This window comes from Rhizobium sp. WW22, from assembly GCF_047041135.1.
In the GTDB taxonomy this organism is placed as follows: Bacteria; Pseudomonadota; Alphaproteobacteria; order Rhizobiales; family Rhizobiaceae; genus Rhizobium.
This window is the reverse complement of the sequence record NZ_CP178198.1, coordinates 3647319-3703204: the sequence shown is the minus strand read 5'-3', so window position 1 is coordinate 3703204 and position 55886 is coordinate 3647319. Positions and strand designations below refer to the sequence as shown.

Sequence of the window (55886 nt, the reverse complement as noted above, 5' to 3'; positions counted from 1 at the left end):
CGCCGCTCCTCGTTGTAGTAGCGGGCACGATCCCAGAAATGCGGCTTGCCGATACCGGTGGAAACGTGCCGACCGATGATCCGGCCGTTCGCATCCTCGCCCTCGATCTCGTAGCGCATCAAGTCCTGTGTAATGATCACATCGCCTTCCATGCCGATCACCTCGGTGATCTGGGTAATGCGGCGCGAACCGTCACGCAGGCGGGCGGCCTGGATGACGACGTCGACGGAGCTGGAAATGATCTCGCGCACGGTCTTGGCCGGCAGGCTGAAACCACCCATCGCGATCATCGATTCCATACGGCTCAAGCACTCGCGCGGCGTATTGGCGTGGATGGTCCCCATGGAACCATCGTGGCCCGTGTTCATCGCCTGCAGCAGGTCGAAGACCTCGGGTCCGCGCACTTCGCCGACGATGATGCGTTCGGGGCGCATACGCAGGCAGTTCTTGACGAGATCGCGCATGGTGATCTCGCCCTCGCCTTCGATGTTCGGCGGACGGGTTTCGAGGCGCACCACATGCGGCTGCTGCAGCTGCAGTTCGGCAGTGTCTTCGCAGGTAATGACGCGTTCGTCGCGGTCGATGTAGTTGGTCAGGCAGTTCAGAAGCGTCGTCTTGCCCGAACCGGTACCGCCTGAGATGACGACATTGCAGCGCACACGGCCGATGATCTGCAAAAGTGTCGCGCCTTCGGGCGTGATGGCGCCGAAACGGACGAGCTGATCGAGGGTGAGCTTATCCTTCTTGAACTTACGAATGGTCAGCGCGGGACCGTCGATCGCGAGCGGCGGTGCGATGACGTTGACGCGCGAACCGTCGGGCAGGCGCGCATCGCAGATGGGGCTGGATTCATCGACGCGGCGGCCGACCTGGCTGACGATGCGCTGGCAAATGGAAAGAAGCTGCGAATTGTCGCGGAAGCGGATTTCGGATTCGACGGTCTTGCCGCCGACTTCAATGAAGGTCTGGCCGGCACCGTTGACCATGATATCGGCGATGTCGTCGCGGGCGAGCAGCGGCTCCAGCGGACCGTAGCCAAGCACATCGTTGCAGATATCCTCGAGCAGTTCCTCCTGCTCGGAGATCGACATCGCGAAATTCTTGATGGTGATGATATCGTTGACGATGTCGCGGATTTCCTCGCGCGCGGCCTCGTTGCCAAGCTTGGAAAGCTGCGAAAGGTCGATCGTGTCGATCAGCGCGGAGAAGACCTGCGATTTCGTATCGTAATATTCTTCGGTGCGCGCCACGCGACGGCGGCTGGGCGTCTGCATCGAGGGAGGCACGACCTGCTGACGCGGCTGCGTGGAATCATGGGACGGCTCTATCAGCACGGCCGGTGCCGTCGGACCATTGCCAGCGGCTGGCACGCGCGCCGGCGGCGGAGACATCGCGCCGCTCTTTGCAGGACCTTCATTTCCGCGCTTGCCAAACATCTTCTGATCCAATTCTAATGCTGCTGCACGGCCTCCATGAAAATCGGCCTTCGGAAGCCCGTGCGAAATCAAACGATCATTTTCGCTTCAGAAGGCCCAGCAAACCGCCTTTTTTGGCCTTCTTCAAAGCGACACGTCCGGTAACGATGTGCGATATCTGCGAGAAAGTCTCCGCGGTCGGCGACTTCGGATCGGTTTCGGCGATCATCTGCCCGCTGTTGGCGGCATTGCCGAACAGGTTGATGTCGAAGGGAATGATGGCGATCGGATCCGTCTCAAGCGGTGCGCAGAACTCCGAAGGGTTGATCTCCGGACGCTTCGGCATGCCGACCTGATTGAGAATGAGGTGCGGCGCCTTGTCGTTGGGCCGCAGCTTGCGCAGAGCGTCGATCAGATTTTTGGCGTTGCGCAGATTGGCGAGATCGGGCGCGGCGCAAATGACGACCTCGTCTACCGCGCCAAGTACCGAGCGTGTCCATTCCGTCCAGACATGCGGCACATCGAGAACCGTGACCGGCGCACTGCGCTGGAGGACGTCCAGCACCGGCAGGAAAGCCTGCCCTTCGAAATCATAGGCGCGATCCAGCATCGAGGGGGCCGCCAGCAGCGAGAGATGCTGGGAACATTTGGTCAGCAACCGGTCGAGGAAGACCTCGTCAAGCCGCTCAGGGGCATAGACGGCTTCCGCGATACCCTGCGCGGGATCCTGGTCGAAATCGATATTGGCGGTGCCGTAGGGCAGATCGAGATCGGCAAGAATGGTTTCGGTGGAGAAAAGGCTGGAAATTCCAAAGGCGCAATTATGGGCGATGGTCGATGCGCCTACCCCGCCCTTGGCGCCGATAAAAGCGATACTGCGCCCGAGCGGCTCGGCATCGGGATCGATAAAGATCGCCGCCACCGCAGTTAAGAGATCGACCATGTCGGTCGGCTGGACGATATATTCGGAGATGCCGTTGCGGATGAGTTCGCGATAAAGGCCGATATCGTTGTGATAGCCGACGACGATGACTTTGGTGCTCGGATCGCAGACGGCGGCGAGCGGTTCGAGTTCCGCCAACAGGCCGCGTGGACCGGCGCGCGTCTCCAGGATGATCAGATTAGGGGTCGGCGCCGAGGCGAACATGTTCGCTGCAGCTGCGACACCACCGCTGGTGATGCGGAGGCTAACCTTGGACATGCGCCGATCGTTGGCACACTGGTCCATCACCTGCTGCAGCTGCTCGCTTTCACAGAAGGCATGTATGGAAATACGCGGCAGCGGCCGCAGATTGTCGAGATTGGCCGAGCGCGAAACCTCCTCCGCTTCCGGGGCAGTCGAGCCGATATCATATTCGATGGCGTTCATGATTTCATCCTGTTCCGCCGGCGCGTAACTCTCATGTTCATTGGCCCGAGCCGCCGGAACCACTGAAGCCGCCAACCGTGGCGGTACTCGTCGGGACCGAGCCATTGCGATAATTGTCGATCACCTTGCTGCGCTGATCGGTATCGATCGGCGACACGGCGCGCGGCGAGATCAGATCCGTCGGATTGGCGACTTGCGCCGCCAGATTATGCTGTGTCGCGCAGCCGAAATTGTAGTAGTTCTGGTTGTCGAAAGCGTTGTCCGAAAGATCGTCCGGCCATTGACCGCATGTGTTGGTGAGCGCCGTCGTCGCTGTGAAGCGCAGGCGAATCGGAGCCGCATCGCCTGGGTCGCCAGCCCCATAGTAGCTGTCGACGATGCGGGCCGACGGAATGCCGTTCGCAACCAGCTCCCTGCGGATCTGCTGACGCAACGCAGATGCCGCCAAAGAATTCATCGATCCCCTGGGGGCAAGGATTTCGACCGTACCGCTCGCACGAGTGCGGTAATCCTGGATAAACCCGCGGATGGTATCGCGCATTCCCGTCGTCAGGCGACGGTCGCTGGCGGCAACCGGGATATCGAGATTGTGTTCTTTCTCCGTCAACACGATCGGATGACGTTGCCGATAATCGTCATTGATCGCGCTGGTGGTCATGCGATCACGTGAATCAGCGCAGCTGCTGATAGTTGCAGCCGTCACGATCAGGGCCGGCACCATCAGAGCCAGCCTGAGGGAACGGGACCGGCCGGTGCGAGGCGCTTTGTGCTCCAGGCTGGCCATTTTGGGATCTTTCATTGATCCGGTTGAAAAGGCGCGCGTCATGATCGGTCTCTCCTCACTTGTAGATGAAGCCGACAGTGCCGTGGAAATCGGCATCGGCGACCGGCGGCCCGTCCTTGCGGCCGTAGATCTTGTTGACACGATTCATGAAGACGCCGCTGATATCGTTGCTCGGCGAGAAGTTATCGTCAGGGCGGGCAAGCTGGCTACGGGCGACCGGCCGCACCAGATAAGGCGTCGCGATGATGACCAGCTCGGTTTCATCGCGCTGAAAGCTCTTTTGACGGAAGAGAGCGCCGAGAATCGGAATCTTCGAGGCGCCCGGCGTGCCGTTGGTGGTCTGCTGAATGGTATCGCTCAAGAGACCGGCCAAAGCGATCGAGCCGCCCGACGGCAACTCCACCGAAGTATCGGCGGCGCGCTGGTTGTAGGTTGCCGTGCCGGCGTTGGCCGTGCCAACCGGATTGGAGACCTGGGTCTGCACATGCAGAGCGATTCGTCCGGCAGACAGCACGACAGGCGTGAAGGCCAAACTGATACCGTAGGTGAAGGGCGTGACCGTGACGGTCCCGTCCTTGTTCGTGACGGCGTATAGGGTCTGACCGCCCGAATTGAAGGTCGCGGCCTGGCCGGAGATCGCCGTCAACGTCGGCTCGGCCAGCGTACGGACGGCCCCAGCCTGCTCGAGAGCATTGAGATAGGTGCTGATATCGTATTTGCCGATGGCGGTCTTGAACAAGCTGGCCAGGCCGCCGCCGCCGGCCGCCGCAGTCCCATCCGCGCCAGGACTGCCGAGCTGGGCAACCGTCAAGCCGGAAGAATTCCTGACGAGATTGTCGAAGCCGATCTGCTTCAGCACGCTGCGCTTGATTTCGGCGACGGTCACCTTGAGCGTCACTTGATCTTCGCCTTCGATCTGCAGCATGTTGACGATCTGCGAGGTCTGCCGTGTTTCCGCGAAAATGGCGACCGCATTGTTGTCGCCGCTGCCCGAGGCAGTCTGGTTTCGAGTGGTCGCTTCGCCGCCTTTGAGGAAGGCCTGCGCAAGCTGCTCGGCCCGCGTCGCATCCTGGGGCGTGCGCACCGTACCGGTCATGACGATGTTGTCGGAAACGATCTCGACGTTGATGTCGGAGTCCGGAATGAAGCGCTTGAGATTGGCCTGAAGTCCGGCAATGTCGCGCTCGATCTGGAGATCGAGGCTGACGATCTCCTTGCCGTCGGCGCCAAAGATGAAGATATTGGTCTGACCGACCGTCTTGCCGAAAAGATAGATGCGGCGCGAGGTTCGCGTCACTGCATCGGCCATTTTGGGATCGGAGACGAGGATGTCGTGGGCATCGGCTGGCAGATCGACGACAAGCGCCTTGTTGAGGCCCAGCTTCAATGTGCGCTTCGTGCCCAGGCCGGCTATCGTCACGATGCTGTCGGAACCGCCCGCGAAGGCCGCAGGCGTGCGCAGAAAGGCCGGTCCCAGAGGCAGCCCGGCAAAGGCGATCGAGAAGGAGAGGCTTACACCAAAGGAGAGGCTGGCTTTGTTGCTTATCTTGAACATGGTCTCGCCCCTTCTCACTGCGGCTTCGGCCCGGTCGGGCCGTCGGTCACGATTGCTCCGGATTTGATGACCTGGATCATGCTGCCGCCATTGTCGCCGGCCAGAAGATAATCGGCGGCCGTCGTATCGGGCTGCTGCGCGTCGGCAACGGAGCGCAATGCCAGCGTCAGGCGATCGGCCATCTGATGCGCGACCGCCAGGACCTTCGTCTGGTCCGGCGTTAGCTCCAGCGTCGCGGTTGCGCCGACGACGGCCTTGCTTCCGTCCTGCTTTTCCTCGATCTGCTGATCGACTGCCAGAACGCGCACGTTGCTGAGCACGGTTTCCGTGACGAGCTGCTGCTGCGACCCCTTGCGCACCATGATGACATCGACACGGTCATTCGGAAGGATAAAACCGCCTGCGCCGGTGGCGACGGAAATCTCCGTGGCGACGGCCCGCTTGCCCGCCGGCAGCAAGGACGAAAGGATGCGGCTGTTGGAATCGGCAATCTTCTCCTCGCGGATGGGCTCGCCCTCGAAGATCGGCAGGCGAACGACAGCGCCAGTCAGATCTTTCAGCGCATCGGGCCGTTCGCGTTCGGTGACAAGGCCTTTGACGAGGCCGCTTTCGGGCCAAGGCATCCAATGGATCGATTGTTCGTTCAGACGTGTGCCGACAGGCAGATTGGCGCCGGCAACGAGGACGTTGACCGTCGCCTCCTTCTCCACGACCGCCGCGATCTGCTGGGGAACGATATCGCGCGAACCCGCCAGGCGCATCGCGAGCAGACCGGCCATCCCGGCTGCTACGGCTGCCACTGCGAGTATCATTATGCGAGCGGGTTTCATGGTCATTCCTTGAGGAACAGGATTCTTCGCCCTGCAGAATGACCGGCAATTGGTGTAATTATGGTTAATGGGTGGTTACATTTATTGTTATTTAACCATAATTACTTGGTGTATATTAGAATATATATATATGTGCGAGTTAGATTTTTACTCGCCACCTCAAGCCAAGGCGCGCGTCGCCGCAATCAAGACCGGTGAAGATGGAAAGGCGAGAATGCCGCCAATCGCGATGGCGATGCCGTAAGGGATTTTCTTGGCGATCACCAAAGAGTTCGGCAGCGGGAGACCAATGGCCAAAATCGTGTTTGCCTGCGAGCGCAGCAACATGATCAAAATTGTGACTGCACCGCCGATAAAGGCTACGTAGATCAAGAACTCCAAGAGCGACGCATCAAGGCCGAACCAAAGCGCAGCAGCAGCCAGGAGCTTTGCGTCACCGCCGCCCATAACGTTCAGAGCAAATAATGTGAAACAGGCAAAGAATACAGCACCAGCGCCAGCCATATGCATGCCGATTTCCGCAAAGGACAGTCCGACAGTGGGCGCCAACACAAAGAACGATATCGCGAGCGCCAGCGACAAGCGATTTGGGATGGTCATCGTCAGCAGATCAGAGATTGCCGCAGCCGACATGCAGAGCGGGAAGATCAGCAATGTTGCCGTTTCAAGCATTGAAGATAAACTGCCCCACAGCAAAGGTATGAAGGTTGAAAACCGCGCATTGATATGAGCGGTTTTCGCACGTAATCGCTTACTCGAAGTGGCGAATTACTTTCCGGCGTTGTTGGCCGCGGTAGCAGCGGTGCCCATCTGGGTCGCGATATTTGCGAAGGTGCTATTCAGCTTGCCGCCGAGGGTGGTTGCACCGGTAATGATAGCAACCGAGATCAGGGCGGCGATCAGGCCATATTCAATTGCGGTCGCGCCGGATTCATCCTTCAGGAAACGCGAAAAAATCTTGGACATAAGTTTAACTCCACTTTGTTGACAGCACGTCCGCCAACTGTTGCCGTTGATCGGATGAACTGCACGGTAGCTGCGCGCCGTTTCCATCGCTTTAAAGAATTAGGTTAATACGCAGTAAATACAAAAGCGAAAATAGAATAGTTAATGCAAGTTTTATGTTCTTCTTTCCGTTTTAAAGAAGTTTTTCAGCCAAATGGAAATTATTAGATGTGTGAATATTAGCGCGATATGCGATTCGTCTCGAAACAATACAGGATTTTCGCAATGATAGGATGATATGACGCGCGAATGACACATCCGAGCCATAATCGAACGATGCCTGGTCAGCTTAATCGTTCATTCACCATTCTTTCCCATTCTATCCGAAAATTCTTTTCACTATCGCTTTCCAAGAGGCCAAGCCATGCCAATCGGCGGCAGAACAGCATTCCTTGCCTGCATTGTTGCCGCGGCCGGCATGATGCCGCAGCTTTCCCACGCTGCCGGAGAGAGCTTGCTGCGCGTCTATATGGATCACGCGCGCGTGTTGAAGCTGGACCGCCCCGTCAGCAAGGTCATCGTCGGCAATTCGCAGGTCGCCGATGCAACGGTCGCCGATCCGAAAACCATCGTACTGACAGGCCGAAGCTTCGGCACGACAAATATCATCCTGCTCGATACCGACGGCAATGCGATCGTAGACGAGCAGATCCTGGTATCGATCGATGAAGGCAATACGGTCCGCGTTTTCCGCCAGACGGATCGCGCCGTGCTGTCATGCACGCCGAATTGCGAACAGCACGCCCAGCAAAACAATACGGCGACACCGACCGCGGCCGCAGGGCCATAATAACATTCGATAACGCAAATATTCTAAAGTACTTTCAAATAATTATATTGCGATCGATAATCCCAGTTTCCTCTAAATATGAATAGAGAAGAGAAACGGATTATCAAGAAAGCAACTCTAGTGTTCTCCGCGCTTAAACATCGCGGATGACCTATGACGCCAGACAACGCGCTTCTCGTCAATACAAGCCCTGCACGGCAGCATGCCCGGGGTAAATTGCGCGAATTCGTGCGCTCTCGCGATGGGACGGCAGCGATCGAATTCGCTCTGCTTGCGATTCCCTATTTTCTGATCATCTTCGCCATTATCGAAACCTTTGTCGCCTTTACTGCGGAACAAGTCGTTTCGAACGCCGTCGATACTCTATCGCGTCAGATCAGAACCGGTCAGATTACCGCGGCCAATACCAGCTCGCAGCAATTCCGGCAGGCATTCTGCAATCAGATTTCCGTGCTCATTACGTGCTCATCTTCCGAACTACAGACGCCGACAAACCTCTACCTTGATGTGCAAAGCTATTCGAGCTTCGCATCCATGCCGACAACGATTCCCCGCAAATCCTCGACCGATCCCTATTCCGATCTCAGCACCACAGGTTTCGCCTTCACACCGGGCGGGGCCAAGTCGCTGAACATGGTGCGCGCCTACTATCGCTGGGGGATCATAACGGACCTGCTGCGCCCCTATCTGACCAACGTGCACCCGACTGACGGTTCGGCCTCGGTCTATCTCATCGTCGCAACGGCGGCCTTTCAGAACGAGAATTATCCGTGAGCAGGGCCGCAAGCATGACCGCGAAAGAAAATGCGCCCTCGGGCATGTTGCGGCGATTCGCCCGCGACGAGCGCGGCGTGGGCGCCATCGAATTCGCCATTCTTTTTCCCGTATTGCTGATGCTCTATCTCGGTGCCTTCGAGCTTACCGTCGGCCTCAGCGCCTCGAAACGAGCCAGCCGTTCGGCCGGTTCGATCGCGGACATCGTCTCGCAGCAATCGTCGATCACAAAGTCCGTGCTTGCGACAATGCCCTCGGTAGCCGGCGCCATCTTCGCACCCTATGGCACCACCGGCCTGACGCTGAAGATCACCGGCATCACCATCGACGCTTCAGGCAAGTCGACAGTCGCATGGTCCTGGGCGCAGGATGGAAGCAGGCCATATACGGTTGGCTCAACGGTCACTTTGCCGGCCAACATGAACCAGGCAAGCACATTCCTCGTCCGCAGCGAACTTGCCCTCCCCTATCAGCTCCTCAGCTTTGGTGCCAATTTCCTGCCAAGCGGTACAAACCAGATCACCATCAGCCGGCAATATTACTATCGCCAGCGTGTCGGAACTTCGATCAGCTGCAGCGATTGCTGAGAACGCCGCCGCAGAGAGGCGCCTGGCGGGGCTTCCAAACGGAAAATTGCCAAGTCGATGCCTCCGTTATATGGATGACGTCCAATGACCCGGAAGACCTCCCCGGGGTGACGGTATTGTTATCGGGTGATCTATGGCGCGCGCCTTTCTCTTCGTTCTGGATTCTTTCGGCGTGGGTGGTGGCCCCGATGCGGCAAGCTACGGGGATGAAGGCGCCGACACGCTTGGCCATATCGCGGAATTCTGCGCTGCGGGGGCGGCCGATCGGACAGGCCTGCGCCGAGGCCCGTTGACATTGCCGATCCTGTCGGGCCTCGGCCTGCTGGAGATCGCCAAGGCGGCAACGGGCAACTATCCCGCCGGCATGCCTTTGCCGGAAAAACTCTATGGTCTCTATGGCTGCGCCAATGAGGTCTCCCACGGCAAGGACACACCTTCGGGCCATTGGGAGATCGCCGGTACGCCCGTCATGTTCGACTGGGGGTACTTTCCGGCCGAGGGCGATGCCTTTCCGCCGGAGCTGGTGAAGGCCATCTGCGAAGCCGCCGATCTGCCGGGGATTCTCGGCAATTGCCATGCCTCCGGCACGGATATCATCGCAAAGCTCGGCGAAGAGCACATCCGCAGCGGCAAGCCGATCTGCTATACCTCGTCCGACTCCGTCTTCCAGATTGCAGCGCACGAACAGCATTTCGGCCTAGATCGGCTGATCGGCCTCTGCAAGATCGTACGCACGCTGCTCGATCCCTACAATATCGGGCGCGTCATCGCCCGCCCCTTCATCGGCGAGACGGTGGCGACATTCGAGCGAACCGGCAATCGCCGCGACTTTTCCGTTCTGCCGCCCGAGCCGACACTGCTCGACCGTCTGGTCAAGGCCGAACGCACGGTGCACGCCGTCGGCAAGATCGGCGATATCTTTGCCCATCAGGGCGTCTCCAGGGTCATCAAGGCCAATGGCAACATGGCGCTGATGGATGCGACGCTGAAGGCCATGGACGAAGCAGCGGACGGCGATCTTGTCTTCACCAATTTCGTCGATTTCGACATGATCTATGGCCATCGCCGCGACGTGCCAGGCTATGCCGCAGCGCTCGAAGCCTTCGACGCGCGTCTGCCTGAGGTGCATAAGAAGCTGAAGGCGGGCGATCTCGTCATCCTGACCGCCGATCATGGCTGCGACCCGACTTGGCGCGGCACCGATCATACACGCGAGCGCGTGCCCGTCATGGCTTACGGACCGGGCATTCGTTCCCGATCCATCGGCGTCCGCCAGACCTATGCGGATATCGGCGAGACGGTTGCGAAACATTTGGGAATTGCGGCAGGACCGAACGGGAGGAGCTTCCTTTGACATCGCATTTGAAGAAGGTGGAGCTGCACTGCCATCTGGAGGGCGCGGCTCCACCGGCGTTGACCCTCGCACAAGCGGAGAAATACGGAGTAGATACCAGCGTCTTCCTCAAGGACGGCGTTTACCTCTGGAAGGATTTTGCCGAATTCCTCGTCTGCTACGACAAGGTTTCCGAGGTCTACCGCACCGAGGAAGACTATGCGCTGCTGACAGAAACCTATCTGGAAGAGCTTGCCGGCATCGGCACGATCTATAGCGAACTCATCGTCTCGCCCGACCATGGCGACCGCATCGGCCTCGGCGCCGACGCCTATATGGAAGGCGTCTCCGCCGGCATCCGTGCCGCCAAGGCCAAGACCGGTATCGAAGCACGGCTGATAGTCACCGGCGAACGGCACTTCGGCCCGGAGCGCGTGGTGAAGGCGGCGGAATATGCCGCCAAGAGCGACAATCCGCTGATAACAGGCTTCAACATGGCCGGCGAGGAGCGCATGGGCCGCGTCGCCGATTACGCCCGCGCCTTTGACATCGTCCGCGAAGCCGGCCTCGGCATCACCATCCATGCCGGCGAGGTCTGCGGCGCATTTAGCGTCGCCGACGCGGTGGATCTGGTGCGCCCGCAGCGTATCGGCCATGGCGTGCGCGCCATTGAGGATATGGATCTCGTCAGACGTCTTGCCGATCTCGGCACCGTTCTGGAAGTCTGCCCCGGTTCCAACGTCGCGCTAAAGGTTTTTCCGGATTTCCAGTCGCATCCGCTGCGCAAGCTGCGCGACGCCGGCGTGAAGGTGACGATAAGTTCCGATGATCCGCCCTTCTTCCACACCTCGCTCGAGCGGGAATACGAGCTTGCGTCGTCAGCCTTCGGCTTCAGCGACGACGAGATCAATGCGATGACGCGCACGGCGATCGAAGCGGCCTTCGTGGACGAGACAACGCGGGCGGCGTTGCTATCAGAGCTCTGAAGGCACGGTCTAGGCCCCATATTGGGGATGAAATCTCGAAAACCGGCCTATTTCCTTGCACCAGAGGCAATTTCCGTGGAAGAACCATCTTATATCGCGGAATTACTGGAAGGCTGAAACCATGGACGGCGTCACTGTCATCGATCACCCGCTTGTGCAACACAAGCTCACAATCATGCGCAAGAAAGACACGTCGACGGGAAGCTTCCGCCGGCTGCTGCGCGAGATTTCGACGCTGCTCTGTTACGAAGTGACGCGCGACCTCGAACTGACCATCGAAACCATCGAGACGCCGCTGCAGCCAATGGATGCGCCGATCCTCGAGGGCAAGAAGCTGGTCTTCGCCTCGATCCTGCGCGCCGGCAACGGCCTGCTTGAAGGCATGCTCGATCTCGTGCCCTCGGCCCGCGTCTCGCATATCGGCGTCTACCGCGATCATGAAACGCTGCAACCGGTCGAATATTACTTCAAGGCGCCCGAGGATATTTCCGAGCGCCTGATCATCGTCGTCGATCCGATGCTCGCGACCGGCAATTCCTCGATTGCCGCCATCGAAAAGCTGAAGGAGCGCGGTGCGCACAATATCCGCTTCCTCTGCCTGCTGGCGGCTCCCGAAGGCATCGCCAATTTCCGCAAGGCGCATCCGGACGTTCCGGTGTTCACGGCCGCCATCGACAGCCACCTGAACGAAAAGGGCTATATCGTCCCCGGCCTCGGCGATGCCGGCGACCGCATGTACGGCACCAAGTAAATCCGCTCTAATACTTTTCAGGAAGCCCGGCAGTTATTCGACTGCCGGGCTTTTTATTGATTGCTTTAGCATCCTTTCAGCACTCTCGGCTTATAAATGGCATGGCCCGCAGGAGGGGCCTTGCCGATGCTCGTTCGTGTTCTTGCCTTTGCCGGTGTCATCGCCGTTGCGGCGACCCAGGTGCCGATGCTGGTGAGCAGCTATGGCGAACATGCCGCGAAACCGGCGCCGGTCGAAGCGGTTTCGCTTGCCCCACCGAAGGCGGAAGCTCCCGTTTCCTATGGCAGCGTTCAGCTGCGCGCCAATGCGGGCGGCCACTATGAAGGCGATTTCACCATCAATGGCCGCTCTGTGCACGGGATGATCGATACCGGCGCGACCTATGTGGCAATGAACGAAAGCACCGCGCGCAGCCTCGGCTTCAGCGGCGTCGATCTCGACTATCGCTACTCAGTCCAAACGGCAAACGGCACGTCAAGGGTCGCCCACATCAAACTCGACCGCCTGGAGATCGGCACGATCCGGGTCCGCGATATCGAGGCCGTGGTGGCAAAGGATAACGCATTGAGCACAACGCTGATCGGCATGAGCTTCATGACGAAGCTGAATTCCTATGGTGTTCAGAACGGCACATTGCTTCTGAAGCAATAGGATAGAAGGCCTTCCGGAGACTGCGAAGTGGCCGACTGGCGCCTTCAGATCAAATCCGTCTGAGAATGACAGGCGACAAAGCGGGCGCCGTATCCTTGATGCGATAGTTAGCCGACAAAGCGACCGCGGCCTTTTGCGCGCTTGCCTCGTCGGCGGCGTGCACGGTGGCGATACGATCGCCCCTGCTCACCTTCGTTCCGAGTGGCAGAATGTCTGTGAAGCCGACGCGATGATCGATCTTGTCCTGCGGGCGGCGACGGCCGCCGCCGAGATCGATGACGCTCATGCCTATCTCCCGCGCATCACAGGCGCCAAGCCAGCCATCGGCGGCGGCGAGAACGGGCTTCTGCACCGGCGCACTCGCCAGATAGCGATCCGGGTGTTCCAGCAGATCGGTGGGGCCGCCAAGGGCGTGCACCATACGGCCGAAGATCTCTGCCGCCTTGCCTGAGGTCAGAGCCTCGCGCGCTCTTCTCTCCGCATCGGCAGCACTTGCGGCAATGCCGGCCTGAACGAGCATTTCAGCTGCGAAGGCCAGCACGACGGTCTCGAGCCGCGTGCCTGCCTTGTTGCCCTTCAGGAAATCGAGACAGTTGCGAAGTTCGACCACGTTGCCAGCCGCATCGGCCAGGGGCTGGTTCATGTCGGTAATGAGGGCCGAAGTCTTGACCCCGCCGCCATTGGCCACCTCCACCAGCGAGCGCGCCAACGTCTCGGCTTCTTCCTGCGAGGTCATGAAGGCGCCGCTGCCGATCTTGACGTCGAGCACCAGCGTTTCCAGCCCCGCCGCCAGTTTCTTCGACAGAATGGAGGCGGTGATCAACGGTACGGAATCGACGGTCGCGGTGACATCGCGCACGGCATAGAGCTTGCCATCGGCGGGCGCCAGCGCGCCGGTCTGGCCGATGATGGCGCAGCCAACCTCATCGACCACCTTGCGGAAACGGGCGGCATCCGGGGTGATCCCGTAACCGGGAATGGATTCCAACTTGTCCAGCGTGCCGCCGGTGTGGCCGAGACCGCGACCCGAAATCATCGGCACGGCGAGGCCGCAGGCGGCGGCAATGGGGGCGAGCATCAGCGAAACGTTATCGCCGACGCCGCCAGTCGAATGCTTGTCGGCAATCGGCCTGCCGATGCCTTGCCAGGAGAGGGTATCGCCGGAGCGGGCCATGGCGAGCGTCAGCGCCACCGTTTCCTCCCGCGTCATGCCGCGAAACCAGACGGCCATGGCGAAGGCGCCGATTTGGCTTTCCGCCAGTTCGCCACGCCCTAATGCGCCGATAAACGCATCGATATCGGCGGCCGAGAGGGTGGCGCCGTTACGCTTCTGCCGGATGATCTCCTGCGGGATCATGGATCAATAGCCTGAAGACGCCGTCTTGGACTCACCGCCGGCCAGCACGTTCAGGATATCGTCGAGCAGGCTCGATGCACCGAAACGGAAGGTCGAAGGCATAGCCCAATCAGGTGTCATGATGGTCTCGGCAAGGCTGAGATACAGGGCCGCGTCGGAGACAGAGCCGATGCCGCCCGCCGGCTTGAAGCCGACGTTGCGACCGCTAGCACGGATGGCGCGCAGCATGATGTCAGCGGCTTCGAGCGTCGCGTTGACGGCCACCTTGCCGGTGGAAGTCTTGATGAAATCAGAGCCGGCATCGATCGCGAGTTCTGACGCGCGCCGGATGAGAGCGGTATCCTTGATTTCGCCGGTTTCGAGGATGGTCTTCAAAAGCACCGGGCCTTTGCATTCGGCCTTTACCGTGGCAACCATATCGGTGACGGCCTGCTCACTGCCCGCCAGAAAGGCGCGATAGGGAATGACCAGATCGATCTCGTCGGCGCCATCGGCAATGGCTTCGCGCGCTTCGGCAGCAACATCGGCCACCTCCATATCGCCGGCCGGGAAATTCACCACGGTCGCGATCTTTATGGCATGATCGACACCGAGAATGCCGCGCGCCTGTGCGACGAAACGCGGCCAGATGCAGATGGCGGCCGTATTGCCATAGGGCGATTGCGCACGGGCGCACAGCGCCTCGATCTGAGCCGGGGTGCAGTCATCCTTGAGATTGGTGAGATCGAGAAGGGAAAGCGCAACGGCTGCCGTTTCTCTCAGCGAATGGCCGGTCATTGTGGATCTCCTTCGTCCGCGATCATTTCTTTCAGGATAGCGGCAAGCCGCGCGCCGCCGACCGGAGCCATGTCCTTCGTCTCCTCATGCGAGAGCTCGCCGCCGGTCATGCCAGCACCATAGTTAGTGATGACGGAGGCAGCGGCAACCCTCAAACCGAAAAGACGCGCCAGGATGACTTCCGGCACCGTCGACATGCCGACGGCATCGGCACCGAGGATGCGCGCCATGCGGATCTCGGCCGGCGTTTCGAAGCTCGGGCCGGAAAACCACATATAGACGCCATGTGACAGCTTGATCTCGGCCTTTTCCGCCGCCTTGCGCATGCGCATGATGAGGTCGAGGTCGTAGGCGCTGGTCATGCCGACGAAGCGTCTGTCGCTCTCCTCGCCGATCAGCGGGTTCATGCCGGAATAGTTGATGTGATCGGTTATCTGCATCACCGAGCCCGGTGGCATTTCTTCGCGCAGCGATCCGGCCGAGTTCGTCAGGATGAGCGTGTCGACGCCGAGTGCCTTCAAGGTCTCGATCGGCCCGCGCATGGCATTGGCGTCACCCTTTTCGTAGTAATGCACCCGGCCGGAAAGCATGATGACGGGGACATCGCCGAGCTTGCCTGCGACCAGCGTGCCGGCATGGCCGGAGACGGCGCTGACCGGGAAGCCGGGCAGATCGGCATAGGGAATGCGCAGCGCGTCTTTGACCTCATCCACGAGAGAGCCGAGGCCGGAACCCAGGACGATGCCATAGCGCGGCTTCAACTCGCCGAGCTTCTCGGTGAGGATATCGACGGCCGCGCTCATCCGAGCACCTCCGTTTCGAAGCTGAAGGGCAACATTTCGTCCATGGTCATGGTCTTCTTCACGCCGGTTTCGTCGCAAAGATAGATGCGCGTCTCCTTGCTGGCAAATTCGGCGATCTTCTGCCGGCAGCCGCCGCAAGGCGGGCAGAGCGGCAGCTTCTCGGCGATGACGGCAATCTCGACGATCTTCTTGGCACCGCCCATTATCATCTGGCCGATTGCCGTCGGTTCGGCGCACCAGCCCTGCGGGAAGGACAGGTTCTCGATATTGGCGCCGGTATAGATCTTGCCGTCCTCCGCACGGATCGCCGCGCCAACGGGAAACTTCGAATAGGGAGCATGCGCGAACGCCATCGCGCTGCGCGCAGCCTCGAACAGATCATGCGACATAGACTAGCGCTCCTTGGTATAGGGCACGCCACCGGCCTTCGGAGGCTTGGCGACACCGATAAAGCCTGCAAGCAGGATGCAGGTGAGGATATAGGGCAGCGCCTGGAAAATCTGTACCGGCACCTCGCCGATGCCCGGAACCGCCTTGCCCTGCATAAAATTGGCGAAGGCATCAAGGAAGCCGAACAGAAGGCAGGTGAACATGACCGGCACCGGCTTCCATTTTGCGAAGATCAGTGCGGCAAGCGCGATATAGCCCTTGCCCGCCGACATGTTGTTGATGAAGGCAGCCGATTGGGCGATGGCGAGGTAGGTGCCGGAGAAGCCGCAGAGAATGCCGGCTGCTATTAGCGAGCGATAACGCAGCCATTCGACCGAGATGCCGGCGGTATCGACGGCGCCGGGATTTTCGCCGACGGCACGCAGCCGCAGACCGAAACGGGTGCGATAAAGAATCCACCAGGAAATCGGCACCGTCAGGAAGGCCAGATAAGTCAGGATATTGTTGCCGGAGATGACATTCGCATAGAGCGGCCCGATGAACGGAACGTCGCGAAGGGCATCAGCGCCCGGCAGGGTGATGCCGGAAAAACGTGCAGTGGCAGGCAAAGTGGGCGTACGGCCACCCTGACCGAACCAGGCTTGACCGAGAACGATGGTCAGGCCAGCCATCAGGAAGTTGATCGCGACGCCCGAGACGATCTGATTGCCGCGATTGGTGATCGATGCGAAACCGTGCAGCAGGCCGACGACGACAGAGACGACAATGCCCGCGCCAAGGCCGGCCCAGGGTGAGCCGCTGATCGAGGCGACGCAGGCGGCAGCAAAAGCCGAGGCCAGCATCTTGCCTTCAAGGCCGATATCGAAGATGCCGGCGCGCTCGGAAAACAGGCCCGCCAGCGCCGTGAAGATCAACGGAATCGACAGGCGGATCGTCGAACCAAGTATGCTGATGAGAAGATCATAATAGTCCATCGTCCGATCCTCACGTCCTGGCGAATGTCTGGTAGATGCGCACAAGCGCAGGTCGGAACATATATTCGAGAGCACCGGCAAACAGGATGACGAGACCCTGGATCACCACGATCATGTCGCGCGTGATGTTCGGCATGTCGAAGGAGAGCGCGTCGCCGCCCTGATAGAGAATGCCGAACAGGATCGCCGCCACGATGATGCCAAGCGGATGATTGCGGCCCATCAGCGACACGGCGATGCCGACGAAGCCCGCACCGAGCACGAACTCGACCTGCAGGCGCGCGGATGCGCCCATGACGGGATTGAGCGCCATCATGCCGGCAAGGCCGCCGGAAAGCAGCATGGCGATAACGACCGTGCGGGCATAGGGAATGCCAGCATAGACCGCAGCGGTCGGGCTGAGGCCCAGCGTGCGCATTTCATAGCCGAGCTTGGTGCGCCAGACGAGCACCCATACCAGGAAGCACATAACCAGCGCGATCAGGAATGAGACGTTGAGCGGCGCCGCACCGATGGTCGAGCCGAACAGATCCATCAACCAGCCGAGCTTCGGCAGCTGACCGCCCTCCAGAAAGGTGCGGGTTTCAGGGGCCATCTTGCCCGGAACGATCAGTATATGCACCAGCAGGAAGTTCATCATCGCCGATGCGATGAAATTGAACATGATCGTGGTGATGACGACGTGGCTGCCCCGCTTGGCTTGCAGCCAGGCAGGAATGAAGGCCCAAAGCGCCCCGAAGATCGCCGCGCCGATGACGGCAAAGGGCATCGTCACATACCAGGGCACATAATGGTCGAGGGTCAGCGCCACCAGGGCGCAGCCAAGACCGCCGACATAGGCCTGGCCTTCCGACCCGATATTGAAAAGGCCGGCATGGATGGCGACGGCGACCGACAGGCCGGTGAAGATAAAGCTCGTCGCATAATACAGCGTGAAGCCGATGCCTTCGCCGCTGCCAAGCGCGCCCTGCAGCAGCAGGATAAGGGCATCGAGCGGGCTCTCGCCGATGAACCAGACGACGAGGCCGGAGATCAGGAAGGCAACAATGAGATTGAGAAGGGGGATCAGACCGTAGGTGATCCAATTGGGGAGCGGAACGGAAGCCGTGCTCATATACGCCTCACGCGGCAATGCCGGCCATCATCAGGCCGAGTGTTTGTTCACCGGCCTCAGCCGACTTCTCACCGACGATATGGCCGGCGAACATGACGAGGATACGGTCCGAAAGCGCACGGATCTCATCCAGCTCCACCGAAACCAGCAGGATGGCCTTACCGGCGTCGCGCATCTCGATGATGCGGCGATGGATGAATTCGATGGCGCCGATATCGACACCGCGCGTCGGCTGGCCGATCAGCAGAGCCTTCGGATCGCGCTCGATCTCACGGGCTACGACGATCTTCTGCTGGTTGCCGCCGGAAAAATTGGCTGTTTTCAGCCGCGCGTTTGGCGGGCGGATATCGTATTTCTCGATCTTCTCGATGGCATCCTTGCGCATGGCATCGAGATCGAGCATGCCGCCGCGCCCGTATTTGCGGTCGCGGTGATAGCCGAGCATTGAATTCTCATACTCCTCGAACTTTAGGACGAGGCCCATGTGATGGCGATCTTCTGGAATATGGGCAAGGCCAAGGTCGCGAAGTGCTGCGGGATCGGCATTGCCGATCGGCTTGCCATGCAGAAGGATCTCGCCCGAGGCCGGCTTGCGGATACCGGCGATGGCCTCCAGCAATTCCGATTGGCCGTTTCCGGCAACGCCGGCAATACCGACGATCTCGCCCGCGCGAACGTCGAAGGAGACGTTGTCGACCATGGTGACGCCGCGACCGTCCTTGACGGTGAGATTGCGCACCGAGAGCAGAATCTCGCCCGGATTGGGTTCACCCTTCTCCACCCGCAGCAGCACGCGGCGGCCGACCATCAGTTCGGCCAGCTCCTCGACGGTGGTTTCCGCCGTCTTGCGCGTGGCCACCATCTCGCCGCGGCGCATGACCGACACCGTATCGGTGATCGCCATGATCTCGCGCAGCTTATGGGTGATGAGGATGATCGTCTTGCCCTGATCGCGAAGGACGCGAAGGATGCGGAAGAGATTGTCCGCTTCCGCCGGCGTCAAGACGCCGGTGGGTTCGTCGAGAATGAGGATCTCGGCGCCGCGATACATCGCCTTCAGGATCTCGACGCGTTGCTGCTGACCGACGGGGAGCTCTTCGATCAACGCATCCGGATCGACTTCCAGGCCATAATCCTTTTCCAGCCGGTTGAGCTCGGCGCGTGCGGCCGCTACCCCCTTTGCGAGAAGCGCGCCGCCTTCGGCGCCCAGCATGACGTTTTCAAGGACGGTAAAATTGTCGACCAGCATGAAATGCTGGTGCACCATCCCGATACCGGATGCGATTGCCGTCTGGCTGTCGCGGATGGCGATGGGATTGCCGTTGATGCGGATTTCGCCGCTGTCCGCCTGATAGAATCCGTAGATGATCGACATGAGGGTCGATTTCCCGGCACCGTTTTCGCCGATGATCCCGTGGATCGAGCCCTTGGCGACGGTCAGGTTGATATCTTTATTGGCGTGGACAGCACCGAACTTCTTGTCGATGCCCACGAGCTCGATGGCAGAGATTTGGCTCACTATAGGGGCTCCAGAAACCGGTTTCCGGATAAGAAAAGGGCGTATGACGTTTTTGTCCCGTCATACGCCCTTATTTCATATCAGTTCTTCGGGCAGGCGTTGTCGGTCAGATAATCGTGGACCTTGATGGTGCCAGCGACGATATCGGTCCGGGCCTTGTCGACGGCAGCCTGCATTTCCGGAGTGACGAGCGACTTGTTGTTGTCGTCCATAGCGACGGCAACGCCGTCTTCCTTCAGGCCGAGTTCCTGCGTACCAGGCGTGAACTTGCCGTTCTTGGCGTCGCTGAAGGCATTGTAAACGGCCAGGTCGACGCGCTTGACGACAGAGGTCAGAACGGAACCCGGATGCAGGTAGTTCTGGTTCGAATCGACGCCGATCGACAGCTTCTTGTTGTCGGCGGCGGTCTGCAGCACGCCGAGGCCGGTCGCGCCGGCAGCCGCGTAAACAACGTCTGCGCCCTGGTCGATCTGGTTCTTGGTGAGTTCGCCGCCGCGAACCGGGTCATTCCAGGCAGCGCCGGTCGTGCCGGTCATGTTCTGGAAAACTTCGATCTTCGCATTGGTGGCACGCGCACCGAGCTCGTAGCCGCATTCGAACTTGCGGATCAGCGGAATGTCCATGCCGCCAACGAAACCGATCTTGCCGGACTTCGAGGCAATGGCAGCCATGACGCCGGCGAGATAGGAGCCCTCGTTTTCCTTGAACTTGACCGAGCGGACGTTCGGCAGGTCAAGGCTGTCGTCGATCAGGACGAATTCGGTCTTCGGATATTCGGCAGCAACCTTCTGAAGTGCCGAGGTCCAGGCAAAGGAAACAGCGATAACCGGATTGAAGCCCTTGCTGGCGAAGTTGCGCAGCGCCTGTTCGCCCTGAGTGTCGCCCGTCGGCTCGAAGTCGCGGTAAGCGATGCCGGTTTCCTTCTTGAATTTTTCGGCGCCGTTATAGGCAGCTTCGTTGAAGGATTTGTCGAACTTGCCGCCGGTTCCGTAAACGATTGCCGGCTTGATATCGGCCGCAAGCGCCGTTGCCGACATGGCAGCCAGGGCGAAAAGGGTCAAAAGGGATTTTTTCATGTGGTGCAGCCCTATTGTTTCTATCTTGTTGGGTCCTCCCGCAAGCCCGTTGACCGGGCAAGTCTGCGGAACCGCCGACCTCCCCGAGGCCAAGCTGGCGCGCATCCTTGCATGGCTGCATGAAAAATTCACGAGAAATTTTTCAGTTGGTAAAGATTTGTGGGAATTGGTGAAAACCCATCCAAACGACCCTTTTTTTAAACAATTTCGGGCCAAAACTGCAATTTTATTGGTCAGAACAGCTGCCGGTCAGCTCTCCGCAATCGCCCCTTTTGCTCACCACGGCATAGCTGCAAGCCCATCGCCAGACATTCTCCGACGTCACCAAAATCCCCAAATGGCACAGAGCGAAACGCAGCCCTTTCAGGTGCTGAAGCGTCCGGCAACGGGCTGACGCTTATAGGCGATCACCCACAGAAGCAGCGAGATCACCAGAAAGACCGCGAAAGCTGGCTGAAACAGCAGCCATTGCATCGCCAAGTCATAGAAGCGGGGATGAACATAATAGGCGATAGTCGAGCGAAGGCTTGCCAGCGATGAAGGGCTAACATCGTTCCACGCATCCCCCATCGGGGTCATGACCACGGCGGAAGCCGCCACGGATTGAATGGAATCGATGGTGCCGGCGATCACAGCCACCACCAGCGCGACAAGGCTGGTAAAACGCAACAGGAAACGCATAAACTCCTCCCGATACTCAACTACGTCACGCCTTTGCGGGCCGACCGGTCTTATGCCGCCTCATCCATTTCTTTAGATAAGTGGAGCGCGAAATAAGCGCAATGGGGATGAGACGCAGAGTTTTTTGTCCAGAAGTCAAAAAACTGTCAGATTCGGGTTGATCCTAGGAAATTCATCGGTATATATCGCGCCGTTCCCACAATAGCTCCTTTATCGGATGCGAAAGTGCAGATGGACAGGTGGCCGAGTGGTTTAAGGCGCACGCCTGGAACGCGTGTGTGCGTGAAAGCGTACCGTGGGTTCGAATCCCACCTTGTCCGCCATTGACCGCTGCCCATACTACAGAGATAGAGAACACTCTGCTCAAGAGGCGGACGACAACCTCTTTTCCGATCTGTTTGGCGTCCTGATCCGCGTAGGTCGCGGTTTTCCACCGAGCCATGCTCCGGATGCTTGCCCGCTCGCATAGCATCGGCCATGACCTTCGCCAACCACGCAGCTTATCTCATGCTCCGGACGCAACGCTTCTCAGGCAGATGCGCGCTCCGGTTCGCCGAACCATCGCAGCGCGGCCTTTGCGGCTTCCTCGATATCGGGTTCAGCTTCGCACACCCAGGCGACGACACCATCTGGCCGTATCAACAAGGCATTCACGTCAAGCCGGTCCCCGACATTGTCCGCGGCGAGATAGGCGATCCGGTTACCCCAGCGACCGGCAAGCGCCTCAAGCGATGCGTTGGCGGTGAAATCGAGCAGCAGGCCTCTGCCTGCTCTCAAGAAGTCGCCAAGCCTCGCCTCGTCGGCCAACTCGAAATCGGGAGCGCTGCGACCGACAAGCGGATTGATGTCGCCGAGATCGTAACGGAGAGAAACGCCCCATACCCGCTCGGCGAAATAGGTGGCGCCATCACGTGTATCGATCAGATCGCGGATGATCGCCTCGAGCGCCCGCGAGCTCCGGCTCGGCCGCATGAGCGCCACCTGCGCACGTGACCAGTCGAGCACCTGCGCTCCGACGGGATGCCGCTCGCTGGAATAGGTATCGAGCAGGCTGTCCGGCGCATCGCCACGGATCACGGCGGCAAGCTTCCATCCAAGGTTCATCGCGTCGCCCAGACCAAGGTTGAGGCCCTGGCCGCCCAAGGGGGAATGGATGTGCGCGGCATCGCCGGCAAGCAGAACGCGCCCTCTGCGATAGCTGGTCGCCTGGTAGGCGCGGTCCGTCCATGTGGTGGCAAGCTTGACTGCCGTTAGAGTGACTTCGGTGACGGAGATACGGCGCAGCACCGACTGCACATGCTCGAGCGTGATCGGCTGGGTCCGGTGGAAAGCACCGCCGTCGAAGTCGACCAGCGCGATCGTCGCGGGCGGCGAAAAAGTGTACATGCCCGTCGCGGTGTAGTGGCGGCCTGTTTGAAGCTTGTCCGGGTCTGCAATCTCGACGTCAGCAGAATAGCCGGTAAATTCGGGATCGGTGCCGACAAATTCGAAGCCGCCAGCCTTACGAACGATGCTGCGGCCGCCGTCGCAGCCGACGAGCCAATGTCCACGAAAGGTCTCGCCTCCGGCGCAGACGGAGATACCTTCATCCGACTGCTCGAAGCTCTCGACGCCGAAGCCGCGGCTGATCTCGACGCCCATCGCCTCGGCGCGAGCGGCCAGGATCGTTTCGAGGCTTTCCATCTCGACCATCATGCTGGTGCCGGCCGGGCTTGGAAGGCGATAGGGCCATTTCGAGGCATCGATATTGTCATGGAAGAACTGGATACCGGCAAAATGGCCGCCCGGGCGGCGCGGCTGATGCATCCAGTGCGCAGCCGATGCGGCGCGATCGCCCGAACCGTCCTTCGGAGTTTTGGGCGCAGCGATATCGCCCAGCAGGCCGCGACGATGGAAGGCTTCGATGGTTGGGGCGGAAAGGCCGCGCATGCCGAAGGGAAGGCGCTTCAGAGGCGAGCGCGGATCCTCGGCCTGCTCCAGCACCAATACGGAGAGACCGGCGAGACGCAGCTCACAGGCGAGAAACAAGCCGACAGGTCCGCCGCCGGCAATCAGGACATCATAAATCAAGAGAATTCCTCAAGCGAACAGCGCCGCAAGGGCGCCAGACATTCCGGCTTCCAGGAGTCCCAGCCGGCGCGAGTCCGTGGAAAAAGCCAATCTCCATTCGAGCGGGCGACGGTGCAGTCACGGGAACAGCCATAAAACCTGTGCCAATTTCACCGATTTCGTGATCGCAATATTATTTTTACACTCGGTATAAATTTACTTATGGTATAAATATATTCATGTCAAATCGAATCAAACTCCGGGACCGTAAGAAGGAGATGACGCGTCAGGCGATCTCCAATGTCGCAACACGCCTCTTCGTCGAACATGGCTTCGACAAGGTTTCCGTCGCCGACATCGCTGACGAAGCGGAAGTCGCCAGGAAGACGGTATTCAACTACTTCCGCCGCAAGGAGGATCTGGTTTTCGATCGCGAGGATGAGGTGCGCGAGTTGGTGCGCAAGGCGATTGCCGACCGCGGCCGAGCGCCGCCGGTGCGCGCCTTCCAGGCGCTGATGCGGGAACTGGTGGAGACGCAGCATCCCCTGTTCAGGATCACGGAGCGGCCTATCGCGTTCTGGCGCATGGTGGCGGAGAGCCCGGCACTGACGGCGCATGCATGCGGACTGCAGGTGAGCCTTGCCGGCGATCTCTCGATAATACTGTCCGACGCCGTGGGCCAGCCCGCTTCCGATCCAGAGGCGCGGCTCGCCAGCACCATGCTGATGGCGACGCTGGTGACCGCCTATGGCGAGGCGCTTCGCGCCTTTCGCGAAAACCGAAGGCCCGAGGCAGCGCTGTCGAGCGTCCTGGACCGAGGTTTTGCCGGTGTCGACGCCGCTCTTGCCGGGACACCGTATGCCTGACTCCGGAGCTTTCTGGATCGCAGCCTGAAAGATGAAACCCGGCCGAATGGTCGGCCGGGTCTTCGAATGCATGATCCATCAGACCATCGATCATCCGCGGACCGTAGCCGATGGCACCGGCATTACGCTGCGGAAACCTGCAGCTCTGCAAGATCCTGAAGCAGTGTCGGACCTTTCGGCTCCCAGCCTAGCGTCTGGCGCGTCTTGGCGCTGGAAGCCGGCATGTCGTGGCCGGCAAACAGGGCGAGCCAGCCGAAATAATCCTGCGCCTCCTCCTTGGCGACGGACTTGACCGGCAGGTTCAGGCGGCGGCCGATCGTCTCGACGATATCGCGCATGGGCACGCCTTCCTCGGCGGCCGCATGATATTTGGCATTGGGTTCAGCGCGCTCGGCGACGAGGCGATAAAGACGGCCGACATCGGTAAAATGCGCCGCCGGCCAGCGGCTTGATCCATCTCCGACATAGGCGCAGACACCCTTTTCCCGGAATGTCTGGATCAAAGGCGTAATGAGCCCCTGGCTGACCGGATCATGCACCTGCGGGAGGCGCACGACCGAGACATTGACGCCGATTTCGCTCGCCAATATCCCGGCCTCCTCGGTGGCGGCACGCGGATGCCTATCGGAGCGGACGATCGGATTATCTTCCTTTGCCGGCTCGCCCGGCACCGTGTTGGCGATCGGCGTACCCGACGTAATGACCAGCGGACGGGCGGAACCGGCAAGCGCCGAGGCGAGCGTTGCGATGACTCGACGATCATCCTCGCAATTCTGGGCGAATCTCGTGAAGTCATGGTTGAAGGCAAGGTGGATGACGCCGTCGGATTGCGAAGCGCCGCTTTTCAGGATGGCCGCATCCTCGATCGTGCCGTGAAGGACTTCGGCGCCGGCAGCGGCGAGTGCAACCGCCTTTTCCTTCGAGCGCGAAAGGCCGAGCACTTGATGGCCCGCACCGATCAATTCCCTGACGACATGCGAGCCGACATTTCCGGTCGCACCGGTAACGAATATACGCATATGCACTGTCTCCTTATTTCGTCGGAGACAAATTTGTGCCTATCGTTTATTCTGGTAAAGTAGTGACCTTATCATAGTAAAGACACTAACAGGATGACCGATCTCATCGAAACCGAAAACGCGCTCGGGACCTATCTGAGGGACCGCCGCGCGAAACTCGACCCATCCGCCCTGGGATTTGCCGGCGAACGGCGGCGCACGCCTGGACTACGGCGCGAGGAAGTGGCGCAGCGCGCCAATATCAGTCCGACCTGGTACACATGGCTGGAACAGGGCCGTGGCGGTGCGCCTTCCGCCGACGTGCTCGACCGGATCGCCCGCGCGCTGATGCTGACGGAAGTGGAGCGCGAGCACCTGTTCCTACTTGGCCTCGGGCGTCCGCCGGAAGCGCGCTATCGCAAAAATGATGGCGTCACGCCGCGGCTGCAGCGCGTGCTCGATGCGCTGGAGCCGAGTCCCGCCATTATCCGGACCGCCACCTGGGACGTCATCGCCTGGAACCGGGCAGCACCCGTGATGCTGATCGATTACGGATCGCTACCGCCGGAAGAACGCAATATTCTGCGCTATATCTTTCTCGATCCGCGTGCGCGCGCCGTGCAATATGACTGGGAAAGCGTCGCCCGTTTCGCCCTGGGCGCATTCCGTGTCGATGCAGCGCGCGCAGGCGCATCGAGTGAGATCGAGCCTTTCGTGGCGGAACTTTGCCGCATCAGCCCGGAATTCAGGGCCATGTGGCGCGAAAACGATGTTCCTGGCACCCATACCGAAGCCGTCAAACATATACGCCATCCCATTCTCGGCCCGCTGGCATTCGAGTATTCGGCCTTTTCGGTCGATGGCCGGACGGATCTCAGCATGATCGTCTACAATCCGGCAACGCCTGACGATGCCGAGCGGATCAGATCGCTACTGCCTCAGCCGTAAGGCAAGTACTGCGTCGCGCGCGTACCTATCTATTGACAGCATCCGTGACGCCGACCTAGATATCGTCCGTCGAAAATGGCTGGCTTGGTCTCGGTAGGCCCAGGCCCTTCTCCCTCAATGGAGAAGCTCTGTTCCGCGCTTGCGCGGATACCCCGACAGTCCCTGCGCCTCGTGCGCGTTTCGGGTCTGCGGGTGGTAGCCATTTGACGATGCTCCCTCGGCAGACCATGTTCGAAGGAGCCGTTGTATGTCCATGATCGATCGATCCAAGCCTATCCTCGTCTATCTCGCAGCCGGCGTTCAAGGTAGCGCCGTCGTCCACGCCGCGTTGCAGCGTGGCCTCAAGGTTCGGGCGCTTGTGCGAGACCGGGAGCGCGCCGCCGCACTCTCGGCCCTCGGCGTCGAGCTTGTTGAGGCGGATCTTTGCGATGCCGCCTCGCTTCGCGTCGCCAGCGTCGGCATTGCACATGCCGTGCTGCAGATCCCGATCGGATCTCAGGCGGATATGCGTATCCAGACCGACAACGCGATATCGGCTTCGCTCGCATCCGGCATGAAATCCATCGTCCTCAAGCTTGCCAGCGCCAGTCGCCCAGCGCCCTGTGCGGAACCGAGCTTTGCCGCCAACGCCATGATCGAAGACATCATCCGCACGTCAGGCCTGCCCTTCGCCACAGTTCGCCCCACAATGTACCTCGACAATCTCTTGAAGCCTTCGGCGCGCAAGGACATCATTGAACATGGGATCTTTGCGCCACCGATTGCCGAATCCCAGCGGATCGCCTGGACCTCGGTCGACGATTGCGCCCGTGCCGCTGTTACTCTTCTGGAACGGGGCATTGTATCAGGCGATCATCGCATCGCCGGGCCGGAAAGCGTTGATGGAAACGAGCTTGTCACGCGCATCGGTGCGGGGCTTGGTCGCCGGATTGCTTATCGCCAGCAGCCGCTCGACGAATTCGAGCGGGATGTCGATGCCGCGATGGGGCCAGGAACAGGGCGCCGCGTCGCCTCGAAATTCCGCTTCTTCGCATCGCATCCGGAAGAGGCGGATGCTATGCTGGCCGAGCCCTTCAGGCCGCAAGCCGGCCTGGAGGATTTCCAGCCGACGGGCGTCGAGGAATGGGTTCGTCAGCATCGAGCACAGTTCTTCGATACGGAACGAGCACCATCAGGCGAGCAAGGCTAATCGGAGGGATGCGCCTTCAATCGTAATAGGCCGGGGCGTGCTTGAACCGAGGCCACGCCTCGGGATCATGCCCCGTGACCACCAGCGCATCGGTCTGTTCGGCAAGCGCACGCAGCTTGCCGACGGATCGCACCGTGTCGACGGCGGACGCCATGAAACCGGGGAGCGCTTTTTCGTTCCAATGATCGAGCGTATAGGCGGCATCGATCGCCAGCAATATCGCGCCTGCGTTCGACAGCCGCACGAGAAAGGATTGATGGCCGACGCTATGGCCCGGCGTGAAGATCATCCGCAGCACGCCGTCGCCATAGAGATCGTAGCCATCGGTCGCGTCGCCCTCCAGGAAGCGCCATTTCAAGCCGGGACGGTCGAAATCCTTTCGGACATAGGCTCCGGCGGCGAACCAATCCGGCGCAAAGGCGTAGCGATATTCGCGACGTTGGGCGATATGGGTCGCGTTCGGGAAACGGCCGATAGCGCCGCTGTGATCGGAATGCAGGTGGGACAGCACGACGAAGCGGATGTCTTCACCGGATATGCCGAGGTTCGCCAGCTGCGCGACGCATCCTTGCTCTTCGGTCATCACAGGCTGATAGCTATCGATCACATCGCCCCAATAGCCGCGCGGATCGGTCAGACCTTCAGCAGCCAGTCCGCCATCGATGACGACATTACCCTTCGGATGCGTCAGCAGAAACCAGGGAACCGGGATTTCGCAATCGGCGTCGCCACCCTGATTCATCCTGATATCGTGCGCCTTGCAGCGCTGCGTGCCCGATTGAAACATGTAAAGCCTTATATCGCTCATGAGCCTGACCTGTGGTTGCTGTTTGAACGCCGTTTTCGGCGATCGAACGCTTCCCCACCAGACGGCATCATCCACTTACATTTATCGGCTGAACCGATATATTGGGGCGCATGGATCTGCTGGTGGCGATGCGCGTCTATGTCAGAGTGGTGGAAAGGGGCAGCATGTCGGCCGCCGCCCGCGATCTCGGCATGGGTCAACCTGCCGTCAGCGAGCGCATTGATCGGCTGGAGCAATATCTCGGTGCGCGGCTATTGCTCAGAAACACCCGCAAGCTTTCCGTCACCGATGTCGGCGCCGCCTTTTATGAGCGCAGCAAGCAAGTTCTCGAAAGTGCCGACGATGCCCTGACGGTCGCGAATGGCGATCAGTCGCTCCGCGGTACGTTCAGGATCGCAGCGCCGCATGGCGTCGGCGAGGTCCTGCTGCCATCGATCCTGCTGCAGATGCGCAAGCGCCATCCGCTGCTGAAGATCGAGCTGATCCTCAACGACAGGATCGTCGATCCCGTGACGGAGGGCGTCGATATCTCGCTGCGTCTCGGCGATCTTGGCGAAGGCAGCTTCATTGCCCGCAAGCTCGGCCATGTCGGCCGTGTGCTCGTGGCCTCGCCTGCCTATCTCGATGAGCATGGGGTGCCAACGATACCCGACGAGCTTGCCGACCACCCCTTCCTGCGGGTTTCCAGCCTGTTCAACAGCGGACGGCTTCCGTTGATCGGCCCGGAGGGACGGACCGAACTTGCCCCTATCGATATTGTGCTCAGCACCAGCCACTGGCGGCCGCTGCACCGCTTGCTGCTGGATGGAGCCGGCATTGGTGTCCTGCAGGAGCCGGTCTGCGCCGAAGATCTGGCGAGCGGTAGGCTGATTCGCCTGCTGCCCGAGCTCGCCGTGCCGGGATTCGATCTGCATGCGCTCTATCCCGCAATAAGGCCGGTTCCATCGAGGATTCGAGCGGTGCTCTCATTGTTGGAAGAGCAGCTGGGCTCGGCTTCCCCGCCGGAAAACTAGCTATTTTTGTGATCGACGCTCCGTGTCGCCACCTCAGGCGTTGCCCGCAAGGTCAGCGCCCAGAAGAGAAGCGTTGCGAAGCTTATAACCCCACCCGAGATGCAGACGCCCGTCCAGCCGGCATGACCATAGATGATGGTCGCTGTCGAGGAGCCGACGGCGCTGCCGATGGAGTAGAAGATCATGTAGGCGGCGGTCAGCCTGTTCTGCGCATCAGGCCTGACGCGATAGATCATGCCTTGATTGGTAACGTGCACCGCCTGCAAGCCGAAATCGATGACAAGCACGCCGAAAATCAGCCAGAGGATAGAGCGATCCAGCATCGAGATCGGTAGCCAGGCAAAGAGCATGAGAACAAGCGCGATGCCTGTCGTGCGCTGGCCATGGCCACGGTCGGCCCAGCGCCCCGCCCTGATGGCGCCGAGCGCACCCGCGGCGCCGGCAAGGCCGAACAAGCCGACTTGGGTGTGGGACAGGGAGTAAGGCGGCCCGGTCAGCGGCAGGACGAGTGGCGCCAGCAAGGTGGTTATATTGGCAAAAATCAGCATGGCGATGACAGCGCGGATGCGCAGCACCGGCTCCTCGACGAGCAGGATGCCGAGCGAGCGGATGAGACCGAAATAGGAGAGTCCGCCCTTCGGCTTCTCCTGCCGCGGCAGCGCGCGCCAGAGGAGAAGCGCGATTACCAGCGTCAGCGCGGCCGAGACAATGTAGACGGTCCGCCAGCCGGAGAGGTCGGTCAGCGTGCCGGCGACGCTACGCGCCAGCAGGATGCCGAGGACGATGCCGCTTGTGACCATGCCGACGATATGGCCGCGCTCGGCGGGTTGCGCCAGACTCGCCGCATAGGCAACGAGCGCCTGTGTGACCACGGCCAGAAAACCAACCGCGGCCATGGAGGCAAGCAGCATCGCCGCACTTGAGGAAAAGCCGACACAGACCAGCGCGGCTACGCTCAAGAGCGACTGGACGATGATGAGCTTGCGCCGGTCGACAAGGTCGCCGAGCGGCACCAAGAGGATCAGGCCGAGTCCATAGCCGAGCTGAGTTACGCCGACGATGAGGCCGGCAACCGTGCGCGACAGCTTGAGATCATCGGCCATGACATCGAGAAGCGGATGGGCGAAATAGGCATTGGCGACAGCAAGGCCACTCGCGACGGCAAAGAGGAGAATCGTTGCCCCTGTCAGCGGCGGATTGGCCACTCCGGAGTATTCGGCGCTCTTAGACGAACCCGCTCGCGAGGAATGAAGGCGCGCAGCATCCTTCGCGCTGCCGGCTGGCGGCGCGTCCTGATCGATCGTCATTGCAAAACTCCCGATTCTTCGGTTTAATAATGAAACCAACAATCGAGTAACATCATTGGTTTAATCATGCAACCATTTCTGCTAACAAAAGACTGGAAAGGCTAAGGCGATGGTCGCGCGGAAAAGCCTGAAGGGTGATTATTGTCCGAGCGCACGGTCGCTCGACGTGATCGGCGACTGGTGGTCGCTCCTGATCGTGCGCGACGCTTTCGACGGACTGACGCGCTTCGGCGAGTTCCAAAAGAGCCTCGGCATTGCCAAGAATATTCTCACCGAGCGACTGCGGACGCTTGTCGCCAGCGGCATCCTGGAGCTTGTGCCAACAAGCGAAGGCGGCACGCGCATGGAATATCGGCTGACGGCGATGGGAAAGGATCTCTTCCCGGTCATGGTGGCGCTGCGGAAGTTCGGCGAGCGCCATCTCTTTGCACCGGCCGAGGAACATTCGCTGCTGGTGGATCGCGCCACGGGACAGCCGGTGCAGCTCGACATCCGAGCACAGGACGGCAGGTCCATCGGACCGGATGAAACGGTTATCGTGAAGGTGCCGGAAGGCGAATAGCGCAAGTATGCCTTCCGAAACCGGGCTTAGAACACCAGCGAACGATGCAGCTGTGCGCCCGCCCAGGCACCATCGCCGACCGCGAGCGACACTGAATGCGGGATACGAGCAGCGTCGCCACAAGCGAAAGCGCCTGAGATGGTCGTTTCCTTCGTGACATCGGTCTGGATCTGGGTGCCGAAAGGCGTTTCCTCGAGCGCGCAGCCGAGCCGCTCGGCAATCGGGCTCGAGGGCGACACGCGCGATGCGGTAAAAAGGCCGGCAAACGGCAGCAGCCGTCCATCGGTTAGCCGAACATCGGCCTTTCCTTCCAGCCTTGCGATGTGTGCCGCCTCGATCGTGACGCCGCGTGCGGCGAGATCGGCGTGCTGCGTCTCATCCGGAACAAAGCTGCCGTTGAGGAAGAACGTCACCTCGCCCCATTCCGGCAGCAATTGCGCCTGATGCAGCGACATCGGGCCGGTGGCGATGCAGCCAATACGGCCCTGACCGAGTTCGTAGCCGTGACAATAGGGGCAATGGAACACGCTCTTGCCCCAGCGTTCGCCAAGTCCCTCGAGCTCGGGCAAGGCATCGGAGACGCCGGTCGCGAAGAGAAGGCGGCGGCCATCATGGCGCGTGGCATCTGCCATGGTCACGACAAAGGCATCCTTCTCGCCCTCGGCCTGTTCGGCCGTGCCCTCGACCCAGCTCAGCGTCGGATAGGCGGAAAGCTGTTCGCGCGCCTTGCGGGCGATCTCGCCGGGGTTGACGCCATCCTGGCCGAGAAAGCCGTGGGATTCCTCGGCGAAACGATTGCGTCGCTTGTCCGCGTCGATGACCAGCACCTTGCGGCGGGCGCGGAGAAGCTGGAGGGCTGCCGCCATTCCGGCGTAGCTGCCTCCGATGACGATGACGTCGTGGCTCATGACAGGGTCCTTTCTGAGCGCCACTGCGCATGACGCCGCGCAAATTCGCCGGCGAGATCGGCCAGCGTGACGTTTTCGAAGCGCTGGAGCAGCAAGGCTTCGGCTTCGGCAAAAGCATCATCGAGGACGGAATTGACCGATTGCTCGACCAGACATTCTGGCGTCTCGTTGCGATTGCCGATGGCAAAGACGGCAGGCTCGCCGAGCGCTTCGTGCAGCTGGCGCAGCGTGACGCTTTTGAGATCGGCCGCAATAGTCCAGCCGCCGGTATGCCCCTTGGCGGAACGGACAATGCCCACCTCGCGCAACAAGCCCATGGTGCGGCGCACGACGACCGGATTGGTGTGCATGCATTGCGCCAAGGTTTCGGAGGTCAGCGGCCCCTCCTGCTCGGCCATATGGAGCAAAGCGTGGAGAACGGAGGAAAGTCGGCTATCGCGTTTCATGTAACTTCAATTATTACGATTCGACGCGACATTCAAGAGCGGCCTGCATTGATGAGGCGAGACCTGCGACTAAGCCCGCTCTTTGAAACGAACCTCGCGTGCCGAAGCGCAGATTCTGATCTCGTCGCCGAGCGACCATTCCGCCGCCCTTGCCGCCATGGCTGCGGGCACGCCCTGCGAGCCCGGCCCAGCGGGAACATCATAGGTGGTGTGCGCATCATGCGGCAGCAGCACGCCATAGCCGCGCTGAAGCGCTGCCCGCGTCGTTGCGGCAATGCACATCTCCGAAAGCACGCCGCAGATGACCAGATTCCTTACGCCGAAAGCGGTCAGAATGGCGTCGAGATCGGTGCCCTCGAAGCCATCATCCTCCGATTTCCGAACAACCACTTCGCCTGATAGAGGTGGGAAATAGAGTTTCCATCCCGGCTGAAACGGTTCGTCCAGTGCACCGGCCGGACCATCATTCTGCAGGAAAATAACCGGCGTCCATGCCGAGCGTGCCTTGTCCAACAGGAACTCGACCATTGCTCTCAGGATGGCATGGCCAGGAACCGCGCTCGACCCCTCCACGAAGGCATTCTGCACATCGACGACGAGCAGGGCATCGGCCGGCGGATGGTCATCGGAAATCTCTTGCTGCTCTCTTTCCATCGATCGGTCAGGCCTCACCTTGAAACAAACTCCATATGGGTGCGCACCGGGCAGCCCGGCAAGACTGCCTCAGAAAGAGGCCTTCATCACCATCTCTGCGCCAAGCACCAGCAGACAAATCAGAAACCAGCGGCGGAAAGTGGCAGGACTGACGCGATTGCGAATGATCTGGCCGGCCCACATGCCGGCAAGTGCCGGGACGATCGCGAGGGTAGAGAGCGCGAGATTGTCGATGCGGAAGGCGCCGTGCCAGGCAAGCGCTGCGGCCAGTGCCACGGTAGACACGGTGAAGGAAAGACCGAGCGCCTGAACCAGCTCCTCCTTCTCCAGTCCGAGCGACTGCAGATAGGGTACTGCCGGCACGACGAAAACACCGGTCGCTCCTGTGAGCAGGCCGGTGACCCCGCCGACGAGCGGCGATAGCAGCGGCTCGAACCTTGCGGGCACATGTAGTTGACGGGCGAACAAAGCATGGCCGGCATAGACGATGAGCGCCGCACCCAGCGCAGCGGTCGTCAGATGCGTATCGTGGGCGGCAAGAAAATATGAGCCGGCGAAGGTTCCGATGACCACGGCAAGAACCAAGAGAAGGAAACGACGGGCAAGTGAGCCAAAACTAGGGCCGGCCAGCAGCTGCCAGGCATTGGTAACGAAAGACGGGACGATCAGCAGGCTGGCCGCGACGAGCGGCGAGATCAGCGTGCCCAGAGCTCCCATCGCCACAGTCGGCAACCCCATGCCGGTGACGCCCTTGACAGTGCCGGCGACGAAGAAGGTCGCCAAGATCGCCGCGACGAGCCATATCGAATGATCCATCATGCCTTTTCAGTAGCAGAGACAAAGACCGGCACAATGCGGATGATGCGAAGTCAGCCTTCGGCTTTTCCGAAGGCTGGAGATGCGATACTCTTCAGCCCATGCGCTTTGTCTGACCGACCTTCGCCTGTTCCTCGCCGTCGTCGATGCCGGCAGCATCACGCATGGAGCCGCCGATGTCGGACTTTCGCTGCCGGCCGCCAGCGAGCGGCTGCGGGATATGGAGGCGAATGGCGGCGTAAAGCTGCTGGAGCGCGGGCGACGCGGTGTGAGCCCGACGCCCGCCGGCGAAGCGCTAGCCCATCATGCCCGGTTGATCCAGCGGCAGCTCACGCAGATGCGCGGCGAGCTTGGCGAACATGCCAGCGGCTTGCGCGCTAGCGTCCGGCTTCTCGCCAACACCGCGGCGATTGTCGAATACCTGCCGCCGCGCCTTGCCGGATGGATGGCCAGGAACCCGCGAACGGACATCGATCTCAAGGAGCGCCAGAGCATCGAGATTGCCCGGGCCGTTTCGTCCGGGCTGGCCGAGATCGGCATCCTGTCGGACGCGGCCGATACCTCCGGCCTGATATTGCGGCCCTTCGCGATCGACAGGCTCGTGGTGGTGATGTCTCGCGACCATGCGCTCGCGCCGTCAAAGCAGATCGCTTTTGCGAAAATCCTGCACGAGCATTTCGTCGGGCTCGCAGGCGGAGCGCTGCAGGATCACATCGACGCGCAGGCCGCCCGCCTCGGCAGCCGATTGAAAATGCGGGTGCGGATGCGGACATTTGAGGCCATTTGCGACATGGCGGGCCAGGGTATCGGCCTCGGCATCGTGCCCGAAGCGGCGGCGCAGCGGCGCAGCCGATCCGCGAAAATTGCGGTCCTTCGCCTTACCGACCCATGGGCGACGCGCCGGCTTTCGATCTGCGCCCGCTCCCTCGAAGAGCTGCCATCGCCCGCCCGCGATCTTTTCGAGCACCTAACAACGATATGACCGTAGCCTGTTGAAAAGACGCGCCGGCATCGACTAGTCTCGCCGCATGGCTGTCAGGAAGAGACGGCACAATGGGAGGTGGGTATGGAATTTCAGGACGATGAGCTTCACCGCTTCGAAGCCGAAGGGGCCGCCCCCTTGCCGCATACCGAGGTGGAAGGCCATGTCGATCATAATGGCGCGCGTATCTGGTATGCATCCTACGGCAAGGGTACTCCGGTGATCCTCCTGCATGGCGGGCTCGGAAACAGCGGCAATTGGGGCTATCAGGTGCCGGCGCTGATCGACGCAGGCCATCGGATTATCGTCGTCGACAGCCGGGGCCATGGCCGCAGCACACGCGACGAGCGACCATACACGTATGAGCTCATGGCCTCCGACGTTCTCGCCGTCATGGACAGGCTGAAGATCGACAAGGCCGCCATGGCCGGCTGGAGCGACGGCGCCTGCATCGGCATGGTGCTTGGAAAAACCCATCCGGAGCGTGTTTCCGGCGTCCTTTTCTTTGCCTGCAACATGGACCCGAGCGGCACGAAGGAATTCGTGGCGACGCCGATCATCGAGCGCTGCTTCTCCCGCCATACGAAAGATTATGCGGCGCTTTCGGCCACGCCTGACGCATTCGATGCCTTCGTCGAAGCGGTCGGCCTGATGCAGCGGACCGAGCCGAACTACACGGTCAAAGATCTCGCCGAGATCAATGTGCCTGTTGCCATCGTGCACAGCGAGCACGATGAGTTCATCAAGCGCGAACACGCCGATTATCTTGTCCGGCATATTCCCGGGGCGGAACTGATCTTTCTGCCCGACGTCAGCCATTTCGCACCGCTGCAGCGGCCGGCGCAGTTTAACGCCGCTCTGCTCGCCTTCCTCGCTCGGACTGCCGCCTGAGATCAGATTCAGTTGCGCATGTCCGATCGTTGGAATAAATGATGACCATCATCTTATTCGAACTCCCGAGACCGAATCGCCGCTGACAGGCCCTTCCGCCCCGGGGAGCAATTTGGCTCCAGGCAGGAGAATTTTATGACAGCCACTTTGTTTTCGCCTCTTTCCGTCGGCCCCTATGAGCTTGCGCATCGCATCGTCATGGCGCCGCTGACCCGCATGCGGGCGAGCCAGCCCGGCAATGTGCCCTCGGCTTTGAATGCAGAATATTATGCCCAGCGCGCCAGCGAGGGCGGGCTCATCATTTCCGAGGGCTCGCAGATTTCACGGGCCGGACAGGGCATGCCGGCCACGCCGGGCATCCATACGGCCGAACAGATCGCCGGCTGGAAGGCGGTGACGGATGCGGTTCATTGCAAGGGCGGCAAGATCTTCCTGCAGCTCTGGCATGTCGGCCGCATCTCCCATTCCTCGCACCAGCCTGATGGCGCTCTGCCGATTGCTCCTTCGGCCATCGCCGCCCAGGGACAGGCCTTCACGGCCTCCTTCGAGCGCGTGCCCTTCGAGACGCCGCAGGCGATCGATATCGACCTGATGCCGCTTTTGATCGACGTCTATGCTCAAGCCGCCGCCAATGCCAAGCAAGCCGGCTTCGACGGCGTCGAGATCCATGGCGCCAATGGCTATCTGATCGAGCAGTTCCTGCAGGCCCGCACCAATCAGCGCACCGACCAATATGGCGGCTCGATCGAGAACCGCACGCGGTTGTTGCTAGAGGTGGTCGAGGCGGTTTCCGAGATCTGGGGGTCGGATCGCGTCGGCGTCCGCCTTTCGCCCTTCGGCATCGCCAATGACAGCGGCGAGGACGACCCCCTGCGCCTCTATGGCCATGTCATTCGCGAACTGGACCGGCTCAACCTCGCCTATCTGCATCTGATCGAGCCGCGCGCCAGTGGTGCGGGCCAGGCCGAGGTCGACCACAAGAACGTGCCGTCGGCTGCGGAATTGTTCCGGCCCGCCTGGTCCGGCACGTTGATCGCCGCGGGCAATTTCCGGCCTGATACGGCTGAAGCGGCACTTGCCGCGGGCCATGCCGATGCCATCGCCTTCGGTCGCCTGTTTATCGCCAATCCCGATCTGCCGGAGCGCATTCGTCGCGGTGCTCCCCTTAATCCCTATCATCGCCCAACCTTCTATGGCGGCGGTGCCGAGGGTTACACTGACTATCCGACGCTGAAGGCCAGGGAGGCTGCCGAATGAGCACGCCAAGCGCAATTATTGTTGGAGTGGGTGCCGAGCAGGGTCTGGGTGCGGCGCTCTGCCGGCTTCTCGCGGACAAGGGCTATCATGTCGTCGTTGCAGGCCGGACCGCAGCGAAGATCAATCAGGTGGCCGCTACGATCCAGGCAGCCGGCAGCAGCGCCGAGGCGATCGAAACGGATGCGACGGATGAAGCCGCGGTCATCCGGCTATTCGAGCACGCCTTTACCACTCGGAACGACATCGCTCCGCCCGATCTGGTCGTCTTCAACGCTGGCATCAATCGCCAGATCGGCTTCCGCGACCTGACGGCCGCCCAATTCGAAGAATTCTGGCGCATCTGCTGCTTCGGCGGTTTCCTCGTCGGGCGCGAGGCTGCGCGGCATCTGGCGCCGCTTGGCCGTGGCACCGTGATCTTCACTGGCGCTTCCGCCAGCCTGCGCGGCAAGGCAGGCTTTGCGCAATTCGCCGCCGCCAAGGCCGGTCTTCGCATGATCAGCCAAAGCATGGCACGCGAATTCGGTCCCCTCGGTCTTCATGTCGCTCACACCATCATCGATGGCGGCATCGACGGGGAACGGCTGCGCTCGCGTCGGCCGGATGTGGACGCCGATGGGCTGTTGAATATCGACGCCATCGCCGAGAGCTACTGGCATATCCATCGTCAGCATCCTTCCGCCTGGACGCAGGAGCTCGATCTGCGTCCCTACAAGGAAAATTTCTGAGGCTCGAAATTTCGCGCGCTCCATGGCGTAGCTCTAGCAATTTCGCGACAAAGCCTTGGCAATCGCGAGAAACTTCGGGTCTTCTAGCCCATTGCGATGCCGGATCTCGGCTTCGTTTTCGGTGTCAGACGCGTCGCTCGGAATCGTAAAGGACCATGCCGAGGGATGTTTCCGGCGGCGGCGGAAAATGTTTGCCAGTCGACCCAGCAAACCTTGTTGGCCGGCCCCGCCCTTGTCCTCCGGTGAAGGCGGTTCGACTGCATCCGGATTGCCCGGATCGCCCCATCGATCATTATAGAGATCCTTGAAGAGATAATTAGTCAGCATCGGTTTATCCTCTATTGAATCGATTCAATAATTACTCAAATTGCCCCTATTGAATCGGTTCAATTATACGCCTCAAGATTCCACCGTCAAGAAGAATTGAACCGATACAACTTCGTTGCTAGTATCCGCCGGAAAACATAAGGAGCATTTCATTGGCTAAGGGCACCATCAAGCTCGCGGATGTCGCCAAGGCGGCAGGCGTATCGCAGGGGACCGCCTCTAATGTTTTCAACCGGCCCGAAGTGGTGCGCGAGGAAGTGCGTGAGCATGTGCTGGAGACAGCCAAGCGGCTCGGCTACGCCGGGCCGAGCCTGACCGGCCGGCTGCTGCGGGCGGGAAAGGTCAATGCCATCGGCGTCGCCGCGGTCGAGCCGATTGCCTATTTCTTCAATGACCCGTGGGCCAGGGCTCTGCTGGCCGCGGTTTCCCGCGTGTGCGATGCCAGCGGCACCGGTTTAGCTTTGGTCTCGGCCAAGGACCGGCAGACGGTGGACTGGAACATCAAGAGCGCATTGGTAGATGGCTTTATCCTGCTCTGCGTAGAGGGCGGAGAGAAACTGGTGCAGTTGACGCGCGAGCGGCAATTGCCCTTCATCGCTCTCGCCTTGAATGACGAGGACCCGTCCATCCCTTCGATCAGCGTCGACAACGTGGGAGGCGCGGCCGTTGCGGCGCGGCATCTGGCGGAATTGGGCCACAGGCGTTTCGGCGTGCTCGCAACAGAACTTTCGGACGACCATGTGGGGCCGGTCGGAATTGCAGAGATCGAACGCGGGATCTATTCCACCTCCCGCAATCGCGCACTCGGTTATTGGCAGGCGCTCGAAGCATTCGGGATTGGCCGCGAGGACGTGCCGATCTATGAGACGCTCAACGACAAGCCAAGCGTTGAAGCCGGGCTGAACTACCTGTTTTCCCTGCCCGAACCGCCGACTGCGATCCTCGCCATGTCCGACAACATCGCGCTTCTGGCGATCAACTGGCTGCGGGCACGAGGTCTCTCCGTGCCGCGGGACGTCTCCGTCATCGGCTTCGACGGCGTGCCGGAAGGCGGCATGGTAGAGCCCGGCCTGACGACGATGGCCCAGCCCTTTGCCGAGATCGCGGAACGCGCGGTGCAGGCCGTTCTTCACGATGCCGTGCCGGCCGAGCGCGAGATGATCGGCGTCACGCTGATCGTGCGCGGCAGCACGGCGGCGCCGAGACCTGACCGGATCTAACCCGCCTGCTGCGCGCCATCCACATTTGCCGCCCGCATCTCGATAAGCTGCCGAGCAGCGGCGGCTGCGGCATCCTTATCGCCTGCCACCTGAACGGTCGGGAAGGCGAACTGGATGCCGTTTTCGTCGAAGGACTGTTTGATCAAGGCCAAGGCGCTGCGGCGGATGACCGAGAGCTCGTTCGGCTTGGCGGTGATCGCCAGCCTGATCTCGATCGCGAAATCGCCGAATTGCTCGACGCCCTTCATCTTCAGCGTCTGAATGATACTTGGCTTCAGATCCTCGTCTTCAAGCAGGCGCTGGCCGATATCCTTGACGATGCGCTTCAGCTTCACGAGATCGGTATCGTAGGTGACCTTGACGATGATCTTATCGATCGCCCAGTCGCGATTCATGTTGTTGACCGCACCGAGCGAGCCGAAGGGGATCGTCGCCAACGGGCCGCGCTGGTGGCGCAGCTTGACTGAGCGCAGGCTGAAGGATTCGACTACGCCCTTGTAATGGCCGCTTTCGATATATTCGCCAATACGGAAGGCATCGTCCCAGAGATAGAAGACACCGCTGATGACGTCCTTGACGATCGTCTGCGCGCCGAAGCCGACCGCGACGCCGACGACGCCGGCGCCGGCGATCAGCGGCCCGATCTGAACGCCGAGGCCCGACAACACCATCATGACGGCAATGATGCCGATGACGACGGCAAGGATATTACGGAAGATCGGCAGCAGCGTTTGCAGCCGGGCGCGGCTCGCCCTTATCTCGTCGGATTCGCCGGCGGCGGGCAGAGCTTCCATCACCTTGCCGTCGATATAGGTTTTTGCGAGCTGCCAGACGAGATCGGCGACCAGCAGGATGACGATGCCACCGAGAATGCCGCGAGCGATGCGGCCCACGACCGATTCGCTGCCGCTCATCATCGCATGCGCCTCGACTCCAAGCATTTTGCCGAGCCACAAGGCCGCGAAAGTGATAATCAGCGCGCGCACGCCCCGGTCGAGCAGCACAGCCGCGATCTTGCCGGCACCAAAAATGCCGTCGGCCGCATCATGCAGAGCGTCGATTGCCTTTGTCGATACCGAGAGGACGCGCGGCAGCAATATCGCATAGATGCCGATCCACAAGAGGCCGTCGAAGCCGGCCACCCAGAGGCACCAGAGCGCCACGAAGAAAATCGTCAGCAGCCAGGAAACCGTCTTTACCCCACGCTTTTCCGGCGGGAGTGGCCTCGCCCACACGGCAGCCGTGGCGATCAGGAACAAACCGATGCCGAGCGTGTAGCCGATGAGGTCGCGCGCGCCGGCAGAAAAGTCCAGCGACGTGACGGCCTGTATGACCGCCCAGCCGCAGGCGAAATAAATGGCAAATAGCGTGCATCGCCGATACCAGTAATAGGCCACGCGCCGCCGTTCAGCGATGCGGGCGGTGCCGCCGTCCTCGTCTAGGACATCGTTGGCGCGACGCATCGCGATCAATTCCATGACAAGCTTGCCGATGGAGATCGCCAGCCTGATCGATACCATCGCGATGACGCAGGCGATGGCGAAGTTTTCGATGACCGGCGGCCAATCGAAGGCAAGAAGCGGAACGAGCGTCACCAGACCATGGATGATGGCGGGCACGACGCCGCCCAGAAACTGGAAGCGCGCTGCCTGCAGTTCCGTCTCGGTACCGGCAGCCCTCTCGCTGCGCTGCATATGCCTGGTGTTGATGAAACGGGCAACGGCGAGTTCGACCACCAATCCGAGGAAGAACAGGAGGACAATCTGAACGATGATGCGCACGAGCCCGACCGACTTGCCCTCCCCCTCCAGCTTCTCCGATGCGGTCATGACCTCGTAGGGCAAAGTCATCGCAGCGCCGGAGACCAGCTCGAGGTGATGCCGCGTGTGGCCGAGCATGCCCGACAGAACCGACATCTGATTGCCGTCGGCGGGAGCCGGATCGGTGACGGGTGCGGGTTTATCGCTGGCGGACGCAGGCTGACTGTTAAGCTGCGTGGTAAGCCACTGCCTGACATCGGGCTCGTTCAGCAGCTGGATCAGCTCGCGAACCTTGTCGGGCGGCGGAGTTGTCGGCTGCGGTGCGGCCGCATTCTGAGCGAAGACCGCCATGGGCACAGCCAGTACGAAAAGACAAAAAAGCAGGCCTCCGATCGTCCACCTGCCGCCCCTGACATTCCTCATCTGCGCTGCCCTTCTTGCCATCGGACCATCCGGCCCGCTCCTGCAGACTATACGCGTTTTTGACACGGGCAAGCAGGCACTTACGGCTCCCAATCCTGATCATACCGCCATTGCCCCGCAACGGCTGTCGCGCTAGGTTCTGCTGCAAAACCGTTCAGTGCTCGGGGATGCGCGTGTTCAATTTCCTGAAAAGGCTCTTCGGCAGAGGCGAGCACGCAGAGGTGCGCTCCAGCCAAACCCTCTCAGTGCAGGAGCCAGAGAACACGGCTGCCGCCAAGACCCTCGATCTCAACATTCCCGATGAAGCCTTGCAGGACGAAGCGGTTTTCGCCGCCTATCTGCAGGAACGCTTGCCGTTCTTCGGCGACCTGATCCGTGCCGACTACGATCCTGCCGTCGGCAGCCTGACGCTGCACAGCCGCAACGGCGATACGATGACGAAATTCCTGAGCAATGCGCTGCTGGCACTGCGGGAAAAGCGTGGGCCGGCGCGCGCGCAGGCGCTCCTCAACTATCTCAACATGACGGAGGCCATGGTCGACAGCGGCGATCTCGCCAAGGTCCTGCCGGTGCTGAAAGCGCGCGATTTCGTCGAGGTTGCGCAGCAGCAGATGATGCAGGCCGTCAAGGACGAGCCAAATCCGCCGCAATTCGTCTACCTCGACGAGGCCGAAAACCTGATCAAGCTCTTCGTCGTCAACGGCGAAACGGCGGTCAACTACGTCATGGCCGAAGCACTCGACGATTGGGGCATCGATGCAAGGGAACTCGCCGAAACGGCACAGGCCAACCTGCAGAAGTTCCTTGCCAAGACCGGCGTTCAGATCGCCAAACGCAGCCGGTTCCAATATGTCGAGGTGGACGGTCAGTTCGAATCCAGCATCGCCTTTCTGCCGAATTTCTGGGCGCAGGTGCAGGAGCAATCCGGGGGCGCCGCGCCGATCGCCGCCTTCCTGTCGCGCGACAAGGTGTTCTTCACGCATGAGAACGACATTGAAGGTCTGCAGCTTCTGGAACTGATCAGCGCCGATCTCAGCGACGTGCCCTACGTTATTTCGCCGGACCAATATCGCTGGGAAAATGGCCGCTGGACGCTATTTCGCCGCGTCGCCCGGATGGAAGCGGCGCGCCGACACTAGGACTTTTACGCATTCCAGGCGGAAAGCCGCTGTGCACCTTTCCTAGAAATGCTTTAAACCAACACTTCCTGATCGACGCGATCCTCTGCCCCGAAGAACTTCAGATAGCGCTCGACTTCCGCAGGCTCACCCGTCGCCTTCTGAGGATTGTCCGAGAGCTTCACGGCCGGCCGGCCGTTTGCCTCGATGACCTTGCAGACGATCGAAATAGGGTTAAGGCCCTTGAGTTCGGTCGGGGCGCAGCCGGCGAAATCGTTGGTGAGATTGGTGCCCCAACCAAAACTCATGCGGACGCGGCCATCGAAATGCTTGTAGGTGTCGATGATGGCATCGACATCGAGGCCGTCAGAGAAGATCAGCAGCTTCTGGCGCGGATCGCGGCCCATCTTCTTCCACCATTCGATGATCTTCTCGCCGCCTTCGATCGGCGGGGCGCTGTCGGGACGGAAGCCGGTCCAGTCGGCCACCCATTCCGGAGCGTTGCGCAGGAAGGAAGCAGTGCCGAAGGCATCGGGCAGCACGACGAGTAGATTGCCGCCATAGAGACGGTTCCAGTCACGCAGCACCTTGTAGGGCGCCTTGCCGAGCTCTTCATCGTTTTTCGCGAGCGCGGCTGCGACCATCGGCAGCTCATGCGCGTTGGTGCCGACCGCTTCAAGATCGGAATCCATGGCGAGCAGCACGTTGCTGGTGCCGGTGAAAGCGTGGGGCACACCTTCCTTCAGCGCCTCGACGCACCAGCGCTGCCAGAGGAAGCTGTGGCGTCGGCGGGTGCCGAAATCGGAGATGCGCAGGCCCGGCAGTTCCCGCAGCCGCTCCACCTTTCCCCACATCTTGGCCTTGGCGCGGGCATAGAGCACATCGAGGGTGAATGGACCGAGCGCCCTCAGCGCGGAGCGGGAGCGAAGCTCGTTGATGATGGCGAGCGCGGGGATTTCCCACATCGTCGTTTCCTTCCACGAACCGTGGAAGTCGAGAATATACTGGCCGTCGCGCTTCGAGAGCTCATATTCCGGCAGCTGGAAATTCGACAGCCAGGCGAGGAATTCCGGTTCAAAGATCTGTGCGCGGCCGTAAAAGCTGTTACCCGCCAGCCAGATCATCTCCTTCTTGGAGAGGCGGAGCGTTCGGGCATGGTCGAGTTGCTCGCGCAATTCCTTCTCGTCGATCACTTCGGCAAGGCGAACGCTCTTGGTGCGATTGATGAGCGAGAAGGTGGCATCGACATCCGGATAAAGCTTCCAGATCATCTGCAGCATCAGAAGCTTGTAGAAATCCGTATCGATCAGGCTGCGGATGATCGGATCAAGCTTCCAGGTATGATTATAGACGCGGGTGGCGATATCCGTCTTGGTCATGTCGTTCCTGCCCCGTCTCCTGCCCTGCGGACGTCATGCTAACCGCCGACTATCCTGCCGGCATGCGGTTGTAGCGCCTTGTTATCAAAAAATGTTGAGCGAAAGTCCAGTCGCTGAAAGAAAATTGATGCCAGGGCAAACGCGCCACATTTGACCGGCGGAAGCGAAGCGCCGCAACTTCCCCCGCATCCTACCGGATTTAGTAACCCCGGTTGCGATCTACCAGATGCTGCAGCGGTTCGCCGCGTTCGAAGCGGGCGATCTGCTCCTCGACATGGCGCATCAGTGCCCTTTCGTCAGACATGGCGGAATCATGCGGCGTGATGATGACATTTTCCAGGTCCCAGAGCGGATCGTCCGCAGCCAGAGGCTCGACGGCGAAGACATCGAGGGAGGCGCCGCCGAGAATGCCAGTACGAACAGCCGAAGCGATATCGGCCGCAACCTGGCTCTTGCCGCGGCCGGCATTGATGAAAACCGGCTTGCCGAGCGGGCCGTTGCGATGCAGCATGGAAAAAAGCGAGGTGTTGTAGATACCCGTCGTTTCCGGCGTCAACGGCAGGAGGCCGACCAGGATGTCCGTGCGCGCCAGGAATGCATCAAGCCCGGCGGCATCGAAGGTTTCCATGCCGTCGATCTCTTTCTTGCTGCGGGACCAGCCGATGACATTGAAGCCCATGATCTTCAACTTGGCGGCGGCATCGCAGCCGAGAACACCGAGGCCCATGACGCCTACGGTAACTTCGGCGGCTTCAGGGCCATTCTGCGGCGCCCAGACGTGCTGACGCTGGTTCCTGAAATGCCCCTGCACATCGCGCAGATGCATGAGGCACTGCATCACGACCCATTCGCTCATGCGCACCGTCAGGCTGCGATCGACGAAGCGGACTACCGGGATGTCAGGCAGGCCGGCAATCGACATCATCGAATCGACACCGGCGCCGCCCGAGAAGATGACCTTGAGATTGGGTGCGCGCTCGAAAAGATCGGCATCCGGCTTCCACACAAGCGCGTAGTCGACATGGGAGAGATCCACGCCTTTATTGGCAGGATCGGCCAGATTGATGCTGCCGCGATCGGCAAAGGCCGGCTCAAGCGCCTTAGCAACGGACACAGGATCGAATTTGAGGTCGACGAGAATGGGGCTTTTGGCCGGCATGATGGTGGTCTCTATTGCTGGATCGCGGCGGTCGGCACCGCCTCGATATTGAAGGCGGCGGCAAGCAGCGCCCTGGTGTAGTCCTCTTTCGGCGCCCGGAAGATATCGGCGGATGCGCCCTGCTCGACGACCTTGCCGAAGCGCATGACGATCAACTCGTTGGCGAGCGCTTTCACCACTTTCAGGTCGTGGCTGATGAAGAGATAGGCGAGATCGTGCTTCTGCTGCAGGTCGCGCAGCAGGTCGACCACCTGCGCCTGTACGCTCATGTCGAGCGCCGAGGTGGGCTCGTCGAGCATGACGAAACGCGGCTTCAGCACCATGGCGCGGGCAATGGCAATGCGCTGGCGCTGGCCGCCGGAGAATTCGTGCGGGAAACGCCAGCGGGTGGACGGATCGAGGCCGACTTCCTCCAGCGCCCAGCAGACGCGCTTGTCGCGCTCGTCGGCCGAAAGCGAGCGCTCATGCACCTTGAGCCCCTCAGCGATGATCTCGCCGACCGACATGCGCGGGCTGAGCGATCCATAAGGGTCCTGAAAGACGACCTGCAGCTGGTTGCGGAGAGGCCGCATCTCGCGGAACGAATAGCCGGCTATGTCCTTGCCGACGAAGGCGATACGGCCCTTGGAGGAAATGAGCCTGGCGAGCGCCAGGCCGAGCGTGGTCTTGCCTGAGCCGGATTCGCCGACGACGCCGAGCGTCTGGCCGGCGCGGAGCTTCAGATCGATGCCGTCGACCGCCTTCACGTGGTCGACGACCTTGCGCATGAAGCCGGCCTTGATCGGGAACCAGACGCGAATATCGCTGCCTTCCATGACGACGGGCTTGTTCGCATCGCTTACCGGCGGCTCGCCGCGCGGCTCGGCGGCCAGCAAATGGCGGGTATAGTCATGCTGCGGTCTCGTGAAGACGTCCTCGACGGTGCCGGTCTCGACGATCTTGCCCTTGGTCATGACGCAGACCCGGTCGGCGAATTTACGGACGATGCCGAGATCGTGGGTGATGAACAGCATCGACATGCCGTGCGCGCCCTTGAGATCGCGCAGCAATTCCAAAATCTGCGCCTGCACGGTGACGTCGAGCGCAGTCGTCGGCTCGTCGGCGATCAGGAGTTCGGGGCGGTTAGCGAGCGCCATGGCGATCATCACGCGCTGGCGCTGGCCGCCGGATAGTTCATGCGGATAGGCCTTGAGGCGCTTTTCCGGCTCGCGGATGCCGACCTGGTTCAAGAGTTCCAGCGTGCGGCTGCGCGCGGCCTCGCCCACGATGCCCTGATGCAGCGCCAGGATTTCGCTGATCTGCTTTTCGATCGAATGAAGCGGATTAAGCGAGGTCATCGGCTCCTGAAAGATCATCGTGATGTCGTTGCCACGCACGGCGCGCAGTTCGTTGTCCGATGCCTTCAAGAGGTCCTTGCCCTTGAACAGGATTTCGCCGGAAGGATGGCTCGCGGACGGATAGGGCAAGAGCTTCAGGATCGAATTGGCCGAAACCGATTTGCCGGAGCCGGATTCGCCGACCAGCGCCAGCACCTCGCCCTTATGGATATCGAAGGAGACGCCATCGACGGCGATCGAGGTCTGCCCGCCCTGATGAAAGGCGACGGAGAGGTTGCGGACGGATAGCAGCGGAGTGGAGTTTTCGCTCATCGGAACGTCTTCCTCGGATCGAAGGCGTCGCGCACGGCCTCGCCGATGAAAATCAGCAGCGACAGCATGATCGACATGGTGAAGAAGGCCGAAAGCCCCAGCCAGGGAGCCTGCAGATTGGATTTGCCCTGGGCGATCATTTCACCCAGCGACGGCGAGCCGGGCGGCATGCCGAAGCCCAAGAAATCCAGTGAGGTCAGGGTGGTGATCGAGCCCGACAGGATGAAGGGCACGAAGGTCAGCGTCGCGACCATCGCGTTCGGCAGCAGGTGGCGATACATGATGGTACGGTTGTTGACGCCGAGCGCGCGGGCGGCGCGCACATATTCGAAATTGCGCGCCCGCAGGAATTCGGCGCGCACGACGCCGACGAGACCGACCCAGGAAAACAGTAGCAATATGCCGAGGAGGATGAAGAAGCCGGGCGGCAGCACCGAGGCGATGATCAACAGGATATAAAGCACCGGCATGGACGACCAGATCTCGATGAAGCGCTGCATCAGAAGATCAGTCCAGCCGCCGAAATAACCCTGTATCGCACCGGCGCAGACGCCGACGACGGCCGAGCAAATGGTGAGCGCCAGGCCGAACAGCACCGAGATGCGGAAGCCGTAGACCAAGCGGGCGAGCACATCGCGGGCCTGATCGTCGGTGCCGAGCCAGTTGAAATTGCTCCAGTTGCAGTTCGGATCGGCAACACCGCCGGGATAGCCCGAGCAGCGTGTCTCCTTGCTCATCGCCCAGAAAGGCGGCGTCGGCGCCGACATGCCCTTGGGAAGATTGGAGTTGGCGGTCTGATAGGAATAATGGATCGGCGGCCAGATCATCCAGCCATTGGCATTGATCTCATCCTGAATATCCGGGGCGCGATAATCCGTCTGCGCCAGGAAACCGCCGAACTTCTCCTCGGGATAATCGACAAAGACCGGCGTCAGAATCTCGCCCTTGTAGGAGACGAGGATCGGCCGGTCGTTGACGATGAATTCGGCGCCGAGGCTGAGGACGAACAGCACCAGGAAGATCCAGAGCGACCAGTAGCCGCGACGGTTCGCCTTGAAGTTTTCCCAGCGGCGCACATTGGTCGGCGAGAACAGCCCCCTGCGCGGCGGCTTCACCGTTGCCGGGAGCGTCTGCTGATTGGTCGCGTCCATCAGACGTCCCTCCGCTCGAAGTCGATACGCGGATCGATCCAGGTGTAGATGAGGTCTGAGACGAGGCTGACGACGAGGCCGAGCAGCGAGAAGATGAAGAGCGTGGCAAACACCACCGGATAATCGCGTTGGACGACGGAGAGATAGCTCAAGCGTCCCAAGCCATCGAGCGAGAAGATGTTCTCGATCAAAAGCGAGCCGGTGAAGAAGGCGGAAATGAAGGCGCCGGGAAAGCCGGCAATGACAATGAGCATGGCGTTGCGGAAGACATGGCCATAGAGCACGCGCCGTTCGGAAAGCCCCTTGGCGCGGGCGGTGATGACATATTGCTTTTTGATCTCCTCGATGAAGGAATTCTTGGTGAGTAGCGTCGTCGTGGCGAAGGCGGCAAGCGACAGCGAAATCAGCGGCAGCACCAGGTGCCAGAGATAATCAAGGATCTTCCGCCACCAGGTGAGGTCGGCGAAGTTGTCAGAGACGAGGCCGCGCAGCGGGAACCAGTCGAAGAAGGAGCCGCCGGCAAACAGCACGATCAGCATGATGCCGAACAGGAAGCTCGGGACGGCATAGCCGACGATGATGATGCCCGACGTCCAGACATCGAAAGTTGATCCGTCCTGCACCGCCTTGCGGATGCCGAGCGGAATGGAAATGGCGTAGGAGAAGATCAGGATCCAGATGCCGAGCGAGATCGACACCGGCAGTTTCTGGGCGATGAGGTCGATGACGGTGGTATTACGGAAGAAGCTCTCGCCGAAATCGAAGCGGATATAGTTCCACATCATCTGGCCGAAACGCTCGAGCGGCGGCTTGTCGAAGCCGAACTGCTTGTCGAGCTTGGCGATCAGCTCGGGATCGAGCCCCTGCGCGCCGCGATATTTCGAGCCGCTGTCGTCGAAGGATTGCTGGGCAGCCAGGTCCGTGCCGCCACCCGACAGGCGGCCGTTGGCATTATCTCCCTGCCCGGTCAGCTGCGCGATGACCTGCTCGACCGGGCCGCCCGGCGCGAACTGCACGATGGTGAAGGAAATCGCCATGATACCGACGATGGTCGGGATCATCAGCAGGAGGCGTCGCAGAATATAGGCGCCCATCAGCCCGCCACTCCCTCAGAGAGGAGTATGTTCCGCCTCGCCTCAATCCGTCCGTCGATCAAATCACATTCCCTTCCGCCGGATCGAGACCGGCGCAGTCATATCAGCTTGAAACTACCCGAATCAGCCCTCTGCATTTGGAGCCAGCAAGCCCCTCATTGCAAGAGAGGCTCACTTTCCGGCGCTTTTCGACCACCAGACATCGGGGAAGCCGATGGAGTAATACGGCAGCTCGGGCAAATGTTCGAACTTGTCCCAATAAGCGATCTTGTTCGTCGTCCCATAAAACAGCGGGACAACGTAGTGGTGGGCGAGCAGTACGCGGTCAAGCGCCTTGGCGGCAGCAGTCTTTTCTTCGAGGGTCGCGGCAGAGACAAGCTTGCCGATCAATATATCGACACCCGGATCGGATATGCCGGCGTAGTTGCGAGAGCCTTGGCGGTTTGCGGAAGCCGAGCCCCAGTAATCGATCTGTTCACTGCCGGGCGGCAGAGAAGTGCCCCAGACGTTCCAGGTCGCATCATAGTCGAAACTGCGAATGCGGTTGATGTATTGCGATGAATCGACCGTTCTGAGGGTCGCATCGATGCCAATGCGGCGCAGGTTCTGTACGTAGGGCAGGTTTGATCTTTCCATCGAAGGGCTGCCGAGCAGGATTTCCATCGTGAAGGGCTGGCCGGTCTTTTCATTGACCATGCGATTGCCCTTCAACACATAACCGGCTTCCTTGAAAAGCTCGATCGCCTTGCGCAGATTGTCGCGGGCCTTTTGTTGGTCGCCGCCGACCGGATTGGTATAGGGCGTGGTGAAGACTTCGGGCGGCACCTTATCTTTGACGCTGTTGAGGATATTCAATTCCTCGCCCGTGGGCAGCCCCGAAGAGGCAAGCTCGGTACCGAAAAAGAAGGAGTTGACGCGGGTCAGCTGGCCAAAGGCAAGCGCCCGGTTCATCTCCTCGAAATCATAGGCGTAGTTCAACGCCTCCCGCACACGCTGATCCTTGAACTGATCCCGCCGGAGATTGAGCACCACCGCCTGCATGATGCCGACAGAGCGCAACGAGTTGGGCAGCTCGTCGCGCTTGATGCGGCCGTCCTTGACGGCTGGAAAGTCATATGCGGTCACCCAGTGGCTTGCTGACTGGTCCTGCCAGAAATCGGTATTTCCGCTGCGAAAGGCTTCGAATTGCACATCCTTGTCGGCGTAGTAGGTATAGGAAATCGCCCCGAAGTTATTCTGGCCGATATTGACCGGCAGGTTCTTGCCCCAATAGTCGTCGCGTAGTTCGTATCGGATCGATGATCCCGGCTGCACGGAGACGATCTTATACGGTCCGGATCCCATGATCGGCTCGAGTGTCGTGCGGGAGATATCGCGCGGCTTTCCGTCCGTACCGGCGCTCTCCCACCAATGTTTCGGCACGATCAGCAACTGGCCGGCGATAAAAGGAAGTTCGCGATTGTTCTTTTCATTGAAATAGAAGGTGACGTCCCTGTCGCCGGTCTTTTCGGCTCGCGTCACGTGGGAATAGATACTGGTCGCGAGAGGATTGAGCTCCTTGGTGCGATCGAAGCTGAAAATCACATCATCCGGGGTCACCGGTGTGCCATCGGCCCATTTCGCCTCGGCGCGTAAGCGGAAGGTGGCGCTCGCTATGTCATCGGGATAGGAGACGCCCTCGGCAAGCAAGCCGTAGGAAGTGGCTATCTCGTCATTGGACGATTTCATCAGCGTATCGAAAACCGTTGACAATCCGCTGGCGGGGTTGCCCTTAAACAGCACGGGATTGAGCGTGTCGAACGTGCCTTCGGCCGAAAGCTTAAGCTCGCCGCCCTTGGGCGCCTCCGGATTGACATAGTCGAAACGCTTGAAGCCGGGTTGATATTTCAAGTCGCCAAGAATAGCCGTGCCGATGCGGAATTGCGGTTCTTCGGCTTTCGTGGATAAAGGCATTGCCAGCAGGCAAAAAAGAGAAACGACCAAGCCTGCTTTCAACCGCGACAATGCCATTCATGATCTCCCGATGATTTCTGAAGAATCAGCATAAGGCAAATGAGGGCAAAAAGCAGGACGCAACAACTCATCTTGTTGCAAAGGCTGAAAACCGTGTCCGAGGCTCAATCTTTTGCCGTAGCATCCTCAAGACGTTTGCGCAGCATCAGTCGCAGTTCCGCAAAGACGCGCCGGTCTTCGGCGGCATCCGGGTCGCTGGAAACGACGACAGCAATGCGCAGCAACTCGAGCACGATACCCGCCATCAGAACGATATCGTCCGTGATCGGCGGATGGGCCCGCCGCAGAAAGGCGGCAATCAGCTCTCGCAACTCCGCGCGCGAGCGCGCCTTGCGGTCCTTGGGAATATCGCGACGCCCGGCTAGTACGGGAAACTCGGGATATTGCTCGATGAAAGCGGCAAGCGCATCGAAGATTGCCTCGCCGCTACCGGCGGCGGAAAGCCCTATGCTCCGTTCCGCCATGTCACGAAGCCCCGCCTTAAGGCGCTCCAGGCGATCGATATGCAGCGCCTCGGCAAGCAGGGGCTTTGTCGGAAAGAACTGATAGAGCGAGCCGATCGACGAATGCGCCTCGGCCGCGATCTCCGTCATCGTGGCCGCATCGTAACCCCTGCGCGCAAAGACTTTCGCCGCCGCTTCGAGCAGAACGGCAACGCGATCGTGGCCTCGCTGCCGCTTCGGCGCACGCGTCTTCAATTCTTCACTTGATTTTTGTGAGGTCATCCTCATATTTTCCATTGTGAGGATACCCTCATGTTTTTCCGGAGCCCCTAGATGCCACTTTACGATCCCAAGACCACCGCTCTTGTTTCCATCGACCTGCAAGGCCTCGTGCTCAGCCGCCCGCTTGCGCCCTACTCCGCCCAACAGATCGTCACCAATACGGTCGCCATCGCAAACAAACTGAAGGCCGATGGCGGAACGACCGTTTTCGTGACCGTCGGATTTTCCGCAGACTATACCGACGCTGTCAATCAGCCGACCGACGAAAGCTTCCCGCTTCCCCCAGGAGGCTTGCCGCCGGCCGCGTTCGAAGCTCCGGCCGAGATGGCAGCGCTGACGCCCGATGTCGCCATCGTCAAGCGCCAGTGGAGCGCCTTCTACGGCACGGAACTCGATCTGCAGCTGCGCCGCCGTGGCATCAAAACGCTGATCGTGACTGGCGTCGCCACCAATTTCGGCGTGGAAGGCACCGTGCGCGATGCCCACGCGGCAAATTACGCCGTCATTGTTGCCGAAGATGCCGTGACGACGCTCTCGCAGGATATGCAGGATTTCGCCTGCACGAAAGTGCTGCCGCGGCTGTCGCGTATCCGCAAGACGGCGGAAATCCTGGCGAACTGATCTGTAGTAACGACGGCAAAGGCGGTCGGCCGTAGCCACCGGCGATTGCCGCGGATTCACTTCCATCCTGTTTCAGGATAATCTCCCGGCAAATCACTTCGGCTAATGCCGACCGCCTTCAAGGATATGCATGGCTTCACTTCTGGCTCGTGCCTTTCGAACGATCGGCAAATTCTCTCTCGCAACCTCGATCGGGATGGGCCTTGTCGCCAGCGATGCGCTGGCGCAGCAGGCCACACCTTCGCCCGGCAGCGCAAAAGCGGTCTTCGGCGCCGTGACGCTACCGACGCAGGAGGCACCGCAATCGATCGGCTTCTATGCCAAGGGTTGCCTTGCGGGCGCAGTCGCTCTGCCGGCCGACGGCCCGACGTGGCAGGCGATGCGCCTGTCGCGCAATCGCCGCTGGGGCCGGCCGGAAACGATCGGCCTGCTTGAGCGCCTGTCGCGCGACGCGGCGAAGAATGACGGCTGGCCGGGCCTGCTTGTCGGCGATATCTCGCAGCCGCGCGGCGGTCCGATGATCAACGGTCACGCCTCGCACCAGATCGGCCTCGATGCCGACGTCTGGCTGACGCCGATGCCACGGCGCAAGATGACGGCGGAAGAGCGCGAAGCCATGCCTTTCACCACGATGCTCGCCAAAGACAAGTTCCTGACGATCAATGACAAGGTCTGGACGCCGGCGCATGCGCGCCTGCTGATGCGCGCGGCGAGCTATCCCGAGGTCGAGCGCATCTTCGTCAATCCGGCGATCAAGAAGAAGATGTGCGAGACCTGGACGGGCGATCGCAGCAATCTCGGCAAGCTTAGGCCGGAATACGGGCACGACTCGCATTTCCATATCCGCCTCCGCTGCCCAGCCGGCTCCGTCGGCTGCACGGGGCAGGCCCCGGTCGCCGCCGGCGATGGCTGCGACAAGTCGCTCGCATGGTGGTTCGGACCCGAGCCCTGGGCAAAGCCGAAGCCCAGCACCAAGCCCCCGGTCAAGCCACGCGAAGTCATGGTTGCCGATCTGCCCAAGGCCTGCCAGGCCGTATTGGCAGCACCTTCGGTAGCTTCCACGCGTCCTGCCGCCTCCGGCGCCAAAACTGCCGGCGTTTCGGCGGAGACGGATGCGATGCCGGTTTCGGGCGATACGCCGCCGGGTCAGATTCCGCAGCAATAGATCCCGCGCCCGTCCTTGCCCGAAGCGTCTTTCAAAACGCGCCCCCTTGGTATAGAACGCGGATAAATCGATTGAAAGCATCGGGCGGAGCAAGGATTTCATGGCCGGCAGCAAATGCATCGCATTGATCGCGCATGATCAGAAAAAAGATGCGATGGCAGAATTTGCGCGACGCAATGAGGCCGCCCTTGCCAATTGGAACATCGTCGCCACGGGTACGACGGGCGGCCGCGTGCTGGATGCCTGCCCCGACCTCAACGTCACCCGATTGAAAAGCGGGCCGCTCGGCGGCGACCAGCAGATCGGTGCGCTCATCGCCACCGGCGAGATCGACATGCTTGTCTTCTTCATCGATCCTCTCACTCCGCACCCTCACGACGTCGACGTCAAGGCATTGACGCGGCTTGCCGTTCTCTACGACATTCCGATGGCGCTCAACGAATCCACTGCCGAGCGGCTGATCAAAACACTGAACCATTAATCCGCCTTGCCGGCGGCAGACCACGGACCTGGCCATGCCCGAGCTCAATCACAGCGATGCCCCACTGCCTTTCCCAATCCTGATCGGCGATATCGGCGGCACCAATGCGCGTTTCTCCATCCTCGTCGATGCGGACTCCGAACAGGAGCATTTTCCGGTCGTGCAGACGGCGAATTTCGCCACGATCGACGATGCGATCAAACTTTCCCTTGAAAACAGCAAGGTCCGACCCCGCTCGGCAATTCTTGCCATGGCAGGTCCCGTGCAGGGTGACGAGATTCCGCTGACCAATTGCGATTGGGTGATCCGTCCGAAGACGATGATCGCCAATCTCGGGATAGAAGACGTGCTCGTCATCAACGATTTCGAGGCGCAGGCGCTCGCGATCGCCGAGATTTCCGACGAGCATCGCCAAACCATCGGCCAAGCATCCGGGAACATGACCGCATCGCGCGTCGTGCTCGGGCCGGGCACCGGGCTTGGCGTCGGCGCCCTGGTTCATACTCAGCATCAATGGGTGCCCGTGCCGGGCGAAGGCGGGCATATCGATCTTGGACCGCGCACGGAACGCGACCTGCAGATCTGGCCGCATCTAGAACCCATCGAAGGCCGTATCTCGGCCGAACAGGTGATCTGCGGCCGCGGCCTCCAGAACCTCTATCATGCGATCTGCGCGGCTGACGGCATCGAACCGAGCCTCAAAGAGCCAGCCGATATCACCAATCATGCACTCGCCGGCACCAACAGGCAGGCCGAGGAGACATTGACGCTGTTCGTTACCTATCTCGGCCGTGTCGCCGGCGATTTCGCCATGGTCTTCATGGCGCGCGGCGGCGTCTATCTCTCGGGCGGCATTCCGCAGAAGATCCTGCCCGCGCTGCAGAAGCCGGAATTCCGCGCCGCCTTCGAAGACAAGGCACCGCACACGGAATTGATGAAGACGATCCCGACGCACGTGGTCGTCAATCCGCTGGCAGCGCTTTCCGGCCTGGCGACCTATGCCCGCAAGCCGACAAACTTTGGCCTTGCGACAGAAGGCCGTCGCTGGCGGCGTTAACCGCTTGCCAAACAGCTCATGGCGCACCGAAACAGCCGGCGCGCCTACCTTTTTGAAGAGGCCACCTTCCTCTATAGTGATTGCGGCTCCGCGATCGGCCTTAACCAGCGCGGCACGCCATGTCTAGCCAAAGCCGTGCTAACTCTTTAATAGAGCCGCGAAAGCACGTGCCAGATGCGGCTCGCTTGGTTCAAGACAGGAAGCCGATTATTGAAATTGCCTGACCCGAAAAGCAAAAACGTCGACAGCGAAGCCATTACAGGCATGCTGAAGCGAATTATCGCCGAGAACGGCCGCGATCATATTCGCGGCTACTCCATCGCGATTACCTGCCTTATCCTCGTTGCGCTTTCGACTGCTTATATCGGCTACATCGTCAAGTCGGTCATCGACAGCGCCTTCATCGCCCGCAATATCGTCGATGCCTGGAAAATCTGCTTCAGCATCTTCCTCGTTTTCGTGGTGCGCGGTTTTGCCGGGTATTTCCAGTCGGTCATTCTGTCGAAGATCGGCAATAACATCATCGCCCGCTACCAGCGCCGGCTCTATTCGCATCTGATGACGCTGTCGGTCGGCTTCTTCAGCGAAGCGCGCTCCGCGCAGC

General features: G+C 60.6%; 57 protein-coding genes and 1 tRNA gene (2 of these 58 cut by a window edge). 25 read left to right on the top strand and 33 right to left on the bottom strand.

Annotation, left to right across the window (positions count from 1 at the left end):
- The 7 genes from ACK83U_RS18000 to ACK83U_RS17970 form a co-directional block, all read right to left on the bottom strand.
- Window positions 1–1436, bottom strand: the 5' portion of a protein-coding gene (locus tag ACK83U_RS18000) for a CpaF family protein (protein ID WP_112338432.1). 43 nt of this gene lie to the left of the window's left edge; the window shows 1436 of its 1479 coding nt (coding positions 1–1436); it begins with the start codon at window positions 1434–1436; its stop codon lies beyond the left edge, outside the window.
- A 76-nt stretch (window positions 1437–1512) separates the two neighbouring features.
- The gene (locus ACK83U_RS17995) at window positions 1513–2784 is read right to left on the bottom strand and encodes an AAA family ATPase (protein WP_112610800.1); all 1272 of its coding nucleotides are present in this window, start codon (window positions 2782–2784) and stop codon (window positions 1513–1515) included.
- Between the two features lie 37 nt (window positions 2785–2821).
- Window positions 2822–3610, bottom strand: a complete 789-nt coding sequence (locus ACK83U_RS17990; protein WP_412474691.1) for a CpaD family pilus assembly protein — start codon at window positions 3608–3610, stop codon at window positions 2822–2824.
- Window positions 3611–3623: 13 nt separating this feature from the next.
- Entirely contained in the window at window positions 3624–5123 is a 1500-nt protein-coding gene (locus tag ACK83U_RS17985; RefSeq protein WP_112610798.1) for a type II and III secretion system protein family protein, read from the bottom strand.
- A gap of 14 nt (window positions 5124–5137) precedes the next feature.
- A complete protein-coding gene (gene cpaB / locus ACK83U_RS17980; protein WP_112610852.1) occupies window positions 5138–5953 on the bottom strand; it encodes a Flp pilus assembly protein CpaB in 816 nt (271 codons plus the stop codon).
- 159 nt (window positions 5954–6112) lie between these two features.
- Window positions 6113–6625, bottom strand: coding sequence for a prepilin peptidase (locus ACK83U_RS17975; RefSeq protein ID WP_112610796.1), 513 nt, complete (start codon window positions 6623–6625; stop codon window positions 6113–6115).
- Between the two features lie 96 nt (window positions 6626–6721).
- On the bottom strand, window positions 6722–6919 hold the full coding sequence (locus ACK83U_RS17970; protein ID WP_112610794.1) for a Flp family type IVb pilin: 198 nt from the start codon (window positions 6917–6919) through the stop codon (window positions 6722–6724).
- Window positions 6920–7322: 403 nt separating this feature from the next.
- On the opposite strand from ACK83U_RS17970, the gene ACK83U_RS17965 reads away from it, so the two are divergent.
- The 7 genes from ACK83U_RS17965 (at window position 7323) to ACK83U_RS17935 (ending at window position 12830) form a co-directional block, all read left to right on the top strand.
- Window positions 7323–7748, top strand: a complete 426-nt coding sequence (locus ACK83U_RS17965; RefSeq protein WP_112610792.1) for a pilus assembly protein N-terminal domain-containing protein — start codon at window positions 7323–7325, stop codon at window positions 7746–7748.
- A 153-nt stretch (window positions 7749–7901) separates the two neighbouring features.
- Window positions 7902–8522 (top strand): TadE/TadG family type IV pilus assembly protein, encoded by a 621-nt coding sequence (locus ACK83U_RS17960; RefSeq protein WP_112610790.1) that lies wholly within the window; start codon window positions 7902–7904, stop codon window positions 8520–8522.
- A 14-nt stretch (window positions 8523–8536) separates the two neighbouring features.
- Entirely contained in the window at window positions 8537–9109 is a 573-nt protein-coding gene (locus ACK83U_RS17955; protein WP_112610850.1) for a TadE/TadG family type IV pilus assembly protein, read from the top strand.
- Between the two features lie 133 nt (window positions 9110–9242).
- On the top strand, window positions 9243–10463 hold the full coding sequence (locus tag ACK83U_RS17950) for a phosphopentomutase (protein WP_112610788.1): 1221 nt from the start codon (window positions 9243–9245) through the stop codon (window positions 10461–10463).
- The gene (locus tag ACK83U_RS17945; RefSeq protein ID WP_112610786.1) at window positions 10460–11428 is read left to right on the top strand and encodes an adenosine deaminase; all 969 of its coding nucleotides are present in this window, start codon (window positions 10460–10462) and stop codon (window positions 11426–11428) included. Before ACK83U_RS17950 ends, ACK83U_RS17945 begins: the two co-directional genes overlap by 4 nt.
- Before the next feature lie 121 nt (window positions 11429–11549).
- The gene (gene upp, locus ACK83U_RS17940; protein ID WP_015338410.1) at window positions 11550–12179 is read left to right on the top strand and encodes a uracil phosphoribosyltransferase; all 630 of its coding nucleotides are present in this window, start codon (window positions 11550–11552) and stop codon (window positions 12177–12179) included.
- Window positions 12180–12305: 126 nt separating this feature from the next.
- Window positions 12306–12830 (top strand): TIGR02281 family clan AA aspartic protease, encoded by a 525-nt coding sequence (locus ACK83U_RS17935; protein ID WP_112610784.1) that lies wholly within the window; start codon window positions 12306–12308, stop codon window positions 12828–12830.
- 49 nt (window positions 12831–12879) lie between these two features.
- Here ACK83U_RS17935 and deoA read toward each other — a convergent pair whose 3' ends face one another.
- The 8 genes from deoA to ACK83U_RS17895 all read right to left on the bottom strand — a co-directional run bounded on the left by deoA (window position 12880) and on the right by ACK83U_RS17895 (window position 20840).
- Window positions 12880–14187 (bottom strand): thymidine phosphorylase, encoded by a 1308-nt coding sequence (deoA, locus tag ACK83U_RS17930; RefSeq protein ID WP_112610782.1) that lies wholly within the window; start codon window positions 14185–14187, stop codon window positions 12880–12882.
- Between the two features lie 3 nt (window positions 14188–14190).
- Window positions 14191–14964 carry a deoxyribose-phosphate aldolase gene (gene deoC / locus ACK83U_RS17925; RefSeq protein WP_112610780.1) on the bottom strand — a complete coding sequence of 258 codons (774 nt, stop codon included), beginning with the start codon at window positions 14962–14964 and terminating at the stop codon, window positions 14191–14193.
- Entirely contained in the window at window positions 14961–15767 is an 807-nt protein-coding gene (locus ACK83U_RS17920) for a purine-nucleoside phosphorylase (RefSeq protein ID WP_112610778.1), read from the bottom strand. Before ACK83U_RS17920 ends, deoC begins: the two co-directional genes overlap by 4 nt.
- Window positions 15764–16156, bottom strand: a complete 393-nt coding sequence (locus ACK83U_RS17915; RefSeq protein ID WP_112412774.1) for a cytidine deaminase — start codon at window positions 16154–16156, stop codon at window positions 15764–15766. Before ACK83U_RS17915 ends, ACK83U_RS17920 begins: the two co-directional genes overlap by 4 nt.
- A 3-nt stretch (window positions 16157–16159) precedes the next feature.
- Complete coding sequence (locus ACK83U_RS17910; RefSeq protein ID WP_112414860.1) at window positions 16160–17131, bottom strand: ABC transporter permease; 972 nt, start codon at window positions 17129–17131, stop codon at window positions 16160–16162.
- 10 nt (window positions 17132–17141) lie between these two features.
- Complete coding sequence (locus ACK83U_RS17905; RefSeq protein ID WP_112610776.1) at window positions 17142–18245, bottom strand: ABC transporter permease; 1104 nt, start codon at window positions 18243–18245, stop codon at window positions 17142–17144.
- Between the two features lie 7 nt (window positions 18246–18252).
- Entirely contained in the window at window positions 18253–19764 is a 1512-nt protein-coding gene (locus ACK83U_RS17900) for an ABC transporter ATP-binding protein (protein WP_112399443.1), read from the bottom strand.
- An 80-nt stretch (window positions 19765–19844) separates the two neighbouring features.
- Entirely contained in the window at window positions 19845–20840 is a 996-nt protein-coding gene (locus ACK83U_RS17895) for a BMP family lipoprotein (protein WP_041677159.1), read from the bottom strand.
- A gap of 49 nt (window positions 20841–20889) precedes the next feature.
- Between ACK83U_RS17895 and ACK83U_RS17890 the strand changes: the two genes are divergently transcribed.
- The gene (locus ACK83U_RS17890; RefSeq protein ID WP_412474690.1) at window positions 20890–21234 is read left to right on the top strand and encodes a hypothetical protein; all 345 of its coding nucleotides are present in this window, start codon (window positions 20890–20892) and stop codon (window positions 21232–21234) included.
- Here ACK83U_RS17890 and ACK83U_RS17885 read toward each other — a convergent pair.
- Entirely contained in the window at window positions 21204–21521 is a 318-nt protein-coding gene (locus ACK83U_RS17885; RefSeq protein ID WP_112610774.1) for a hypothetical protein, read from the bottom strand. The genes ACK83U_RS17890 and ACK83U_RS17885 overlap by 31 nt on opposite strands.
- Window positions 21522–21754: 233 nt before the next feature.
- Between ACK83U_RS17885 and ACK83U_RS17880 the strand changes: the two genes are divergently transcribed.
- Window positions 21755–21844: transfer RNA gene (locus tag ACK83U_RS17880), tRNA-Ser, on the top strand.
- A gap of 205 nt (window positions 21845–22049) precedes the next feature.
- Here ACK83U_RS17880 and ACK83U_RS17875 read toward each other — a convergent pair.
- The gene (locus tag ACK83U_RS17875) at window positions 22050–23591 is read right to left on the bottom strand and encodes an FAD-dependent monooxygenase (protein WP_112610772.1); all 1542 of its coding nucleotides are present in this window, start codon (window positions 23589–23591) and stop codon (window positions 22050–22052) included.
- 218 nt (window positions 23592–23809) lie between these two features.
- Between ACK83U_RS17875 and ACK83U_RS17870 the strand changes: the two genes are divergently transcribed.
- Window positions 23810–24436: a TetR/AcrR family transcriptional regulator gene (locus ACK83U_RS17870; protein WP_112610770.1), complete on the top strand. Its 627-nt coding sequence runs from the start codon at window positions 23810–23812 to the stop codon at window positions 24434–24436.
- A 122-nt stretch (window positions 24437–24558) separates the two neighbouring features.
- On the opposite strand, the gene ACK83U_RS17865 is transcribed toward ACK83U_RS17870, so the two are convergent.
- Window positions 24559–25455 carry an SDR family oxidoreductase gene (locus tag ACK83U_RS17865; RefSeq protein ID WP_112610768.1) on the bottom strand — a complete coding sequence of 299 codons (897 nt, stop codon included), beginning with the start codon at window positions 25453–25455 and terminating at the stop codon, window positions 24559–24561.
- A gap of 93 nt (window positions 25456–25548) precedes the next feature.
- On the opposite strand from ACK83U_RS17865, the gene ACK83U_RS17860 reads away from it, so the two are divergent.
- Window positions 25549–26382: a helix-turn-helix transcriptional regulator gene (locus tag ACK83U_RS17860; protein WP_112399439.1), complete on the top strand. Its 834-nt coding sequence runs from the start codon at window positions 25549–25551 to the stop codon at window positions 26380–26382.
- 247 nt (window positions 26383–26629) lie between these two features.
- Complete coding sequence (locus ACK83U_RS17855) at window positions 26630–27571, top strand: NmrA family NAD(P)-binding protein (RefSeq protein WP_412474689.1); 942 nt, start codon at window positions 26630–26632, stop codon at window positions 27569–27571.
- 16 nt (window positions 27572–27587) lie between these two features.
- On the opposite strand, the gene attM is transcribed toward ACK83U_RS17855, so the two are convergent.
- Window positions 27588–28379: a quorum-quenching N-acyl homoserine lactonase AttM gene (attM, locus tag ACK83U_RS17850; RefSeq protein ID WP_112610766.1), complete on the bottom strand. Its 792-nt coding sequence runs from the start codon at window positions 28377–28379 to the stop codon at window positions 27588–27590.
- 110 nt (window positions 28380–28489) lie between these two features.
- Here attM and ACK83U_RS17845 point away from each other — a divergent pair, with 110 nt between their 5' ends.
- Window positions 28490–29392: a LysR family transcriptional regulator gene (locus ACK83U_RS17845; RefSeq protein WP_112610764.1), complete on the top strand. Its 903-nt coding sequence runs from the start codon at window positions 28490–28492 to the stop codon at window positions 29390–29392.
- On the opposite strand, the gene ACK83U_RS17840 is transcribed toward ACK83U_RS17845, so the two are convergent.
- The gene (locus ACK83U_RS17840) at window positions 29389–30699 is read right to left on the bottom strand and encodes an MFS transporter (protein WP_412474688.1); all 1311 of its coding nucleotides are present in this window, start codon (window positions 30697–30699) and stop codon (window positions 29389–29391) included. The genes ACK83U_RS17845 and ACK83U_RS17840 overlap by 4 nt on opposite strands.
- Before the next feature lie 109 nt (window positions 30700–30808).
- Between ACK83U_RS17840 and ACK83U_RS17835 the strand changes: the two genes are divergently transcribed.
- Window positions 30809–31261: a winged helix-turn-helix transcriptional regulator gene (locus tag ACK83U_RS17835; protein ID WP_112610762.1), complete on the top strand. Its 453-nt coding sequence runs from the start codon at window positions 30809–30811 to the stop codon at window positions 31259–31261.
- A gap of 26 nt (window positions 31262–31287) precedes the next feature.
- Here ACK83U_RS17835 and ACK83U_RS17830 read toward each other — a convergent pair whose 3' ends face one another.
- The 4 genes from ACK83U_RS17830 to ACK83U_RS17815 all read right to left on the bottom strand — a co-directional run bounded on the left by ACK83U_RS17830 (window position 31288) and on the right by ACK83U_RS17815 (window position 34088).
- Window positions 31288–32169, bottom strand: a complete 882-nt coding sequence (locus tag ACK83U_RS17830; protein WP_112610760.1) for an NAD(P)/FAD-dependent oxidoreductase — start codon at window positions 32167–32169, stop codon at window positions 31288–31290.
- Window positions 32166–32615, bottom strand: coding sequence for an Rrf2 family transcriptional regulator (locus ACK83U_RS17825; protein ID WP_112610758.1), 450 nt, complete (start codon window positions 32613–32615; stop codon window positions 32166–32168). Before ACK83U_RS17825 ends, ACK83U_RS17830 begins: the two co-directional genes overlap by 4 nt.
- 69 nt (window positions 32616–32684) lie before the next feature.
- Window positions 32685–33269 (bottom strand): isochorismatase family protein, encoded by a 585-nt coding sequence (locus ACK83U_RS17820; RefSeq protein ID WP_112610756.1) that lies wholly within the window; start codon window positions 33267–33269, stop codon window positions 32685–32687.
- Between the two features lie 69 nt (window positions 33270–33338).
- Window positions 33339–34088 (bottom strand): sulfite exporter TauE/SafE family protein, encoded by a 750-nt coding sequence (locus ACK83U_RS17815; RefSeq protein WP_112610754.1) that lies wholly within the window; start codon window positions 34086–34088, stop codon window positions 33339–33341.
- 79 nt (window positions 34089–34167) lie between these two features.
- Between ACK83U_RS17815 and ACK83U_RS17810 the strand changes: the two genes are divergently transcribed.
- The 4 genes from ACK83U_RS17810 (at window position 34168) to ACK83U_RS17795 (ending at window position 37940) form a co-directional block, all read left to right on the top strand.
- Entirely contained in the window at window positions 34168–35067 is a 900-nt protein-coding gene (locus ACK83U_RS17810) for a LysR family transcriptional regulator (protein ID WP_412474687.1), read from the top strand.
- Between the two features lie 84 nt (window positions 35068–35151).
- The gene (locus ACK83U_RS17805) at window positions 35152–35958 is read left to right on the top strand and encodes an alpha/beta fold hydrolase (RefSeq protein WP_112610750.1); all 807 of its coding nucleotides are present in this window, start codon (window positions 35152–35154) and stop codon (window positions 35956–35958) included.
- Between the two features lie 135 nt (window positions 35959–36093).
- A complete protein-coding gene (locus ACK83U_RS17800) occupies window positions 36094–37215 on the top strand; it encodes an alkene reductase (protein WP_112610748.1) in 1122 nt (373 codons plus the stop codon).
- Window positions 37212–37940, top strand: coding sequence for an SDR family NAD(P)-dependent oxidoreductase (locus ACK83U_RS17795; protein WP_112610746.1), 729 nt, complete (start codon window positions 37212–37214; stop codon window positions 37938–37940). The genes ACK83U_RS17800 and ACK83U_RS17795 overlap by 4 nt, the downstream gene beginning before the upstream one ends.
- Before the next feature lie 33 nt (window positions 37941–37973).
- Here the strand turns inward: ACK83U_RS17795 and ACK83U_RS17790 are convergent, their stop codons facing one another.
- A complete protein-coding gene (locus ACK83U_RS17790; protein ID WP_112610744.1) occupies window positions 37974–38267 on the bottom strand; it encodes a hypothetical protein in 294 nt (97 codons plus the stop codon).
- A gap of 152 nt (window positions 38268–38419) precedes the next feature.
- On the opposite strand from ACK83U_RS17790, the gene ACK83U_RS17785 reads away from it, so the two are divergent.
- Window positions 38420–39487, top strand: coding sequence for a LacI family DNA-binding transcriptional regulator (locus ACK83U_RS17785; RefSeq protein WP_112610742.1), 1068 nt, complete (start codon window positions 38420–38422; stop codon window positions 39485–39487).
- On the opposite strand, the gene ACK83U_RS17780 is transcribed toward ACK83U_RS17785, so the two are convergent.
- The gene (locus ACK83U_RS17780; RefSeq protein WP_112610844.1) at window positions 39484–41670 is read right to left on the bottom strand and encodes a mechanosensitive ion channel family protein; all 2187 of its coding nucleotides are present in this window, start codon (window positions 41668–41670) and stop codon (window positions 39484–39486) included. The two genes, ACK83U_RS17785 and ACK83U_RS17780, sit on opposite strands and share 4 nt — an antisense overlap.
- Before the next feature lie 173 nt (window positions 41671–41843).
- Between ACK83U_RS17780 and ACK83U_RS17775 the strand changes: the two genes are divergently transcribed.
- Window positions 41844–42809: a hypothetical protein gene (locus ACK83U_RS17775; protein WP_112610842.1), complete on the top strand. Its 966-nt coding sequence runs from the start codon at window positions 41844–41846 to the stop codon at window positions 42807–42809.
- Between the two features lie 53 nt (window positions 42810–42862).
- Here ACK83U_RS17775 and pncB read toward each other — a convergent pair whose 3' ends face one another.
- From pncB to ACK83U_RS17740, 7 genes are all read right to left on the bottom strand, one after another.
- Window positions 42863–44167: a nicotinate phosphoribosyltransferase gene (pncB, locus tag ACK83U_RS17770; RefSeq protein ID WP_015338380.1), complete on the bottom strand. Its 1305-nt coding sequence runs from the start codon at window positions 44165–44167 to the stop codon at window positions 42863–42865.
- Between the two features lie 199 nt (window positions 44168–44366).
- Entirely contained in the window at window positions 44367–45326 is a 960-nt protein-coding gene (locus ACK83U_RS17765) for a 2-hydroxyacid dehydrogenase (protein WP_112610740.1), read from the bottom strand.
- Between the two features lie 11 nt (window positions 45327–45337).
- A complete protein-coding gene (locus tag ACK83U_RS17760; protein ID WP_112610738.1) occupies window positions 45338–46975 on the bottom strand; it encodes an ABC transporter ATP-binding protein in 1638 nt (545 codons plus the stop codon).
- A complete protein-coding gene (locus ACK83U_RS17755; protein WP_112610736.1) occupies window positions 46972–48126 on the bottom strand; it encodes an ABC transporter permease in 1155 nt (384 codons plus the stop codon). Before ACK83U_RS17755 ends, ACK83U_RS17760 begins: the two co-directional genes overlap by 4 nt.
- Window positions 48126–49220: a microcin C ABC transporter permease YejB gene (locus ACK83U_RS17750; protein ID WP_112414841.1), complete on the bottom strand. Its 1095-nt coding sequence runs from the start codon at window positions 49218–49220 to the stop codon at window positions 48126–48128. The genes ACK83U_RS17755 and ACK83U_RS17750 overlap by 1 nt, the downstream gene beginning before the upstream one ends.
- 171 nt (window positions 49221–49391) lie before the next feature.
- Entirely contained in the window at window positions 49392–51230 is a 1839-nt protein-coding gene (locus tag ACK83U_RS17745) for an extracellular solute-binding protein (protein ID WP_112610734.1), read from the bottom strand.
- A gap of 107 nt (window positions 51231–51337) precedes the next feature.
- Complete coding sequence (locus ACK83U_RS17740; protein WP_184373616.1) at window positions 51338–51973, bottom strand: TetR/AcrR family transcriptional regulator; 636 nt, start codon at window positions 51971–51973, stop codon at window positions 51338–51340.
- Between the two features lie 36 nt (window positions 51974–52009).
- Here ACK83U_RS17740 and ACK83U_RS17735 point away from each other — a divergent pair, with 36 nt between their 5' ends.
- The 5 genes from ACK83U_RS17735 to ACK83U_RS17715 all read left to right on the top strand — a co-directional run.
- The gene (locus ACK83U_RS17735; protein WP_112610732.1) at window positions 52010–52579 is read left to right on the top strand and encodes an isochorismatase family protein; all 570 of its coding nucleotides are present in this window, start codon (window positions 52010–52012) and stop codon (window positions 52577–52579) included.
- A 130-nt stretch (window positions 52580–52709) separates the two neighbouring features.
- Window positions 52710–53744 (top strand): penicillin-insensitive murein endopeptidase, encoded by a 1035-nt coding sequence (mepA, locus tag ACK83U_RS17730; protein WP_112610730.1) that lies wholly within the window; start codon window positions 52710–52712, stop codon window positions 53742–53744.
- A gap of 100 nt (window positions 53745–53844) precedes the next feature.
- The gene (locus ACK83U_RS17725) at window positions 53845–54225 is read left to right on the top strand and encodes a methylglyoxal synthase (protein WP_112610728.1); all 381 of its coding nucleotides are present in this window, start codon (window positions 53845–53847) and stop codon (window positions 54223–54225) included.
- Window positions 54226–54259: 34 nt separating this feature from the next.
- Window positions 54260–55282: a glucokinase gene (locus ACK83U_RS17720; RefSeq protein ID WP_112610726.1), complete on the top strand. Its 1023-nt coding sequence runs from the start codon at window positions 54260–54262 to the stop codon at window positions 55280–55282.
- Window positions 55283–55546: 264 nt separating this feature from the next.
- Window positions 55547–55886 carry the 5' end (the start) of an ABC transporter ATP-binding protein gene (locus ACK83U_RS17715; RefSeq protein WP_412474868.1) on the top strand. It continues 1400 nt past the right edge of the window, so the window shows 340 of its 1740 coding nt (coding positions 1–340); the start codon lies at window positions 55547–55549; the stop codon falls past the right edge of the window.

Excerpts from the sequence above, each read along its gene's own strand:
- ACK83U_RS17995 (WP_112610800.1), bottom strand. The coding sequence starts at position 2,784 with ATGAACGCCATCGAATATGATATCGGCTCGACTGCCCCGGAAGCGGAG.
- ACK83U_RS17990 (WP_412474691.1), bottom strand. The coding sequence starts at position 3,610 with ATGACGCGCGCCTTTTCAACCGGATCAATGAAAGATCCCAAAATGGCC.
- ACK83U_RS17985 (WP_112610798.1), bottom strand. The coding sequence starts at position 5,123 with ATGTTCAAGATAAGCAACAAAGCCAGCCTCTCCTTTGGTGTAAGCCTC.
- cpaB (WP_112610852.1), bottom strand. The coding sequence starts at position 5,953 with ATGAAACCCGCTCGCATAATGATACTCGCAGTGGCAGCCGTAGCAGCC.
- ACK83U_RS17975 (WP_112610796.1), bottom strand. The coding sequence starts at position 6,625 with ATGCTTGAAACGGCAACATTGCTGATCTTCCCGCTCTGCATGTCGGCT.
- ACK83U_RS17970 (WP_112610794.1), bottom strand. The coding sequence starts at position 6,919 with ATGTCCAAGATTTTTTCGCGTTTCCTGAAGGATGAATCCGGCGCGACC.
- ACK83U_RS17965 (WP_112610792.1), top strand. The coding sequence starts at position 7,323 with ATGCCAATCGGCGGCAGAACAGCATTCCTTGCCTGCATTGTTGCCGCG.
- ACK83U_RS17960 (WP_112610790.1), top strand. The coding sequence starts at position 7,902 with ATGACGCCAGACAACGCGCTTCTCGTCAATACAAGCCCTGCACGGCAG.
- ACK83U_RS17955 (WP_112610850.1), top strand. The coding sequence starts at position 8,537 with ATGACCGCGAAAGAAAATGCGCCCTCGGGCATGTTGCGGCGATTCGCC.
- ACK83U_RS17950 (WP_112610788.1), top strand. The coding sequence starts at position 9,243 with ATGGCGCGCGCCTTTCTCTTCGTTCTGGATTCTTTCGGCGTGGGTGGT.
- upp (WP_015338410.1), top strand. The coding sequence starts at position 11,550 with ATGGACGGCGTCACTGTCATCGATCACCCGCTTGTGCAACACAAGCTC.
- ACK83U_RS17935 (WP_112610784.1), top strand. The coding sequence starts at position 12,306 with ATGCTCGTTCGTGTTCTTGCCTTTGCCGGTGTCATCGCCGTTGCGGCG.
- deoA (WP_112610782.1), bottom strand. The coding sequence starts at position 14,187 with ATGATCCCGCAGGAGATCATCCGGCAGAAGCGTAACGGCGCCACCCTC.
- deoC (WP_112610780.1), bottom strand. The coding sequence starts at position 14,964 with ATGACCGGCCATTCGCTGAGAGAAACGGCAGCCGTTGCGCTTTCCCTT.
- ACK83U_RS17920 (WP_112610778.1), bottom strand. The coding sequence starts at position 15,767 with ATGAGCGCGGCCGTCGATATCCTCACCGAGAAGCTCGGCGAGTTGAAG.
- ACK83U_RS17915 (WP_112412774.1), bottom strand. The coding sequence starts at position 16,156 with ATGTCGCATGATCTGTTCGAGGCTGCGCGCAGCGCGATGGCGTTCGCG.
- ACK83U_RS17910 (WP_112414860.1), bottom strand. The coding sequence starts at position 17,131 with ATGGACTATTATGATCTTCTCATCAGCATACTTGGTTCGACGATCCGC.
- ACK83U_RS17905 (WP_112610776.1), bottom strand. The coding sequence starts at position 18,245 with ATGAGCACGGCTTCCGTTCCGCTCCCCAATTGGATCACCTACGGTCTG.
- ACK83U_RS17895 (WP_041677159.1), bottom strand. The coding sequence starts at position 20,840 with ATGAAAAAATCCCTTTTGACCCTTTTCGCCCTGGCTGCCATGTCGGCA.
- ACK83U_RS17885 (WP_112610774.1), bottom strand. The coding sequence starts at position 21,521 with ATGCGTTTCCTGTTGCGTTTTACCAGCCTTGTCGCGCTGGTGGTGGCT.
- ACK83U_RS17870 (WP_112610770.1), top strand. The coding sequence starts at position 23,810 with ATGTCAAATCGAATCAAACTCCGGGACCGTAAGAAGGAGATGACGCGT.
- ACK83U_RS17865 (WP_112610768.1), bottom strand. The coding sequence starts at position 25,455 with ATGCGTATATTCGTTACCGGTGCGACCGGAAATGTCGGCTCGCATGTC.
- ACK83U_RS17860 (WP_112399439.1), top strand. The coding sequence starts at position 25,549 with ATGACCGATCTCATCGAAACCGAAAACGCGCTCGGGACCTATCTGAGG.
- ACK83U_RS17855 (WP_412474689.1), top strand. The coding sequence starts at position 26,630 with ATGTCCATGATCGATCGATCCAAGCCTATCCTCGTCTATCTCGCAGCC.
- attM (WP_112610766.1), bottom strand. The coding sequence starts at position 28,379 with ATGAGCGATATAAGGCTTTACATGTTTCAATCGGGCACGCAGCGCTGC.
- ACK83U_RS17845 (WP_112610764.1), top strand. The coding sequence starts at position 28,490 with ATGGATCTGCTGGTGGCGATGCGCGTCTATGTCAGAGTGGTGGAAAGG.
- ACK83U_RS17840 (WP_412474688.1), bottom strand. The coding sequence starts at position 30,699 with ATGACGATCGATCAGGACGCGCCGCCAGCCGGCAGCGCGAAGGATGCT.
- ACK83U_RS17835 (WP_112610762.1), top strand. The coding sequence starts at position 30,809 with ATGGTCGCGCGGAAAAGCCTGAAGGGTGATTATTGTCCGAGCGCACGG.
- ACK83U_RS17830 (WP_112610760.1), bottom strand. The coding sequence starts at position 32,169 with ATGAGCCACGACGTCATCGTCATCGGAGGCAGCTACGCCGGAATGGCG.
- ACK83U_RS17825 (WP_112610758.1), bottom strand. The coding sequence starts at position 32,615 with ATGAAACGCGATAGCCGACTTTCCTCCGTTCTCCACGCTTTGCTCCAT.
- ACK83U_RS17820 (WP_112610756.1), bottom strand. The coding sequence starts at position 33,269 with ATGGAAAGAGAGCAGCAAGAGATTTCCGATGACCATCCGCCGGCCGAT.
- ACK83U_RS17815 (WP_112610754.1), bottom strand. The coding sequence starts at position 34,088 with ATGATGGATCATTCGATATGGCTCGTCGCGGCGATCTTGGCGACCTTC.
- ACK83U_RS17810 (WP_412474687.1), top strand. The coding sequence starts at position 34,168 with ATGCGATACTCTTCAGCCCATGCGCTTTGTCTGACCGACCTTCGCCTG.
- ACK83U_RS17805 (WP_112610750.1), top strand. The coding sequence starts at position 35,152 with ATGGAATTTCAGGACGATGAGCTTCACCGCTTCGAAGCCGAAGGGGCC.
- ACK83U_RS17800 (WP_112610748.1), top strand. The coding sequence starts at position 36,094 with ATGACAGCCACTTTGTTTTCGCCTCTTTCCGTCGGCCCCTATGAGCTT.
- ACK83U_RS17795 (WP_112610746.1), top strand. The coding sequence starts at position 37,212 with ATGAGCACGCCAAGCGCAATTATTGTTGGAGTGGGTGCCGAGCAGGGT.
- ACK83U_RS17790 (WP_112610744.1), bottom strand. The coding sequence starts at position 38,267 with ATGCTGACTAATTATCTCTTCAAGGATCTCTATAATGATCGATGGGGC.
- ACK83U_RS17780 (WP_112610844.1), bottom strand. The coding sequence starts at position 41,670 with ATGAGGAATGTCAGGGGCGGCAGGTGGACGATCGGAGGCCTGCTTTTT.
- pncB (WP_015338380.1), bottom strand. The coding sequence starts at position 44,167 with ATGACCAAGACGGATATCGCCACCCGCGTCTATAATCATACCTGGAAG.
- ACK83U_RS17765 (WP_112610740.1), bottom strand. The coding sequence starts at position 45,326 with ATGCCGGCCAAAAGCCCCATTCTCGTCGACCTCAAATTCGATCCTGTG.
- ACK83U_RS17760 (WP_112610738.1), bottom strand. The coding sequence starts at position 46,975 with ATGAGCGAAAACTCCACTCCGCTGCTATCCGTCCGCAACCTCTCCGTC.
- ACK83U_RS17755 (WP_112610736.1), bottom strand. The coding sequence starts at position 48,126 with ATGGACGCGACCAATCAGCAGACGCTCCCGGCAACGGTGAAGCCGCCG.
- ACK83U_RS17750 (WP_112414841.1), bottom strand. The coding sequence starts at position 49,220 with ATGGGCGCCTATATTCTGCGACGCCTCCTGCTGATGATCCCGACCATC.
- ACK83U_RS17745 (WP_112610734.1), bottom strand. The coding sequence starts at position 51,230 with ATGGCATTGTCGCGGTTGAAAGCAGGCTTGGTCGTTTCTCTTTTTTGC.
- ACK83U_RS17740 (WP_184373616.1), bottom strand. The coding sequence starts at position 51,973 with ATGGAAAATATGAGGATGACCTCACAAAAATCAAGTGAAGAATTGAAG.
- ACK83U_RS17735 (WP_112610732.1), top strand. The coding sequence starts at position 52,010 with ATGCCACTTTACGATCCCAAGACCACCGCTCTTGTTTCCATCGACCTG.
- mepA (WP_112610730.1), top strand. The coding sequence starts at position 52,710 with ATGGCTTCACTTCTGGCTCGTGCCTTTCGAACGATCGGCAAATTCTCT.
- ACK83U_RS17725 (WP_112610728.1), top strand. The coding sequence starts at position 53,845 with ATGGCCGGCAGCAAATGCATCGCATTGATCGCGCATGATCAGAAAAAA.
- ACK83U_RS17720 (WP_112610726.1), top strand. The coding sequence starts at position 54,260 with ATGCCCGAGCTCAATCACAGCGATGCCCCACTGCCTTTCCCAATCCTG.